Here is a 42766-nt window from a genome sequence, read left to right as displayed (position 1 = left end):
TCGCCCCCGGCCCACCTCGACCACATGACCGGGCGCCCCCGGAAGCGGTGGAGGAAACCATCCACCGGACGGCAACCGACAACGCCCCCGGCCCACGTCCACCACATGACCGGGCACCCCCCGAACCGGTGACAGTGCAGGTGAGTTCCCCCACAACAGCCCGCCACCGAGGAGCGACCGGCCCTTTTGCGCCTTACGCTCAACAAACCGCACGACCTTCCCCCAGCCCTCCCCGTCAACGGAGGTTCAAGCTCCATGAAGCTCACCGTCGTCGGCTGCTCGGGGTCGTTTCCGTCCGTGGATTCGGCCTGCTCCAGCTACCTCGTAGAGGCCGACGGCTTCCGGCTGCTCCTCGACATGGGCAATGGCGCCCTGGGCGAGCTGCAGCGCCATGTCGGTCTCTATGACCTCGATGCCATCTTCCTCAGCCATCTCCACGCTGACCACTGCATCGACATGTGCGGGTACTTCGTCGCTCGCTACTACCGCCACGACGGCGGCCGCTGCGACGCCCTCCCGGTCTACGGCCCGGAAGGTACCGAGCAGCGTCTGACCACCGCGTACGCGGACACCCCCTCCCCCTCCGCCATGGGTGAGGTCTTCGACTTCCGCACGCTCAAGTCCGGCAGCTTCCACATAGGCCCGTTCGCCGTTCGTACGGAGAAGGTGCGCCACCCGGTCGAGGCGTACGCCATCCGCCTGGAGCAGGCCGGCAAGACGCTCACGTACTCCGGCGACACCGGTGTCAGCGACGCCCTGCACGAACTCGCCGACGGCGCGGATCTGTTCCTGTGCGAGGCGTCCTTCACGCACGGCAAGGAGGACGTCCCGGACCTCCACCTCAACGGCCGCGAGGCCGGCGCGCACGCGCAGCGCGCGAACGTCGGCCGGCTCGTGCTGACCCACATCCCGCCGTGGACGGACCCCCGGCAGAACCTGGCCGACGCCCGCGGGGTGTACGACGGTCCGACCGAGGTCGCCGTGCCGGGCGCGGTCTATGTGATCTAGGGTCCAGGCACGCCGAAGCCCCTGCCTTTCGTACGGAAAGGCAGGGGCTTCGGTCTTGAGTACGTGAGGCTTACTTCGCCTCGGCCTTCTGCAGCTCGGCGAGCTCCTCGTCGGACTCACGGCCCGGTGTCGGAAGGTTGAACTTGGTGATCGCGAAGCGGAAGACCACGTAGTAGAGCGCCGCGAAACAGAGCCCGACCAGCGCCAGGCCCCACGGGTTGGACGCGATCCCCAGGTTGAGGAAGTAGTCCACCGCACCGGCCGAGAAGCCGAAGCCGTCCTTCATGCCCAGCGACCAGGTCAGGGCCATCGAGACACCGGTGAGCACCGCGTGGACCGCGTACAGCACCGGGGCGATGAACATGAACGTGAACTCGATCGGCTCGGTCACACCGGTGACGAAGGACGTGAGCGCGAGGGAGAACATCATGCCGCCGATGACCTTGCGGCGCTCGGGACGGGCGCAGTGCACGATCGCGAGGCAGGCCGCCGGGAGGGCGAACATCATGATGGGGAAGAAGCCGGTCATGAACTGTCCGGCGCTCGGGTCGCCCTGGAGGAAGCGGGCGATGTCGCCGCTCTTGCCCTCGTAGGAACCGGCCTGGAACCACGGGAAGGAGTTCAGCAGGTGGTGCATGCCGATCGGGATCAGCGCACGGTTGGCGATACCGAAGATTCCCGCGCCGACTGCGCCGGAGCCGACCAGCCACTCACCGAAGCTGTGCAGACCCGTGCCGAGGACCGGCCAGATCAGGCCGAAGACGATGCCGGCGATCAGACCCGCGAAGGCGGAGAGGATCGGGACGAGACGGCGGCCGCCGAAGAAGCCGGCCCAGTCGGGCAGCTTGGTCCGGTAGAACTTCTGGTAGAGCAGGGCGACGATGATGCCCATCACCACGCCGCCGAGGACCTTGGCGTCCACCGGGGCGTCCACCAGCGCGACCTTGTGGTCCTTGACGACCTCGACCTGCGGCAGGTTCGGGTCGGTGAACGTGGCCAGCACGTTCTTGAAGACCAGGTATCCGGCGACGGCCGCGAGCGCGGTCGAGCCGTCCGACTTCTTGGCGAAGCCGATTGCGATGCCGACGGCGAACAGCAGCGCCATGTTGGCGAGGATCGCGTCGCCACCGGCTGCCATATAGCCGGCGACCTTGGTGACGAAGGTCGGGAACGACTCCCTGCCGAGCATGTCGGGCTGGCCGAAACGGACCAGCAGCGCGGCCGCGGGCAGCACCGCGACCGGCAGCATGAGGCTGCGGCCGATGCGCTGCATAACAGCCATCGCGCCTGCGCCCTTCGTCTTCTTCTCCGCCGCGGGGGCGGCGCTAGCCGTGGACATCAACTTCCTCCAGTGGGCAAGGCGCCGCCATGGGGACAGAACACGGGGGAGGGCGGCGTCTCAAGGGGAACGCGGCGACGGCCGCGTGGTCTACACCACTGAGTGGTGTAGACCTGTTTTAGCACGGTGAGGGTGAGATAAGGAACCTTCGATTTTTGCGACCTGAACCATGGTGGGAAATGACCGACATAAAGCCCCCGGGTCATGAGGTCCGGGGGTCTTATGGGTGGATACGGGAGCGGACCGCAGGACCCGTCGGTCCAGTGACTACTTGGTGCTCTCCTGCTCCAGCTCCTGCTCGATCTCTTCGGGGTCGCGGCCGGGGGTGCGGATGTTGAACGCAGTGATCGCGAAGCGGAAGACCAGGTAGTACACGACCGCGAAGCACAGGCCGATCGGAATGATCAGCCATGGCTTGGTGTCGAGGTGCCAGTTGACGACGTAGTCGATCAGTCCGGCCGAGAAACTGAAGCCCGCGTGCACACCCAGCGCCCAGGTGATCGCCATCGACGCACCCGTCAGCAACGCGTGCACGCCGTACAGCAGCGGAGCCGCGAACATGAAGGAGAACTCCAGCGGCTCGGTCACGCCCGTGACGAACGACGTGAGGCCGACGGAAATCATGAGACCCATGACCCTCTTGCGGTGCTCGGGGCGGGCGCAGTGCGCGATGGCGAGGGCTGCGGCCGGGAGACCGAACATCATGATCGGGAAGAAGCCCGACATGAACTGGCCCGCCGAAGGGTCCTCGGCGAAGAAGCGCGTCAGGTCGCCCTGGACGACCTTGCCGTCCGGCGTCGTGAACTCGCCCGCCTGGAACCAGAAGAACGTATTCAGGAACTGGTGCATGCCGATCGGGATCAGCAGCCGGTTGGCGACACCGAAGATGCCCGCGCCCCACGCGCCCAGATCGATCAGCTGCTTGGAGAACGCGGTCAGCGCATCGCCCACCGGCTCCCACAGCAGCCCGAAGAGCACACCGAGGATCGTGCAGAGGAACGCCATGATGATCGGCACCAGTCGCCGGCCGTTGAAGAAGCCGAGCCAGTCGACCAGTTTCGTTCGGTGGTAACGCTGCCAGATCATCGCGGTCAGCAGGCCGATCACGATGCCGCCGAGAACGCCGGGATTCTGCGGCTTCCCGTCCGGGAGCAGCTCGGTGACCGTGCCGCCGACGGGGAACGCCTTCAGTACGTTGCTGTAGACCAGGAAGCCGGCGACCGCCGCGAGGGCGGTCGAACCGTCGGCCTTCTTCGCGAAGCCGATCGCGACACCGATGCAGAACAGCAGAGGCAGACCGAACGCGCCGTCCAGGATCGCTGTGCCGCCCAGCGTGAGGACCTTGGCCGTCTTGTCCCAGAAGGGGCCGCTCAGATACGCCGAGAACAGGGTGCCGAGGCTGACGAGCAGACCGGCCGCCGGCAGCACCGCGACCGGGAGCTGGAGGCTGCGCCCGACCTTCTGCAGCCCCTGGAACAGCCCGTTCCACCACTTCCGCTGCGGCGCGGCAGCGCTCTCGGAGCTCATGGGCGTCCTCCCGGAAGCGGGCCTGGTTTGGCAGCCGTTGCAGACTGGTGTAGACCAGTTGCGATACGGCCCCGACGCCCGGTCGCGAGACAGGGCACTGGTGATCGTCATCATTCGGTACGAGGCGGTTACTCGCCCGCGAAGATGGGCCAACCGTGAGTTACCGTGACAAAGCGGACCGACGGTGGGTCGAGGCAGCGCTCAGCGCTCTTGAGACGCAGGGAGAAAGACATGGCCAGCAAGGCTGAGAAGATCGTCGCCGGGCTCGGCGGAATCGACAACATCGAAGAGATCGAGGGCTGTATCACCCGCCTCCGTACCGAAGTTGTGGACCCGAGCAAGGTCGACGAGGTTGCTCTCAAGGCCGCCGGCGCCCACGGCGTCGTGAAGATGGGCACTGCGATTCAGGTCGTCATCGGCACGGACGCCGACCCGATCGCCGCCGACATCGAAGACATGATGTGAGCCAGTGAGCCAGTGAGCCAGTGAGTCGGTGACTCAGTGAGTCGGTGAGTCGGTGAGCCCTCGGCCCAGTGCGTCGCCGAGCCGCTGAACTCGGCTGTGAGGGGCCCGTTCCACACCGGAACGGGCCCCTCACGCATCTGCCGATAGGCTCCACACCATGTCTCGAATCGACGGCCGCACCCCCGAACAGCTCCGCCCGGTCACCATCGAACGCGGATGGAGCAAGCATGCCGAGGGCTCCGTCCTCATCTCCTTCGGCGACACCAAGGTCTTCTGCACCGCCTCCGTCACCGAAGGCGTCCCGCGCTGGCGCAAGGGCAGCGGCGAAGGCTGGGTCACCGCCGAGTACTCGATGCTGCCGCGCTCCACCAACACCCGCGGCGACCGCGAATCCGTACGCGGCAAGATCGGCGGCCGCACCCACGAGATCAGCCGGCTCATCGGCCGCTCGCTGCGCGCCGTCATCGACTACAAGGCCCTCGGCGAGAACACCATCGTCCTCGACTGCGACGTACTGCAGGCCGACGGCGGCACCCGCACCGCCGCGATCACCGGTGCATACGTCGCACTCGCCGACGCCGTCGCCTGGGCCCAGGGCAAGAAGCTCGTCAAGGCCGGCCGCAAGCCGCTCACCGGCACCGTCGCCGCCGTCAGCGTCGGCATCGTCGACGGCATCCCGCTCCTCGACCTCTGTTACGAGGAGGACGTGCGCGCCGAGACCGACATGAACGTCGTCTGCACCGGCGACGGCCGCTTCGTCGAGGTCCAGGGCACCGCCGAGGCCGAGCCCTTCGACCGCAAGGAGCTCAACGCCCTCCTCGACCTGGCCACCGGCGGCTGCGCCGACCTCGTCGCGCTCCAGACCCTCGCCCTTGAGAACACACTCGAAAAGTAAAGAGGCAACCAAGAACGCCCCACGGGGCGTCGTTACACTCACGGGCGCACGGGCCGAACCGTGCGTCCGTCCGTATCCGGGGAGGACCGTTCCATGCCTGCGCGTCGCCGCCTAGCAGCACTCACGCTCGCCACCGCCGCACTGGTCGTACCGATCACCGTCGGCTGCGGCGCCATCGACAAGGCCCTCGACTGCGTCGAGACCGCCGACGCGATCGCCACCAGCGTCGACAAGCTCCAGCAGGCGGTCTCCAGCGCCGCCGACGACCCGACAAAGGCCCGGCAAGCTCTCGACGACATCGACAAGGAACTGAAGAGCCTCGGCGACAAGACCGACAACGCCGACCTCAGCAAGGCCGTCGACGATCTCAACGCCGGCGTCGCCAACGTCCGCAAGTCGATCGAGGGTGGCGACAACACCCCGGACATCACGCCGGTCACCAAGGCGGCGGGCGAAGTCGGCAAGGTCTGCACGCCCGGATAATCGGGGGCATGACCCGACTGATCCTCGCCACCCGCAACGCCGGGAAAATCACCGAACTCAGGGCCATCCTCGCCGACGCGGGCCTCACCCACGACCTCGTCGGCGCGGATGCCTATCCCGACATTCCCGACGTCAAGGAAACCGGCGTCACCTTCGCCGAGAACGCACTCCTCAAGGCCCACGCCCTGGCCCGGGCCACCGGCCTGCCGGCGGTCGCCGACGACTCCGGCCTCTGCGTCGACGTCCTCGGCGGCGCGCCCGGCATCTTCTCCGCGAGGTGGGCAGGCACCCACGGCGACGACACCGCGAACCTCAACCTGCTCCTGGCCCAGCTCTCCGACATCGACGAGGCCCACCGCGGCGCGCACTTCGCCTGCGCGGCGGCCCTGGCACTCCCGGACGGTACGGAGCGTGTCGTCGAGGGCCGCCTGCTCGGCACACTGCGCCACACCCCCACGGGCACCGGCGGCTTCGGCTACGACCCGATCCTCCAGCCGGAGGGCGAGAGGCGTACCTGCGCGGAGATGACACCCGCGGAGAAGAACGCGATCAGCCACCGGGGCAAGGCGTTCCGGGCGCTGGTCCCGGTGGTGCGGGAGCTCTTGGGCTGACACCCCGCAACGGGGTACGCCGAAGGCCCGGACGCTGAGTCCGGGCCTTCGGTTCAAAGGTGTGCGGCCGGTGGGACTCGAACCCACACGGGTATAAACCCACTGGGACCTAAACCCAGCTCGTCTCGCCAGTTCCGACACGGCCGCCAGCCGAGAGTCATCGTACCGGGCTGCCGGATGTGGCGGAGGGTGCCCTGCTTCCATGGGGCAGGTCGTTCCCTCGTACGGTTCCGACACCATGTGTCGGTCAAGGCGTGGCAGTTGGGGCAGAGGTGGTGCGCCCGGTGGAGACGGAGCGATTTGTGCGAGGCGAACCCTCGTGCAGAACGACGGGGGTGTCCGTCGCGACCGGCTTCGGTTCGCGGAAGGGCCCGTACCGGCAGGCGGTGCGGGCCCTTCCGCGAACACGGGACCTCAGACGCCCAGGTCCTTGATGATCTTGGCTACATGGCCCGTCGCCTTCACGTTGTACAGCGCGCGCTCGACCTTGCCCTCCTCGTCGACCACGATCGTCGAGCGGATCACACCGGTCACGGTCTTGCCGTACAGCTTCTTCTCGCCGAAGGCGCCGTACGCCTCCAACGTCTCCTTGGACGGGTCGCCGACCAGCGTGACCTTCAAGCTCTCCTTCTCGCGGAACTTCGCCAGCTTCTCCGGCTTGTCCGGGGACACACCGATCACGTCGTAGCCGGCGCCCGTCAGCAGCTCCAGATTGTCCGTGAAGTCGCAGGCCTGCTTGGTGCAGCCGGGGGTCAGAGCCGCCGGGTAGAAGTAGACGATCACCTTCCGGCCCTTGTGCTCCGCGAGCGAGACCTCGTTGCCGTCCGCGTCGGGCAGGGTGAAGTCGGGGGCGATGTCGCCGGGCTGGAGTCGCTCGCTCATGGTTCTCCTTGAGGGGACGTGAAGGTGTACGCCGTCGAGCGTAATAGGGGTGCCGTTGGGTGCGGTGGCAGCCGAGCTGACAGACTGTCGAGGAAGGACTACCGGAAACGACCACGGAGGCAGCGCGGTGTCGGATGCCAGGACCCCTGCGCAGATCGAGGCGGATATCGTCCGCAGGCGCGACCGGCTTGCCGAGACGCTCGACGAGATCGGGGTGCGCGTTCACCCGAAGACGGTCATCGGCGACGCGAAGGCGAGGCTCGCCTCGACCGTGGATCACACCGCAGGGCGCGCGGTCGTCGTCGTGAACCGCACCGTGTCCGACGTCAAGGCGCAGTTCGTCTCGGAGGACGGCGGGCCTCGGCTGGAGCGGCTGGTGCCGGTGGCCCTGGTGACCGTGGCGGTTGTGGGGCTGCTCGCCTTCTCGGTGAGAAGGCGCCGGGCGTGACTCAGCGGCGTACGGAACGGTCCCGGGCAGGTAGGTTCGACGCGTGAGCGACAACACCACCCATGACAAGCTGCCCATCCGCATGCTGCACGACCGCGTGCTGGTGAGGACCGACATCCCGGAAGGTGAGCGGCGTTCCAGCGGTGGCATCGTCATTCCGGCGACCGCCGCGGTCGGCCGGCGCCTCGCCTGGGCCGGGGTGGTCGCGGTGGGGCAGAACGTACGGACCGTGGAGCCGGGCGACCGGGTGCTGTACGACCCCGAGGACCGCGCCGAGGTCGAGGTGCGCGGTGTGGCGTACGTACTGATGCGGGAGCGCGATCTGCACGCGGTCGCCGCGGACCGTTTCCAGGGGTCCGAGGATTCCACCGGGCTGTACTTGTAGGGCGCGCGAAAGGCCGGGCAGCAGGCAGAAGGAGGGCGGAAAGAGGGCTGGTGGCAGACGTCGCCGGCCCTTTCTGATGGGCCCTTTACGCCGCCTTTGCTATGTTTGGCCGATCCCGACGAGACGCGCCGTACCGGGTTACGCAAAGACGACGCTCCCCGCTGAAAGTCCGCGTCTCGGAGGTGCCGTCGTGGCCTGGGTTCTGCTTGTTGTCGCCGGTCTGCTCGAGGTCGGCTGGTCGATCGGAATGAAGTTCACCGACGGGTTCACCCGGCTGTGGCCGAGTCTGTTCACCGGGCTCGGGATCGTCGCGAGCATGCTGCTGCTGTCGCACGCCGCCAGGACCCTGCCGATCGGTACCGCCTACGGCGTCTGGGTCGGTATCGGTGCGGCCGGTGCGGCGGTGGTCGGCATGCTGGTGCTGAACGAGCCGCTGACCGCCGCCCGGATCTTTTTCGTCTGTCTGCTGCTGGTCGCTGTGGTGGGGTTGAAGGCGACCTCGGGTCACTGACGACGGGCCGCGCGGGTGGGCTTGCTGCCCGCCCTGCCATCGGCCGTACCGCCGGTGTCCGTGCCGCCGTCGTCCCTACCGCCGTCGCTCATCCTTCTACGGGTCGTGGTGCCGCCGCCGTCCGTGCCGCCGCCGTCCGTGCCGCCGTCCGTGCCGCCGTCGGTCTCGCCACCGGCGTCCGTGCCGCCGTCGGTCTCGTCGCCGGTCTCCGTGCTGCCCTCGGTCGGTTCCTGCGTGTCCGGGGTCTCCGGTGTCTCGGACGGTTCCTCCGAAGACTCGGTCGGCTCCGGGGATTCCTCGGGCTCCTCCGATTCCACCGGGGGCTGCACCTCTTCCGCGCCCTCCTGCAGCTCCAGGTCGAACTCCTTGACCTCGGAGCCCTCGAGCGCAGCACCCGTGAACTGGCCCCAGATCTTCGCCGGCGCGCCGCCGCCGTTGATCCGCGGTAGCCCCAGCGCCCCGTACAGCGGCTTGTGCACGCCCGTGACCGGGTCCTGGCCCATCACCGCGACCACCGTCGCCAGATCCGGGGTGTAGCCGGCGAACCAGGCGGCCTGGTCCTCTTCCGCCGTGCCGGTCTTGCCTGCCGCGGGGCGTCCCGCGGACTGTGCCGCGGTACCGGTGCCGCCGTCGACCACGCTCTGCAGCATCGAGGTTGTCGTGTCGGCGGCCTCCCGGCTGACGGCATGCTCCTCGGCCGCCTTGGGGACCGGTACGTTCTCGCCGCCCTTGGTCACCTTCTCGACCAGCGTGTACGTGCCGTGCCTGCCGTGGTTGGCGAGGGTCGCGTACGCCTCTGTCATATCGAGGACGCTGGCGGTGGCCGGGCCCAGCGCGATGGAGGGGGAGGCGGTCAGGTCCGGGGTTTTCTCGGGGATTCCGAGGTTGATCGCGGTCTGTTTGACCTTGCCGGGGCCGACGTCCATGGCCATCTGCGCGTAGACCGCGTTGACGGACTTGTCGGTGGCGGTGCGCACGGTGATGGGGCCGTACGAGAACTCGTCCTCGTTGGCGGGGTTGTACGGCTTGCCGCTCCAGCCCCGCACGTAACGCCTGTTGGTGCCGTCGTAGACGGTGTTGGGGGTGATGGTTTCGTCGTCCCGGGTGGTGGAATCGTTCTGGACGGCGGCGGTGAAGACGAACGGCTTGAAGGTGGAGCCGACTTGGTAGTCGCGGCGGGTGGCGTTGTTGACGTACTGCTTGGTGTAGTCGACGCCGCCGTACATGGCGACGACCTTGCCGGTGGCCGGGTCGATGGATGCGCCGCCGACGCGGACGTTGCGGTCGGCCTCGCGGTCCTTGTCCAGCTTGGACATCACCTGGTCGTCGACGGCTTCGGCGAAGGCTTTCTGCTTCTTGCGCTCGAGCGTGGTGGTGATCCGGTAGCCCCCGGCGGCCAGGGTGTTCTCGTCGATGATCTTGTTGTTGGTGAGGTAGTCCTCGACGGCCTGAACGAGGTAGCCGCGCTGGCCGGAGAGGTTCGTCGCGGGCTTCGCCCTCTGCGGCACGGGGAACTTCATGGCCGCGCGGTCGGCGGGGCTGAGCCACTTCTCCTTGACCATGCCGTCGAGCACATAGTGCCAGCGGCTCAGCGCCGCGGCCCTGTTCTCGGGGTGGGTGGCGACGTCGTACGCGCTCGGGGCGTTGAGGAGCGAGGCGAGATAGGCGCCCTTCGCGGTGTCGATGTCCTTGATGTCCTGGCCGTAGTACGCCTGGGCCGCGGCCTGGATGCCGTACGCGTTGCGTCCGAAGTAGCTGGTGTTGAGATACCCCTCGAGGATGTCGCTCTTGCTCGCCTCACGGCCCAGCTTGATCGAGATGAAGAACTCCTTGACCTTCCGGGAGACGGTCTGCTCCTGACCCAGGTAGTAGTTCTTGACGTACTGCTGGGTGATGGTGGAGCCGGACTGCTTGCCCTTGCCGGTCAGCGTGTTCCAGCCGGCGCGGACCATCGCCTGGGGGTCGACGGCGCGTTCGGAGTAGAACTCCCGGTCCTCGGCGGCGAGTACGGTCCGCTGCACCGTCAGCGGAATCTGCGCGAGCTTGACGTTCTCGCGGTTGATCTCGCCGTCGCGGGCGATCTGCGTGCCGTCCTTGAAGAAGTAGACATTGGACTGGCCGGTGGCCGCGGCGTTGGCGGGTGGGATGTCGACGAGCATGTAGCCGGCCAGGAAGCCGCCGATCAGCAGCAGTGCGACGATCAGGAACGTGCCGAGCACCATCCGCCAGGTCGGGATGACACGGCGCCAGCCGGTGCGCCCGGTGCGGCCCTTGCCGGCGTTCTTGTCCTTCTTCTCCCTCTTCCCGGGGGCGGACGCGGGCCCCAGTCCGACGACGGTCGCGTCCTTGGGTGTCCAGCCCTGTTGCTGTGGCTCGTCGCTCATGTCACTCATATTGCCCGTTTCCCCGGCGCAACCCCTGGACCTTGGCGGCCGTAAAGCGCTCGCGGCGGCCGCCTGCCGTGGGCTAGGGTCGTGCGCTTCGGTGCCCGGCGGCGGAGGGGGTCGACATGCGGCTTTACGCGGTCGTCGCGGCGGGTGCGTTCCGGCGCTATGCGACGTACCGGGTGGCCACGGCGGCAGGCGTGTTCACCAACACCGTCTTCGGCTTCATCATGGCGTACACCTATATCGCCCTGTGGGACGAGCGTCCGCACCTGGGCGGGTACGACCTCTCCCAGGCCCTCACCTATGTGTGGCTGGGACAGGCACTGCTGATGACCTGCGCCATGATGGGCGGCGGTTTCGAGGACGAGTTGGTCGAGCGGATCCGTACCGGCGATGTCGCGATCGACCTGTACCGGCCCGCCGACCTTCAACTGTGGTGGCTGTCTGGCGACTTGGGGCGGGCGGCCTTCCACCTCATGGGTCGCGGGATCGTGCCGATGGTGCTCGGTGCGCTCGCCTTCGATCTGGCGTTGCCGCTCTCGCCGTTGACGTGGCTCGCCTTCCTGGTGTCGGTGACCCTGGGCGTGGTGGTGAGTTTCGCGGTCAGGTTCCTGGTGGCGCTCTCCGCGTTCTGGCTGATGGACGGGGTCGGGGTGATGCAGATCTGCGGGCTGGCGGGGATGTTCTTCTCCGGGATGCTGCTGCCGCTGAACCTGTTTCCGGGCACGCTGGGTGAGGTGGCGCGGGCGCTGCCCTGGTCGTCGCTGCTGCAGGTCCCGGCGGATGTCTTCCTCGGCAGGTGCACCGGGTGGGGGTTGGTCGAGGCGTACGCCTTCCAGGGCGGCTGGGCGCTGGCGCTGCTGGCCGCGGGGCGGGCGCTGCAGACGGTCGCGACACGCAGGGTGGTGGTCCAGGGTGGCTGAGGCGCCGTCGGTGCTGGCGAACGGGCTGCGGGCGTACGGCCTGATCGCGGCGATGTGGATCCGCTCCACGATGACGTACCGCGCGTCGTTCGTGATGACGGCGTTCGGGAACTTCGCGGCGACCGCCTTCGACTTCGTCGCGATCCTGCTGATGTTCTCGCACGTCGATGCGCTGGGCGGCTACTCGCTGCCCGAGATCGCCTTTCTGTACGGGGCGGCGGGCACCTCCTTCGGCCTCGCCGATCTGGTGATGGGGTCGATGGACCGGCTGGGGCGGCGGGTGCGCGACGGGACGCTGGACACGCTGCTGGTGCGGCCCGTTCCGGTGCTCGCGCAGGTGGCCGCGGACCGGTTCGCGCTGCGCCGGCTGGGACGGATCACTCAGGGGCTGCTGGTGCTGGGGTACGGCCTGCTCGTCCTGGACATCGACTGGACGCCGCTGCGGGTGCTGATGCTGCCGCTGATGGTGCTCAGCGGCGGGGCGATCTTCTCGGCGGTGTTCGTGAGCGGGGCGGCGTTCCAGTTCATCGCGCAGGACGCCTCGGAGGTGCAGAACTCCTTCACGTACGGCGGGAACACGCTGCTCCAGTACCCGCCGACGATCTTCGCGAAGGACCTGGTGCGTGGCGTGACGTACGTGGTGCCGCTGGCCTTCGTCAACTGGCTGCCCGCCCTGTATGTGCTGGGCCGGCCCTATCCGCTGGATCTGCCGCAGTGGCTGGCCTTCCTGCCGCCGGTGGTCGCGGCGGTGTGCTGCCGGCTGGCCGGGCTCGCGTGGCGGGCGGGCCTTCGTTCGTACCGGAGCACGGGGAGCTGAGGGGGGACTTCATGGACTTCATCGAGCTCGAGGGCGTCGAGAAGGTCTTCGACGTACGGCGCAGGACGGGCAGGCTGCGCCGCGAGAAGCATCAGGTACGGGCGGTCGACGGGATCAGCTTCCGTGTGCCGCGCGGTGAGATGGTCGGCTACATCGGTCCGAACGGGGCCGGGAAGTCCACCACCATCAAGATGCTGACGGGGATTCTGACCCCGAGCGGCGGGCGGCTGCGGGTCGCGGGCATCGATCCGTCCCGGGAGCGTACGAGGCTGGCGCAGCGGATCGGCGTGGTGTTCGGGCAGCGCACGACGCTGTGGTGGGACCTGCCGCTGAAGGACTCGTACCGGCTGGTGCACCGGATGTACCGGATCCCCGACAAGCGGTTCCGGGAGAACCTGGACCGCTGTGTCGAACTCCTCGATCTGGCCGAGCTGTTGGATGTGCCGGTGCGGCAGCTCTCGCTGGGGCAGCGGATGCGCGGGGACATCGCGGCGGCGCTGCTGCACGATCCCGAGGTGCTGTATCTCGACGAGCCGACGATCGGGCTCGATGTGATCTCCAAGGCGAAGGTGCGGGAATTCCTGCGGGACCTGAATGCCGAGCGGTCGACGACGGTGCTGCTGACCACGCACGATCTGACCGATATCGAGCAGCTGTGCAAGCGCGTGATGGTGATCGACCACGGACGGCTGATGTACGACGGGGCCCTCGCCGGACTGCACGAGGTGGGCGAGAGCGAGCGGACCCTGGTGGTGGACTTCGAGCGCGAACTGCCGCCGGTGGCACTGGACTCCGCCCGCGCGGTGAAGGTGGAGGGACCTCGGCAGTGGCTGGCCTTCCCCGCCTCACAGTCGGCGGCGCCACTGGTGGCGGCGCTGGCGGCGGAGTACCCGCTGGTGGATCTGTCGGTGCGGGAGCCGGACATCGAGGCCGTGATCGCGAAAATGTACGCGGAGAGATCAGGTCTGTGACTGCGTGGCGCCGTGACTGCGTGGCTCCCTGACTTCGTGACTTCGTGACTCTTTGACCGTGTGACTCTGTGACCGGCACTGGGAGGGCGGATCGGCCTTGACTAGGCTGCCGGTATGACGAGCGAACTCCCTGAGATGCGTGCCTCCGACTCCGAGCGCGAACGGGTGGCCGAGCGGCTGCGTGAGGCGGTGGCGGAGGGGCGGATCGACATGGAGGAGTTCGAGCAGCGCCTGGACGCGGCCTACAGGGCGCGAACGCACGGCGAGTTGGAGCCGCTGGTCAGCGACCTTCCGGTGGGCGGCCTTCCGGCGGTGGGCACGGCGCCGTCGCCGGTGGCCACCGGGTCCGGCGGCTGGGCGCAGCGTGTCGGTGGACCGGCGACGTCGAACGGGGCGTTCGCGTTCTGGGGCGGGTTCGGGCGGAAGGGCACCTGGACGGTGGGCCGGAAGTTCACCACCTTCACTTTGATGGGCGGCGGCGAACTCGACCTGCGCGAGGCCCGTTTCGAGGACCGCGAGACCGTGATCCGCTGCTTCGCGATCATGGGCGGTGTCCACATCGTCGTACCGCCGGACCTGAACGTCGAGGTCGGCGGTTTCGGCCTGATGGGCGGCTTCGGCGAGCAGGGCCAGAGCGAGGGCCTGCCGGACCCGGCGGCGCCGCGGGTGAGGATCACGGGCTTCGCGATCATGGGCGGCGTGGGCGTGGAGCGCAAGCGCACCCGGGCGGAGAAGCAGCGGCTGAAGGCGGAACGGGCGGAGCGGGAAAAACAGCCGAGGCTGAAGAAGGGTCTGGAGAAGGACGAGCGCGACGAGCGTAAGGAGCTCGGCTGAGGCCGATCCGGCGGGTGTTACAGCCGCGCCGGGTCCACGGCCCTGCCCATCCGCGCGTAGCCGGCGTCGCTGGGGTGGAGATGGTCGCCCGAGTCGTACGCCGGGCGCAGCCGGTCGGGTGCGTACGGATCGCGCAGCGCCCGGTCGAAGTCGACGACCGAGTCGAAGATCCGGCCGGTGCGGATGGCCGCGTTGACCTTGTCGCGTACGGCTTCGAGGGCCCGGGTGCAGTGGCGGTGCCCGGCGCAGGGCATCAGGGTCGCGCCGACGACGCGGAGGCCGCGCGCGTGGGCCTGCCGGGTGAGCTCGGCGTAGCCGGCCGTGAGCCGGTCGGCGCTTGTGTCCGGCCCCCGCAGCAGGTCGTTGATGCCGATCGCGACGATCACCGTCCTGACGCCGGCCCGCGCGAGCACATCGCGGTCGAAGCGGGCCAGCGTGCTGGGGCCGCGACCGTCGGTCAGCAGACGGTTCCCGCTGATGCCCTGGTTGAGTACGCCGTAGTGGAGCCTGCCGTGGCGGTTGAGCCGGTCGGCGAGTACGTCCGGCCAGCGGCGGTTGGCGTCGGAGGTGGAGGTGACCCCGTCGGTGATCGAGTCGCCGATGGCGACGACCGCGCCGTGTGTGTCCCGGGTCAGCACGTCGACGCCGCTGAGGTGCTGCCAGGCGCCGGTCCGCCGGGTGTACGCGTCTCCGCCGGCGTCCTGCGTACGGTCGCCGTCCGCGATGTACGAGGTCTGGCGCGCCTGCGGGTGGACGGTGACCGGCCCGCCGGGGGAAGTGGTGGCGACGGTGACGAGGAGATCGCCGTCGTACGGGATCCCGAGCGTGACGGGGTCGCTGACGCGCTGCCCGCCGACCGCGAGGGTGACGGCACCCGCGCCCTGGAACGTCACCCGTCGCAGAGTCCCGGCCACGGCCGCGGGACCGTGGCCCGCGCGCACGGCCAGCGAGACCTGGGCGATCTTCAGCGGCTGCTCGCCGAGGAGGTTGGAGAGGGTGATCCGGGCGGCGGTCCCGCCGATACTGGTGTGCACCACATTGCGTACGGACCGGCCGGCGCGGCCTCCGACGGCGGGGGCGGCCTTGGCGGGTGCGGCGGCCCAGGTCCCGACCCAGACCGTGGGCGCGGCGACGGGCGTACGGGCGGCGGTCCGGCCCTGGGCTGCCCCGACGCCGAGGTATATCGCGCCGCAGACGAGGGCGACCACGGTGGTGAGGGCGGCGAGGGTCGCGTACCCACGGCGTTTGTTCATGAGCACATCATCCGGCATGGCGCGGGAACTCGATGTGCGCCCCAGGAGTACCTGAGGTAGGGACAATGCGTACGAGGCGCGCGGACGGGAGGACCGGATGGAACGTACAGAACCGGATCAGCCGGACCAGCCGAGCGGGTCGGCCGAGCCGGGCCCGGCAGCGGGGCCGGGTCCCCGCCCCCGTACTCCCCTGCCCTCCTTCGCGTACACCGAGGCCGACGCCGAAAAGCAGCGCGGCGTACGACGCATGAAGCTGACCGCGACCGGCCTGCTCCTCCTCGTCGCGGTGATCTTCGCGCTCGCCACCTGGGCGAAGAACTCCGGCGCCGGCCCCTGGGCCGGCTATATCGCCGCCGCCGCCGAAGCCGGCATGGTCGGCGCCCTGGCCGACTGGTTCGCCGTCACCGCGCTCTTCCGGCACCCCCTGGGCCTGCCCATCCCGCACACCGCGATCATCCCGAACAAGAAGGACCAGCTCGGCGCCTCGCTCGGCTCCTTCGTCGGTGAGAACTTCCTCTCCGGCGACGTCGTACGGACCCGGCTGCACACCCTCGGCATCGGCGGCCGCCTCGGCGCCTGGCTCGCCGAGCCCGCCCACGCCGACCGGGTCACCGCCGAGCTGTCCACCGCGCTGCGCGGCGCGCTCACCGTGCTGCGCGACTCCGACGTCCAGGCGGTCGTCGGCGAGGCGATCACCCGCCGCGCCGACAGTGCCGAGATCGCCCCCGGCGTCGGCAAGACCCTGGAGAAGGTCGTCGCCGACGGCGCGCACCACCGCGCCGTCGACCTGATCTGCGGCCGTGCCCACGACTGGCTGGTCCTGCACTCGGACTCGGTGATGGACGCGGTCGAGGGCGGGGCGCCGGGCTGGACCCCGCGCTTCGTGGACAAGAAGGTCGGCGAACGCGTCTACAAGGAGCTGCTGCGCTTCGTCACCGAGATGCGTGACATGCCGGGCCACCCGGCGCGCGGCGCGATCGACCGCTTCCTGACCGACTTCGCGGCCGACCTCCAGTCGGACACGGACACCCGCGCCCGGGTGGAGCGCATGAAGTCGGAGCTGCTGTCCCGTTCCGAGGTGCAGGACGTGATCGCCTCGGCCTGGTCCTCCATACGGGGCATGATCATCTCGGCGGCGGAGGACGACCACAGCGAGCTGCGGCTGCGCGCCCGCGCCTCGCTGCTGACGCTGGGCGCGCGGCTGGCGACGGACGGCCGGCTGCAGTCGAAGCTGGAGGGCTGGCTGGAGGACGCGGCGGTGTACGTGGTGACCACGTACCGCGCCGAGATCACCTCGTTGATCTCGGACACGGTCGCGAGCTGGGACGCGGAGCACACCTCGCGCAAGATCGAGGCGCACATCGGCCGCGACCTGCAGTTCATCCGGATCAACGGCACGGTGGTCGGCGCACTGGCCGGCCTGGTCATCTACACGGTGGCACACGCGCTGGGCGCGTGACCGGTTCCCTGCCGTACCCGTACGGTCACGCGCCCAGCCACCTGGGGAGGTGCTGTTGAGTACGTACCGCGGGACGGAAGTGTTCAGTACGGCTGCGGGCCGACGGGCCGACCGGCCGGGCTGCGGGCCGGGCCGGGTGACCGCCCAGGAATCGGCGGCCACCCCTTCCGCGGGGACCGACCGGGCTCAGTGGAAGAGCTGCCCGCGCACCGCACCGTCCGGGAACTCGGCGGTGTGGATGTTGGCGTAGTAGTTGCGCGGGTTGGCGCGGACACGCTTCACCACGTCGGCGTTCTGCCCCTCCAGTTTCCCGGAGACCGCGAAGATCCCGTCCGGCACGGGCCGGTTGAAGAAGTTGAAGACGACGTCGCCGTTCTTCCCGAACGCGCCCTTGTGGATATGGCCGTTGGTGGGGCTCTTGATGTTCACCCAGGCGAGCGAGTAGTCGACGTTCGTCCCCTTCGGCTGCAGGAACGTCACCGCGTGCCCGTCCGGGTCGCCGACCTTGGACGCGTCGTTCTTCGGGACTTCCTGGTCGCCGTCGGACAGTGCCCGCAGCTTGCCGCCCTTGATGATGTCGAGCGGGTTGACGTTCTTGTGCAGCGGCTTCAACTGGCCCCGCACCGCGCCGCCCGGGAACTCCGCGCTGTGCAGGTTCACATAGAAGCCGGAAGGGTTGCTCCGGATGCTGTCGGCCAGTTTGGCGTCGGTGATGGCCACCTGCCCGGCCGCCGAGTGGACGGAGTCCGGCATCGCGGTGCCGAAGAGCGGGACCTTCACATCGCCGTTCTTCCCGGCGGCACCCTGGTGAATGTGCCCGAGGCTCGGCACGAACCCCTTCCACTGCAGCGCGAAGGTCACCCGGTCGCCCTTGACCTTGACGAGGGCAACGGCCTTGCCGTCGGGGTCGTTCACGGCGGGCCCGCCCTTGACCGGCACCTCGTTGGCGCCGGAGAGGTGGGCGGCGAAGGCGAGCGCGTGCCCGCTGGAGGGCTTGGTGAAGGCACTGGCGTTGCCGGCCGAAGCCTGGCCGCCGGCTGATGCGTGCTCCCCGTGGCCGTCATGACCGCTGTGTGCGAGCGCCGGAGTAACACCTGCAACACCAAGCACAATTGCGGCGGCGGTAACAGCCGCATAACGCTTCTGCATTGTTTTGATCCTCCCGTTGGGACCGACTCCGTCTTGGGTCGGTCGCGATGGAGTACGCGGCCCGCAGTCGGCTGGTTCAAAAGAAGATTTCTTGAATTCGATTGAACCGCGGGTCAGTTGCCGTCGTACAACCCTGCGTAACCATCACTCTCGCACCCACTCACCAAACCGGGGGAACCACCATGCGCAGCACCCGTAAAACTTCTCTGCTCGCGGCACCGCTCGTAACGGCCGCGCTGCTGACGCTGTCGGCCTGCGGCGGCTCCGCGGACGGCTCCGGGGACGACGCGGCCAAGCCCGCGCGGAAGCCCGCGGCCGCCGCCTCCGTGAAGACCGCGGACTCGGCGCTCGGCAAGATCCTCGTCGACGATTCGGGCCGTACGCTGTACGGATTCACCAAGGACAAGCCCGGCGCGGGCAATTGTGATGCCGACTGCATCGCCGTCTGGCCGGCCCTCACCTCCGCGAAGGACGTGAAGGCGGGCGCCGGCACCGACGCCGCCCTGCTGAAGGAGACGAAGCTCGGCGAGGGCGCGGAACAGGCGACGTACGGAGACTGGCCGCTGTACTACTACGTGGGCGACGCGACGCCCGGGGACGTGAACGGCCAGGGCCTGGACGGGGAGTGGTTCGTGATCGCGGCGGACGGAAAGCTCATCAAGAAGGCGGTCTGACGTCGGCCTGAAGGACTGCGGAAATTAATCTTCCCTTCATAAACCGTGAGCCTATTGCTCATCGGTTTCGCATTCTCCTTATCTCTCCCATGAACCTGCGACGGCCGTGGCCCATCCCCGGCCGTCGCGGCGATGCCCATTCCCGGTAGTCGCGCGTCCAATCCCCTCGGCGGGTGACTACCGGGAATGCGGTACGGGGATCACTCGCAGCCGACGCCGTCTCCGTCGCGGTCGAGGTGCCGCCCGTAGCCGGGATCCCCCGCATGAACGGGAGCGGCACCGGCGGCCCGTGCGGCGGCGCAGTTGGCGTAGTACGTGCCCCCGGACCCGCCTCCGCTGCCGCCCCCACTGCCTCCGGTCGTGCCGCCGCTTCCTCCGCCGGACGACTCGCAGCCGACGCCGTCGCCGTCCCGGTCGAGGTGTGGCGCGTAGCCGGGCTCCCCTTCGCGGACGGGATCGGCGCCGGCCGCGCGTACGGCGTCGCAGTTCGCGTAATAGACCTTGGGCGGCTCGGGCTTCTTCGCCTTCGCGGGTGTGGGTGTCGGCGTGGGCGCCGGCGTGGCCACGGTGATCCGTACGACGGCGGTCCCGGTCAGCGCCGGCGAGCCCTTCACATTCACCTGGTACGTGAACTCGTCCGAGCCGCCGTATCCCTTGGCGGACGTATAGACGATGGTCGACCCGTCGACCATCGCGGTGCCGTGCCCCGGCAGGGTGGCCAAGTCGATCGTGAACTCGTCGGCATTCAGGGCGACTTCCAAGGTGCTCGGCGTACCGCCCTTGCGTGTGAGCGTGTCGTTGTCCAGCACCTTCACCAGGACCGGCTTCGCGGGGTCGGCGCTCTCCTCGTCATCGACGAGTGCGAGAGCCGACGCGGGCGAAGGCGTCGCGGCCGTGGGCTTCTTGGGCGCCGCGCTCGTCGTGGCCGCCTCGGACTTCGCGTCGTCGGTGGTGCCCCCACACCCCACGAGCCCGGCCGCCATCACCACGGCGCAGGCCGCGATCGCGCTGTTCGCGCGGGTACTTCCTCTCCCTGACATGTGCCCCCCAAGGCAGTTGGTTCCGAACTGAGGGGCCCGAGCTTGGCACTCCGACGAAGGCCAGGAAGGGGAAATGTGATGGAACGTCGTCCAATTGTGATGAAAGTGTGTGCACAACGGATGATCCGCTCCGGACTCGGGTACGGGAGTCCCCAGGCGCTCGGCGCACTGCATTTGGGCCGCCCGGCCTACCGGTTCAGGTCCGCCCGCCCGCGCCCGCCTGGGAACTCACCCGCTTTCTCCCTCAACTGCCACCTTGACGCGACCGGGCAGCTTGACGGCCAGCAACGCACCGAACGCGGCGACGGCCGCGAGGACTGTCAGCGTGGAGCCCATCGCGGAGATGAAGGCTCCACCGGTCCAGCGTGGTCCGTCGCCGTACGGCTGATCGGCGGCGGAGCCGGGTGCGGTGAGGGCCATCAACATGGTCGCTGTGGCGACACCCAGCGTCGGGCCGACGTTCATGGCGGTCTGATGGAGTCCGCCGGCCACCCCGGCGTCGTCCACGGACGCATGGCGCACGACGACAGCCGTCGCGGTGACCATCACCGTACCGAAACCGGCGCCCATCGCGGCAAAGCAGCCGCCGATCGCCACGGCCGTCGATACCCGGTCGAGAAGGGAGAAGAGAAAGACACCGAGGGCGACCAGACCCATCCCCGCCACGACCGTCCGGCGGGGTCCGTGCCGACGCAGCAGCAGAGCGGAGACCGGCGCGCAGCGTCCGCATGGTGGCGGTGACGCTCGTCCCGTCCGGCTTCCTCGGGTCGGCCGCACCGGGGTCTTCCCGGGCGGCCGACCGGCCACCTTATCCGCCCGGCTACGGCCTCACGGTCGCCGTGGCGGTGAAGCCGCAGCACTGGAAGGTCTGCACGGGCGCGCCCGACGTCCGCTTGATCCGTACACCGTCGAGCACCGCGTTCGTGTCGACCGACGACGCGACGACCGCGACCCCGTGGACGCCGCCCTCGATCCGGTCCTTGCGGACCGTGAACCGGCCGTCCTGAAGTGCCATGCCGACGAACGAGCTCCGCACGATGTCGTTGCGGCCGATGTCGATCGACCCGCCGACAGCGTAAATGCCGACCTGGTTGCCGACGAGGCTGTTGTGCTGCACGACGGTGCCCGGCGTGTCGGCGACGATGCCCGCGTGCTGGAACTCGTTGAAGAAGTCGGGGCCGCAGTCCGGATCGGGCTCCCGGCACTCATTGCCCCTGACGATGTTCCGGGTGATGCGTCCGACCGCCCCGGCCACGAACTCGATACCGTCGGTCGACAGCCGCCGGTGTCCGGTGACGGTGCTGTGGTCAACGGTGGCCCTCGACCCCGAGTTGAGGACGACCACGCCCGCGCCCTGGTAGCCCGAGATCTCGGTGTCGTGGATGGTCGCCGAGCCCGTACCGGTCGGCAGGTCCCCGATGAGGACGGCGTTCGCGCTGCGGAAGCAGGGCGCGGCGGGGGTGTCGGTGATATGGGTGACGGCGGCGTGGCCGAGGTCGAGACGGGCGCCCCCGAGCACCCGAATGCCGGAGCCGAGCGCACCGGCAGTGCATGTGCCGGAGCCCGGTCCGCTGACGGCGAGTCGGGACAGCTTGACGGAGGCGCCGTTGTGGATCTCGACGATCGATGTGCCGCCGTCGTCACCGGGGGCCAGCGTCTGCGGAGCCAGAATCGTCGTCCTCCGGGCGCCCGAGCCGGTGATCGTCAGGTCCTTGCCGATGACCACCTGCTCACGGAAGACGCCCGGCGGGACAGTGATCCGGTCACCGGGCCGGGCGGCGTCGACCGCCGCCTGGATCGACGGAAAGCCCTTGGCCTTGGAGACCACCAGGTCGCGTGACGGGCCGGCCGACGCCGACGCCGACGCCGACGCCGACGCCGACGTCTGCACCAGCTGGCAGGCGATTGCGGTGACGACGCAGAGGCCCAGGCGGGCGGCCGTCCTGATGTGGGGGATTGCCATTCCGAATCCGTTCCCGTGCGGTACTCACACCGTGGGTCCGGGGCAGCCCCGGACCCGCCTGCCGGACGACCCGGCCGCGCGGTCAACGTATCCACGGCCGTGAGGGCGGGCACTCCGGGACGTCCGACAGGGTTTCCGGCTCCCTCTGACGGCCGATCGACGGGCCCGTGGCGGGACGAGCACGCGCGCGTCGGGCCGTGGGTGCGGTCACCGGACGGCCGTGCAACGGGGGGCAGGCGCACGGCGGGAAGGCGAGAGTCCGGGAGCCGCTCGGGGTCGCGGTCGGCTGTTGAAGGTCGAGGGTCAGGGCCAGGGCCATGTGGCTGAGGCCCCGAGATGCTGACCGGGGACGGTGGTTCGGCCGCTGGTGAACGCCGGTCCTCCAGCAGGGCCCTTCCGAATATCCTCCGCACATGGTTGATCAACGCTCGGTCGACGTGGGAGGGATCCGGCTGGCCTATCAGGTGTCGGGTCCGCCGGATGCTCCGCCGCTCGTCCTGTTGCACGCGCTGGGCGAGAATGCCACCGACTGGGAGACGGTGGCGCCGGTCCTCGCCCGTAGCCGACGGGTGTATGCCCTCGATCTTCGCGGTCACGGCCGAAGCGATTGGCCGGGGGACTATTCGCTCGAACTCATGCAGGCCGATGTGCTCCGGTTCCTGGACGCGCTGGGACTTGGCCAAGTGGACCTGATCGGGCACTCCATGGGTGGGATCGTGGCCTACCTGCTCGCGGAGGACCATCCGCAGCGGGTGAGCCGGCTCGTCTTGGAGGACGTTCCGCTTCCGCGTCCCCGGGAGCAGACCACCCCGACCAGGCCGGACGGCGACCTGGCCTTCGACTGGGAGATGGTGCCGGCCGTCAGGAGCCAGATCGACGTGCCTGACCCCAGGTGGCTGGAGCGACTCAGCGGGATCACCGCCGAGACCCTCGTGGTGGCCGGCGGCCCACGCAGCCATGTGCCCCAGGACGGCATCGTCGAGCTGGCCCGCCGCGTCCCCGGCGGACGGGTGGTCACCATCCCGGTTGGACACCTGATCCACCATGCAGCGCCCGAGGCGTTCACGGAGGCGGTCTCGGCGTTCCTGCTGATGGAGGAGGACTTCCGTCCTGCCCGCCGGCCACGACGAGGCTGAAGCCGCCGTCGCCGTCCCCACCTTCGCCTGCGACCAGCGGGCGAAGTCCTCGTCACTCCACGGCCGGTCCAGCCGGTCCCGTACCCATGTCGCCGTCGTGCCACCGGGGTTGCTCGCCCGCGCCACCCGCGCGGTCCGGGGCGGAATCCGCGCACCGGAGTGGGGATGGAGGGGCACCGGCTCACCTCAGGGCCGACGGTCGTCCCTCGAAACCGGCATGAGCTTGCCCAGCGATCACGTAGTTCCGTCCGGGAATCTCAAGGTCCCCGACAGGATCCATTTCTGACGGCTCATCAGTTTCTTCTGTTGCTTGCAACCCTCTTTCACTGCCATGTGAACTGTGAAATTGTACGGTCACACTTTCCGCGGGCATGACAGCTCCGGAAGGGCTCAACTTCCGTTGCCATCACGGTCCGCACCCCCCACCGCCGTGCCCCACGCACGGCTGCCGACCGGCCTGGAGGCCATCGCCATGCGCAGACCCCCCACCCTCAGGAAACTCGCCCAACTGCTGATACCTACCGTGGCCGCCGCCGGCCTGGGGCTCACCATGCTCGCCCCCAATGGCGCGGCGGCTCCGGCCGGCGCCGGGGCACCCAAGCCCGCGCCGAGGTCGGCCCCCGCCCCACAGCCCGCCTCCGCCACCGTGCTTGCCACCGATCTCGCACCCGGACACGCCGTCGACCCCGCGCGATCGGCCACGAAGACCTCGAACCCCGCGCAGCGCCCTCCGCTCCCCGCGGCCCAGAACGCCGCAGAGCGCAAGCAGGCCCGCTCTGCGGCGAAGGCCGCGGCGGACTGCAACGTCAGCGACTTCACCTCGAAGACCGGCGCTGCCCTGGTCGAGCAGATCAAGCAGTCGGAAACCACCTGCATCAACACGCTGTTCAGCGTGACCGGTGAGGACTCCAAGGCTCTCTTCCGCGAGGAACAGATGGTCGCGGTGGCGAGCGCGCTCAAGGATGTCGCGACCAACTACCCGGGGGACAACAGCACTTTCGCAACCCAGGTGGTGCTGTACCTGCGCGCCGGCTACTACATCCAGTACAACCAGCCGGAGAACGTCGGCGAATACGGCCCGCCGCTGAAGAGCGCCATTCAGGGCGCCCTGGATGCCTTCTTCGGCTCGTCCCACGCCTTCGACGTCACCGAGGCCAACGGAGAAACCCTGGCCGAGACGGTCACCCTGATCGACAGCTCCGGAGAGAACGCCCGCTACCTCGACGTGGTCAAGCGTCTGCAGAAGGACTACAACTCGTCGTACGACGAGTTCTACGGGATGCTCGCGGCGGTCAACAACACCTACACCGTGCTCTTCCGCGGCCACCAGCTGCCGGAGTTCGTGGAAGCCGTGAAGGCGGACCCGAGTGTCCTCACCGGACTGCGTGATTTCGCCGTCGCCCACGACGATGTGCTCGGCACCGACAAGTCCTACCTGGCCAGCAACGCCGGACGCGAACTCGGCCGCTTCCTGCAGCACGCCGGCCTCAAGGACACCGTCAAGCCGTTGGTCAAGGAGTTGCTCGGCCGCAGCGAGATCACTGGGCGCACCGCCCCGCTCTGGGTCGGCCTCGCCGAGATGACGGATGAGTTCGACAAGGAGAACTGCGCCGAGTACGACACCTGTGACCTGCAGAACCGCGTGCGCGACGCCGTGCTGACGATCAAGCACGAATGCGGTCCGAGCGCGAAGATCCTCGCGCAGGAGCTGACCGCGTCCGAACTCTCGGCCACATGCGACAGCATCCTCAAGCAGGACCCGGTCTTCCACGACATTGTCAAGGACAACGGACCGGTCAAGGACGACAACAACACCAACATCGAGATCGTCGCCTTCAACTCCAGCACCGACTACAAGACCTACGCCGGTGTCGTCTTCGGCATCGACACCAACAACGGCGGCATGTACCAGGAGGGCGACCCGGCCGCCGAGGGCAACCAGCCGCGCTTCATCGCCTACGAGCAGCCGACCCAGGACGGCGCCTTCCAGATCTGGAACCTCAACCACGAGTACACCCACTACCTCGACGGCCGCTACGACATGTACGGCGACTTCGCAGCCGGGCAGACCACCCCGACCGTGATGTGGATCGAGGGTTTCGCCGAGTACGTCTCCTACTCGTACCGCGGCATCACCTACGACAGGGCGATCGAGGAGGCGGGCAAGAACACCTACAAGCTCAGCCAGCTCTTCGGGACCACCTACGACAACGCCGACACCACCCGTGTCTACCAGTGGGGCTACCTGGGCGTCCGATACATGCTCCAGTCACACCCCGAGGATGTGGCCACCCTGCTCGGCCACTACCGCGCAGGCGAGTACGACGCGGCCCACAGCCTGCTCCGCGACACCATCGGCACCAAGTACGACGCCGACTTCGCCGACTGGCTGAGCAAGTGCGCCGGCGGCGACTGCGGCCAACTTCCGGCCCGTAGCGGCCGGTGACCGGGGCCTCGGTCACTGGCAGGAACTGAGCCAGGGAGCCTGGTGTCCCGCGCATCGTTCGTGCGCGGGACACCAGGCATCTCAACTGTCCCGGTTCATCTGTCAATCCCCTGAAAACGTCCGATAGTTCGCAGACACATGACCGAGTCCGTGTCGTCCAGCGTGCAATCCGCAGGCGCCGCGCTTGCCGAGCGGCTGTGGAAGGTACGGCTGGACGCGGGCATCACCAAGCGGGAGCTGGCGGCTCGCTGCGGATGGCACGAGTCGAAGTCGTCGCGGCTTGACCTTGACGCCAGGGTCAAGGCTTAGCGTCCCGACCATGGAAGAGACGAACACCCTTCACGGCCGGGCAGTGCTCATCACCGGGGGAGGCACCGGGATCGGCCGTGCGACGGCCCAGCAGTTCGCTGTTGCGGGCGCCGAGGTTCTTGTCATCGGCCGGACTGCCGAACGCTTGGCGGAGACCGCCAAAGAACACCCGCGCATCCGCACGTTCGTGGCCGACATCGCCGCGCCGGACGCCCCGCTCGACATCGTCGCCGCCGCGGTCGACGCGTTCGGCCGCATCGATGTCCTGGTCAACAACGCCGCGATCACTCGTCCGGCTCCGCTGGAGGCGATCGACCGGAAGGCCGCCGAGGAACAGCTCGCCACCAACCTTCTCGCCCCGGTGTCTCTCACTCAACATGCTCTGCCACACCTGGGGGCCGGCGGCACCATCGTCAACGTCACATCCAATCCGCCGCACTATGGCTGGCCGAACAACTCGGTCTACGGTTCCACGAAGGTGGCTCTCGACTTCCTGACCCACACGTGGGCTGTCGAGCTTGCACCGCGCGGCATTCGCGTTGTGTCAGTGGCCCCCGGGGTGACGGCGACAGCAGTGCTCAGCCACGCAGGTTTCTCGGACGAGCAGATGGCCGCAGCGGGAAAGGAGCTTCGGGCCCGGATCCCGCTTGGGCGTATCGCCCGACCGGAGGAAATCGCCTGGTGGATCGTCAATGCGTCGCGCCCCGAAGCCAGTTATCTCACCGGTGCGGTCATTCGTGTCGACGGCGGGCTGAGCACGGGTGGATGAAGATAGGGCGATGCTCATCGGAGAACTTGCGAACGAGGTCGGCGCTACCACCCGGGCACTGCGGTACTACGAGCAGCAGGGCCTACTCCACCCCCGGCGAGCGCCGAACGGATACCGGGAGTATGACGAGTCGAAGGTCGCCCAGGTGGGCAACATCAGGCTGCTGCTCTCGCTCGGCCTCACCGCCAATGACGTCCGCGCCTTCCTGCCCTGTCTCGATCAAGACATCGTCGACGGTCCCATCTGTCCCGCGAGCGCGCAGGTCATCGCTCGGAGGCTCACCGACGTGGAGGAGAGGATCGCCGCATTGGACATCCTCCGCCAACGCCTCATCGAAGCACTGGCCCAGGCCGGCGGCTAGACGTCCCAGGTGATCAGTCCCTCGGCGTCGGCCTGGGCCTGCAGTTGCTCCAAGATGCGGTGCCAGGTGCCGTCCCGCTGCCAACGCCGGAACAGGCCGTAGACCGTCTCCCACGGGCCTTACCGCCCGGGCACATCCCGCCCGGTCACGGGTCGGCCATGCCGGGCAGCGAGAACGGCCAGCGTTGCGCGCATGTCCTCGGCGGTCGGCGGGGTAATCAGGGCGTCCGCCTCGCTGTCCGGCGCGCTGTCCTCGAAGTCCTGCCAAAGGTCGGCGTCCGGCCAACGGCTCTCAGCGGACGCAGGACGGGCTACCAGGGCGCAGGGTCCACGGCCATCGACCCAACGACAGGTAGAGCCCCTCCCAACGACAGGTAGAGCCCCCTCCGGCAGCTGAACCTGCCGGAGGCGCTCTCGCGCTGTGGGCTCGAGGTGCCTGTCAGCAGATAGGCCGCTACCGTCGAAAGAGGTGAGGTCGCGATTCAGGACACGTCCCGCGACGCGCTCCCGCAACGGTGGGCCTGCAGCCGGGAGACGTGCGTCCCTCGCTTTCACGCGGCGACCTCGACGACAGCGCCGCATCGGTCTTCGAGCGGCACCATCCAGCCATCGCGGACCCCACGCTTCGGCGTGAGGCCGCGGCCATCCCTTTCGTGCTGGGACAGCGCGAGAACGTGGAAGAAGGAGCAGAGCCATGCGAGCACATCGCGCCAAGCGCGCCTTCGCCTGCGTCGCGGCCGGCTTCCTGCTGGCCGGCGGCACCGCAATCGGAGTGGCGGGCACGGCCGCAGCAGCCGCCCCCGCCACGACGACCGTCTCGGTTCCCACGGGCTGCTCGTGGCACAGCGGCTGGTACGACAGTCACCACCACTGGCACAAGGGCTATTGGGACTGCAACTCGAACAGGAACAACCGCTGACCTGCCCGCCGTCCGGGCGAGTGGCCGCTGGTACGACTCACCCCTCAGGCTCTGTCCGGGCGTTCAGCGGTCACCAGGGCGTGCGCTGGCCTGTGCATCCAATACAGGGTCAGCGGAACACAGCGTGCAGACCTGCAGACACCCACGTATCGACGCTGGCCGCGACTCAGCGGTGAGGACATCCGGATGCCCGGCATGGACGGCATCGGGGCCACCAGACTGATCACCGCCGCCTCCGGCAACCACCCGCGCCTTCCCGGCCATCCCCGGATTACCGTCCCGATGGTGGAGGTCTCAGTGCGTGCCGAGGTCGCGAGGTCTGCCACCAGCAATGACCCGGAGTTTGTCGGGGTTGGCGACGTTGTGGATCGTGGTGATGCGCCCATCGGCGTCGAAATCGAAAGTGACAGTGGCGATCACGCGGCCCGAACCGCTGAACACCATGCCTGGCCCGCCATTGATTTCGACCAGATCGGCCTTCATGTCGGCGGGGTCGACACCCTGGTAGGTGACGGTGCCGATGGCTGCGAACCAGGCAGCCACCGTCTGTGCGCCCACAACCGGGCGCAGGGCCTGCCGGACCTTGCCGCCGCCGTCGGTCCACAAGGTGACGTCCGGGGACAGCAGCTCCATGAGGGTGTTGATGTCACCACCGGTTGCGGCGTCGAGGAACCGCTCGGTGACCTCGCTCTGCCGCGGCCGGTCCACGGTGAAGCGTGGCCGCCGGGCCTGCACGTGCTCGCGAGCACGGTGCACGGCCTGCCGCACCGCGGGCTCGGAACGCTCCACCGCCTCTGCGATCTCGGCGTGGTTGAAGCCGAAGACCTCCTTCAGCACGAACACCGCGCGCTCGAGCGGGCTCAGCGATTCCAGCACCACCAGCATCGCCATCGACACCGACTCGGCGTTCGTGACGGCGTCGGCGGTGTCGGCGATGGTGAGAATCGGCTCCGGAAGCCACGGCCCGACGTAGGTCTCACGCTTGTGCCGGGTGGAGCGCAGCCGTTCCATCGCCAGATTCGACACGATCCGCGTCAGATACGCCTTGGGTTCGGCCACCTGCGAGCGGTCGGCGGCCGACCATTTGATCCAGGCGTCCTGTACTGCATCCTCGGCATCGACTGCGGTGCCGAGGATGCGGTACGCCACCGAGAACAGCAGATTGCGATGGTCGTTGAACACCTGCTGGCCGGGGTCCGGGTACGGGTGGGTCATCGCGCGTCCCGGACCCGGGTGAAGCGGCCGCCGCGGGGCCAGAACGCTCCCGAGGAGGGCATCTTCTTCATACGGCCGAATGTCGGCCAGGGTGAGGCAGTCACCGTCTCCTTGTACCAGGCCGCCTTGCGGCCGGTCAGGTGCACCCGCCTGGGGGTGTCGTCGGGGTGGGTGAACTGAACGACCGCGTCATGCCGCCCCAGGCTCACCGGCGTGTGGTAGTAGCCGAAGCGGAACGGCTTGGGCTGCTTGCCCTTCAGCGTGCGGGCGATCGACACAGCGGCGTGTACACCGGTCGGCATGCCGCCCTGGCAGGTGCCGTGCATGATGCCGTAGCCCTGGCGGACCGCGGCCGCATCGCCCACGGCGTACACGTCGGGGTGGGACACCGACCGAAGTGAATCGTCGGTAACGATGCGACCGCGACCGTCGACGCTCAGCCCGGCGGCGGCCGCCAGTGGCGACACCCGCGTACCACTTGTCCACAAGACGGCATCGGCGGCGATGTTCTCCCCGCCTGCCAGCTCGACCGAAGCGGGCAGCACCTTCACCACCTCGCTCCCGCTGCGCACCTGGACACCCAGGCGCCGGAGCGCGGATTGCAGATACGCCTTGGCCTTCGGGTTCATGGTCGCACCGGGTTCCTGCCGGCCCACCAGGACGACGTCGAGCTCCGGGTGCCGCTCGGCGATCTCCGCGGCCGCCTCGATGCCGGTCAACCCGCTGCCACCGACCACCACCGTGCCACTGCCCAACCGCGCCAACCGGTCGGCCAGCAACTCGGCGTCCTGGGCGCTGTTCAGGGTGTAGGCATGATCCTCGACACCCGGCACGGACACCGTGTCGGCCACGCTGCCCAACCCGTACACCAGCGTGTCGTAGCGCAGTATCCGGTCGTCGTCGATCCGCACGGTCCGCACGTTCGCATCCACCGCCGTGACCCAGCCGCGCACGAACTGCGCACCCGTACCCTCCAGCAGCTCCGGGATGCTCATCTCGGCGAGCTGCTGCCTGGTCGCCGTCATATGCAGCCGCAGGCGTTCGGTGAACCGCTCCTGCGGATTCACCAAGGTCACCTGCACATCCTGATGCCGCCCGACCCGAGCCGCGAGCTGGATCGCTGCGGACATACCCGCGTACCCCGCCCCCAGGACCAGAATGCGGTGGGTCGTCACCGGGCCGGTTCCGTTCTGTGCGCTCATCGTTCCGCCTCTCTCCTCTTGCTGACGACCACCAGATGCAAGCTGACCTCCCGTTCGTGACATGGATTCGATGTGACAGGCGACACAGTCGACTTGACGGCGGCCCCCGATCCGCATCGCCAACGAGGAACCGGCGATACGCGGCTCGTGAGGTGCGGGGTGATCGCTGTGCAACCAAGGGGGCCGGACCGATCCGTCTCATCCGGCAGCGCCGGATGGTGGAGCTCCTGTCGGCGCAGGTGAACATCACACAGCCGAGGAGATCGCCCTGTACTTGAAGGCCTTCGAAGAGCTCCGGACTATGGCCGTTTACGGGCAGGAGGCACGGGCGCTGATCGTGAAGGCCATCGACGCCCTGAATTGCCCCGGACGCACGAGTGCGCCCCCTTCCGACCCCGAGGCGAGAGGCGACGCAGCGTCAGCCACCCGGCGCGGTGGTCCTTCTCCCCGGAGCTGCCTTCGGCGAATCGGGTACCCGGAGTACCGCGCCCTCGGAATCCCGGTACACGAAGTCGCTTCGGGAGCCCCGTGCGTGATGATCAGACAGCATGTGCGCGTGCTGCCTCCCCGACTGCAATGGCAAGACCCGCGTCCCATCCCGCGCCTCGACCCTCAAGACCCGGTCACGGTCACGGTGTGCGACCCCTCGTTCTACGCCCCAGACCCCGCTGACGACTGCTCGGCGTTCTGGTACACATGCATGTCCCACGGGCGGCACTACCTGCGCGGCGCATGCGGCGACGGCCCGCATCTCATCGCGTTGGAGTGCACCATCCACGGGCTGGAGAACATGTGGCCTCAGCCGAAGATGCTGCTGTTCCCGGGTGGCTTCACGCCGCAGCTGGGAGCCGGACAACTTGCGGAGATCCAGGCTGCGTCGGACGAGGACGAGAGCCTGCCCGACGATTCACGCGGGCGCGCTTAGCCGAGCCGGCCCGCCCGCAGGGCATCGACGAAATCCCCCCAGGCGAACGGCCCCAGGGCGAGCCGAGGCCCTGACGGCACTTTGGAGTCCCGCACCGCCAGGTCGCCGACGACGACGGCGACCTCGACACACTCGCTGGTGTTCGCCCCACTGTACGAAGACTTGAACCAGGCCCCGGCTGGTATCTCAGGGGTGCTGCTCTGCATCACATCTCCTCACGGACACGCTCGATCATGGCTGATGAGGCAGCCATGTCCAACGCTTGTGCGCGGAGGTAGTCGAATGCAAGCCGGTATCGGTCCAGTTCCTTCTCCTTCTCCATGAAGAGCGAGCCCAGGTGAATGTCGACGTAGACGACATCCAGGCTTGGCTCCGCACCTCCGAGGATTACGAAGCTGCCCATGGCTGCCGAATGGGCGCCCTTGGAGAAGGGCAGCACCTGAAGCGTGATCTCCGGAGACTCGTTGGCCTGGAGCAGGTGGCTGAGCTGCTCCCTCATGACGTCGCGCGAACCGACAACGCGCCGAATCACCGACTCGTCGAGGATCGCCCAGAGGTGCAGTGGCTTGGCCCGGGTGAGGATCTCCTGGCGCTTCATCCGGATGTCAACGAGGCGTTCAATCTCCTCTGGAGGCAGCCGCATCTCTGATGCGTGTTGCACGGCCTCCGTGTAGCTCCGAGTCTGCAAGAGACCAGGTACGTAGAGGCAGTTGAAGTGATCTTCGCGAACAGCTTCGTCCTCAAGAGTGAGCAGGAGGTTCATGGTTTCCGGAATGGAGTCGGCGAACGAGCTCCACCAACCCTGCTGCTTCGCGTCCTTGGCGAGCGCGACGACGGCCTTCCGCTCGGCCTCGCTCGAGTCGTACTCACGACAGAGCGCGTCCACGATGGGCCACTTCACGGGCCCTTCCTGTGTCTCGTATCGGCTGACGGTGGCCTTCGAGACCCCAACGAGCCGGCCGGCTTCCTCCAGAGTCATGCCCTTCCGGGCGCGCAGCTTGCGCATCGTCACGCCGAGCTGACGGCGTCGGGTTGTGGCCCTCGGGGACATGGCAGCGACCTTCCCTCATGTGTGGGGCCAGCCCTCTGGCCACCAATAAGGCTATGCAGACGCCAAGTCGGGCTCCACGCCTTCACCCGATAGATATTCGTGAGAAGTTACATGAAGAGATTTCTCACTGCCATACTCGCAGAACCGGGCTACACAGCGTCGCCGCACGGAGCGGTGGGCGCAGCGCTGTCGTGGCTAAGGAGGAGTCTCACTATGACCTTCTGTGAAGACGGCGGAACAAGGCTTCGCTGCGTCCTGCCGTTCAGGGCCGTGCCGACGGAACTCCGGCAGCTACGGAAATCCGTCCGTTCCACGCTGGGACAGTGGGGCGTGCTGACAGCGGCCGATGAGACCGAGCTGATCGTGACCGAGCTCGCGACCAACGTCATCAAACACGTGGGAGAAGGAGCGCCGGCAACCCTGGTTCTGGAACCGAGTGACGACCGCATCCGCGTGGAACTGCACGACAAGGGTCACACTGCGCCGGCTTTGGGGTCTGGGAGCTGCGATGAGGAGTGTGGCCGAGGGCTGCACCTGCTCTCGGCCATGAGCCTGGGATGGGGCACGCTGCTCACGGCGACGGGCAAGGTGGTGTGGTGCGAGATCTCGTTGGAGGATGTGCGCCATTGCGTGAAGGTCCAGCGAGCCGCGGCGCTGCTGAACGAGTACCGACGAGTGGTCGGCGTCAGCTCGGTGGTCGTGCCGACCTACGCCGTACTGGAGGAGTCGGCCACCGACATCATTGCGGACCTGCTCCATTGGCTGGCGGCGCAGGGCGGCGACCCGGACGACATCCTCGACCGAGCGCAGATGCACTTCGAGGCCGAGCAGTCAGCGGCCTAGCTGGAGCCTAGCTGGAACCGCGACGTGCCAGATACGGGTCTGGGCCTCGGCGACGGCTAATCGATGCTGCTCGCAGAAGAGCGCTGGCGTCTTCAGGCAGGCCGTACTCGTGTAGTTCGAGCGCAATGCGTATGACGTCTGTCTCAGTTCGGCTGCGTCCGTGGATGCTGATGACCGTGTCCGCTAGCTGAGTCTGCTCCTGGCGCAGAAGCGCGATGGATGCCGCGCTTTCCAAGGGAGTTAAGGCCGTCGAGGCGTCTTGGAGCCAGGAGATCGCGTGACTGGTCTGGCCGCTCCCGTGGAAACCGACGGCTGTGGCGGCAAGCTGCCGGGCGGCGGCCACGTCGCGTGCGCTCCGTTGCCGGTCCCCTGCTCTAAAGGGGACCGGCAGCAGAGGTGTGCTCGCCCCCATGTCGCCGTCGGCCGGAAACGGGTGGTTGGTCTGGCTGGCGACGAGCCGGCTGCGTTCGCTCCGAAGCCGTTCGTTTTCCTGCCTTATGGGAGTGCAGGTCCGGCAGATCGTTGGTTCGGCGGCTGTATGGATCTCCAGCAGCTCGTCCACGGTGAGCTCGACCGCTTCGCGTCCGGCCCTCTCAACGGCAAGGCAGTGAAGCAACCTGACGAAGCCAACGGGCGGCTTCCGCCTGCCCCTGCGGTAGCGGGATATCTCGCTCGGGTCCTTCCGCCACCCCCTGGAAGCCAGGAGCTCTGCGGCGTCTTCCAGTGTTGCTACTGCCAAGTGCCGGTAGAGCTCCATGATTACGGCGGCCAGGGCCTGTCGTCCTGGTGGAAGGTCCGCGCCCATCTGGCCGTCCATGCGTCCTGACGCCATCGCCGCTCCCCTGTGAGGCCTAGTCAATCCATTGTGCAGTAAGGGGTTTTGACTTCTTAGCGCGCAAGGTGAGATCTGGGTAGACGCCAGATCCATCGCCCCTGCTAAATGGGTGCTCAGCCGGAAGGCAATTCCGGGTGACGCCGTGCAGCACGGGGCCTTGCGGGCCCCGGCATGGCTCCACAGGGTGTGCGTTGAGCGGAGGTCTCAGGGTGGCAGAGAAGCCGGGAAGCATGATCCGCGCGGGGTTGTGGCTGCGTGATGAGGTAGGCCTGGACGGGAAGTTCACGAAGGCGGAACTGCGCGCGGCTTTCCCGGATGTGGCGCAGATTGACCGACGCGTGCGGGATTTGCGCGACCGTGGCTGGCAAATCGACACCAACCGTCAGGACCCGTCGCTGAACGCGGATGAGCAGCGCCTTGTGAAGATCGGCGCGCCGGTGTGGCTCCCTGGGCAGTCTAAGGCGCCGAAGGAAAAGGCCAGCCTCACTGATACGCAGCGGAACAAGGTGATGCTGGATGACGGTTTCCTCTGTCGCTCATGTGGCATCGGCGCCGGTGAGCCCTACGCTGACGGCGGTCAGGACGCCCAGCTCGACGTGGCGCGACGCAAGGTACTGATGCCGGACGGGACGACGCAGATGCAGTTGGTGACCGAGTGCAACAGGTGCCGGGTCGGCAGCGGAGGCCGCACTGCGGATCTGGCCGGAGTCATCGGAACTCTGGAGAAGCTCTCGGCGCTGGAGCTCGAGGTGTTCGCCGGCTGGCTGGAGGCCGACCGCCGGGAGCCGAGCCCGATGGAGAGGCTCTGGGGTGAGTACCGCACACTGCCTGGCGATGCCCGCAGTGCCGTCCAGGATGCCATCGACGGTATGAGTAAGTAGCTGACGAGGAGATGCAGAAGCAGATGATGCAGGAGTTCCCGCCGCCACCGCGCGCTGATGAGTTCAGCGAGCTGGTGAAGAGGCGCCTGGAGGACGTGAGGACCTCCGGCGGTACCCGGGAGACCGTGACTGTGGACTGGAATGGCCAGCCCCTCCACTGCGAAGTAATCGACTGCCCCGTCGGAGCCGTCTACTACAACCCGGGAACGCATCGCATCAGGGCGCAGCGTAGCCACAACCCGGCCAAGGATGAGGTTCTCAGCAAGGACCCCTGGGGCGTCGAGAGCCAGGAGGACTATCTCCCGTTCCTGCTCCAGGCCGACCCGGCGAATCCGAGTCGGCGCGACCCGGACTTCGACAAACTCAAGGAGGATCTGCAGAAGTTCGGGCAGAACGATCCTGGGCTGATTACCCATCACGGGATCCTGGTGAACGGCAACACGCGCGCAGCTGCGCTCCGCGAACTGGGTCAGCAGACGATGCGGGTCGGTGTCCTGCCGGAGTCGTTCATCTGGGCGGATATCAATGCGGTGGAGCTGTCTCTCCAGCTTCGTCGCGATCACCGGCGCGATTACTCGTATATCAACCGTCTGCTCGCGATGGAGGAGCAAGCCGCGCTGGGGCGGTCGCCCGAGGCGATCGCTAAAGACTTCCGTATCCGGGCCTCCACGTACCAGCAGGAGCGCTGGATTCTCAGCACCATCCGGGAGCAGATCGACCGCAGCAAGAGCGGCGGAGGCATCGGGCTGCGGCTGGTGGATTTTGAGGATCACCAGGAGAAGCTCAAGGAGTTGCACCGCGCGCACGAGAAGCTCGCGGCTGTCGAACCTGACGGGGCGGACGTGCTCAAGGAGCTCCGGATGGCCGCGATCGTCCTTGGCTTCGCGAAGACGGATGTCCGTCATATCGATGAGAGTTTCCGGGAGCGCTATCTGTCACGAACGATCCCAGCGAGCCTGAGCGCGCCGACGGAGGAGCAGTCGGCTGTGGCTGTGCCCGGCCTCGGCGGAGTGACGGTTCCCGGAGCCACTTCTGCGGTTTCCGCCGCTCGTGCGCTCAATGACCAGGTGCTGCGTGCCAAGGCCACGGCAGTCACGACTGCTCCCACGGTTCCGGAGCAGGAGAAGCGCGAGGCCCAAGGAGTGTTCGAGGGGGTCAAGGACGCGTTTGACAAGGCGATTGACGCCGCCGGTCGTGATGCCCGTCTGAAGAAGCGCAAGCAGATGGCGCCAGCCCGGCTCGCAGACGCCTGTGCCGACATCGACCAGTGTGTCGTGGAGCTCGTGCAGGCCCGCGCGTCGCGCAGCCTCGATGAGGAGGCGTTCGACGAGGCGGTCCTGAACCTGCGGGAGAGCCTGCGCCGGCTTGCGCAGCAGGCCGGCCGCGGGTCTGCGCACCATGGCGACGGCGTTGCTTGGCTGCTTGAAGCTGCCGCTCTTGAGGCGTCCTGATGACGGAGGCCGCCGCTGAGACCTCGCTCCGCCTTGGTTTCGATGAGACACGTACCAAAGTCGTCCTGAGGACAACTGACCGGTACCGCGACGACCTTGTCCAGTTGACCGCCCGTTTTCGTTCGGGCGGCCAACTTGGCCCGCTTGCCGCCGTTGTTGAGCTGAATGACTGGCTGGGGGGGCTGAACGCCCTCTCGTCTTGGCCACACCCGGCGGGTGTGTACTGGGCACCGGAATTGCAAGAGCTGGTCGTCGGCGTCCTTCAGGACGCCGAGGTGGTCAAGCAGCGCCTTGACAAGCCGGAACACCACGGAGAGATCACTCCGGATGATGTTCCCTTCCTCCTTGGGGACGAGTGGAAGGGTGATCTCAGTGACTTTCAGCGGCGGGATGTCGCCAAGCTGCTCTCGCTTCAGCACGGGGCCAACTTCAGTGTTCCCGGCGCCGGCAAGACGCGCGTAGGACTCGCGCTGTATGCCACGCAGAAGACACAAGGAAAGGCCCGTCGGCTGCTCATCGTGTGCCCGAAGTCCGCGTATGAGTCGTGGCAGTACGAGAGCGCCGTCTGTTTCAGGCACCCCCTGCGTACGGACATCCTGGATAGAGCGTATGACCAGTGGGCGGAGGTGCTGATCGTCAACTACGAGCGACTGGACCGCTCGCTCACTACTTTGGCGACGTGGCTCCAGGCCGGACCAGCGATGATCATCCTCGATGAGGCGCACCGCATGAAGCTCGGTGCCCGCGGGACCTACGGCGCCGCCTGTATGGCTCTCGGTCCCCTGGCGCGGCGTCGACTGATTCTGACTGGTACGCCGGCCCCGAACGGTGCCAAGGATCTGGAGAATCTCCTTGGCTTTGTCTGGCCTGGGCATGGCCAGACGACCGTCTCGCGTGCCGTCGCTGGTGGCGACCTCGCCTACGCGAGCTCGGTGCTGCGGCCCCTCTTCACTCGTACGACCAAGCAGGAACTTGGGCTGCCGCCGATGTCGCTCCAGATGCGGTACGTCGACATGCCGCCCCTGCACGAAGAGATCTATACCTCGCTGGTCGGCGGTGAAGGGAGTTGTGCGGCCCGGGACGACCTCAGCTCCCTCGGCAAGACTGCTCTTCGCCTGCTGATGGCTGCTGTATGTCCGGCGCTCCTGGCAGAAGGAGCGAATCGTCATGACCCGCTGGCCTATCAGCTGCCGCCGCTGGAGGTACCGCAGGGAAGCTCGCTGTACACACTGATGCAGAACCTCCCTGACCATGAGATGTCCCCCAAGTACCAGGAGGCGGCGCTCATAGTCGCGGAGAATGCGGAGCGGGGCCGTAAGACGCTCGTCTGGACGACTTTCGTTAGGAGCCTCACTACGTTGGAGAAGCTGCTGGGCAAGTTCGGGCCCGCGGTGGTGTATGGCGGAACCGCCGATCGCGAGGAGCAACTGCGGCGCTTCCGGGAAGATCCCGACTGCATGGTGCTGATCTCCAACCCAGCGACGCTGGGCGAGGGCATCAGCCTGCATCAGGTGTGCCACGACGCAGTTTATGTGGACCGTGACTTCATGGCTGGGCGATTTCTTCAGAGCATGGACCGGATTCACCGCTTGGGGCTTGCCCCCGATACAGATACGAACGCCACGGTGCTGGTCGCCAGGAACACCATCGACGAAGTCGTCATGACCCGGCTGGAACGGAAGCTCGACTTCATGGGCAAGATCCTCGACGATCCGTCAGTGCAGCAGCTCGCGGACCTTGAGGAAGAGCCGTCTGTGGCCGCAGGACTGGCGCCGAGCGATATGGCGGCCCTGCTGAGTCACATGGGGGTGCCGGCGCGGTTGCGCTGAGCGCTCGCTGGTGGTCGGGCGAGGCGAGTGCTGTCCGCCCGTACCAACGCCTTGGCGATGCTTCTGCCCACCGCTTCTGCGACAGGTGGGGGGAATGCGTTCCCTACCTGCCGGTATGCGGAGGTCTTACGGCCCTCGAATATCCAGTCTGGCGGGAAGCCCTGAAGCAGAGCCATCTGAGCGATCGTAAGTTTGACCGGCAGGGGATCGCCGGGAGAAGGAGGGAGATCGGCAACGCCGGCGCCGTTCACTCCAATCTCCGCCCACGCTTGCCTGGCGCGCGATGGTCCGAGATCGGGACCGCCGTGCTTCTTCGAACCGCCGCAGAGCGTCGGAGCGATGCGCTGAGCTTGCATTGCCCAGAACTCCGCGAGTTCCCAGCCTCTGGAAGCCATCGACGCTCGGAGGACGTCACCGACGAGCGGGGACGCGCCCGTTGGCGTGCTGGGTTCGGGCCAGCGGAAATAGCCGGAGACGTCTGGCCTCAATGCGACAAGAACGGCACGAGGGCGAAGCTGGGCGACACCGAAATCGCAGGAGTTCAACAGCCGCCACTCGGCTCTGTATCCCGAATCTGCCAGGCGCTGGAGAATGCTCGCTCGGTAGTCCCTGAACTTCTCCTGGAGTAACCCTTTTACGTTCTCGATGATCACGGCCCTGGGCTTAAGCGCCTGGATGAGCGTGAGCGCGGCAGGGAATAGGTCGCGCTCATCACCGCAACCTAGTTGGTTTCCGGCAAGGGAGAACGGAGGGCAGGGGACTCCGGCGGCAAGGAGGTCCGGGCGCCCTCGTCCGTTGAGCAGTGCTGCGGGGGTTACCCCGCGGACATCTGCCTGGAGGACGTTCCATTGAGGCCGGTTCGCCCTCAGAGTCTGGCACGCGTCTGGGTCGATTTCGACGAGTGCTTGGTGGCTGAGACCTGCCTCCTCGAGACCGAGAGCCTGGCCACCCGCGCCCGCGCAGATCTCCACGCAGGACAGGGGGGTGGTGTTCTCGTGAGCGGGGAGTGTCATGTGTGCCTCGCAGGTGGTCCGTCTGATTCCAGTGAGGCCAGCTTGCCGCCACTTGCCGCGGCAAGTGGCGGCAAGATACTCTCTTCACTCGAAGGGGCTAGCTTTCGGATTTTTGAGCGATTGGTGAAACTGTGGTCGACATGGGGCTGAGCTGGGAGAACGAATCACTCGGAGCCCGCGTCCGCGTCGCGCTGTGGTTGCGTGACGAGGTCGGCGAGGGCGGAAAGTTCTCTAAGGCCCGGATCCGGAAGGCGGTCAGGGGGACCGAGCAGGTTGACCGTCGCATGCGCGACCTGCGCCCCGCGGGGTGGGTGATTCTGACGTATCGCGACAAGCCCAGCCTTCAGCCTGACCAGCTGTACCTGGAGAAGGTCGGGCTGCCGATCTGGGAGCCGGAGCACCGCGCGGCCGGTCTGCGCCAGATCAGCGCGAAGACGAGGCGCTACGTGTACGAACGGGACGGCCACATGTGCCGTCGCTGCGGAGTCGCTGCGGGTGAGGCATACGCCGACGATCCGCGTGCCCATGCGCGTCTCACCCTTGGCCATGTCAATCCGCACAAGTCTGGTAGTGGGGCGAATGCCGAGGATCTGATCACGGAGTGCGCCCGCTGCAACGAATCAGTGAAACACCTCACTGGTGTGCAGATGACCAAGGAGCAGGTCTGGGACCGGATGAAGGAGCTCCCGGCACGTGGTAAGCGCGACCTGCTGGCATGGATGAAGGTCGACCACCGTCCGCTGAGCGCAGCGGAGAAGGCGTGGGGCATGTACCGGCAGCTCCCGGCCGCTGTGCGTGAACAGCTGGAGAGTGACCTGGAAGCACTCATGAGGGGCTGACCGCCGGAAGTGGCGTGCGGCCGATCTCGTGATTCCTGACAGTGCGGGATGCGACACTTGCGTGTCTGTTAACACCGCACCTGGAGGGGCCAATGGGTACCACCGACCGCAAGCTGACCTCGATTGAGATCTGCGCGGGAGCCGGTGGCCAAGCTGTAGGTCTCCACCAGGCTGGCTTCCGGCATCTGGCACTGGTCGAGATCGACAAGCACGCTGCGGCAACGCTCAGGAACAACATCAAGGACCGGCCGGCGTGGAGCTGGGAGCAGGAGCACTGCCTCGTCCGCGAAGCGGACGTGAAGGATTTCCACCCGCTCGAAGAGGTGCCCGCTCCTGACGCGCACGAGAAGAGCAAGCGTGGCCCGTCTGATGAAGCGGAGCTGATCAAGCCGAGACAGCTTGATCTCCTCGCTGGTGGCGTGCCGTGCCCGCCGTTCTCGGCGGCAGGGAAGCAGCTCGGCCGTGAAGATGATCGTGATTTGTTTCCCAGGATGCTTGACCTCGTGGAGCAGCTGCAGCCGCGTGCGGTCATGATCGAGAACGTGCGAGGGTTGGTCGAGCCCGAGCGTAAGTTCCGTTACTACCGCAACCACATCAAGAACCGGTTGCGCAAGGCTGGCTACGTGATCTGTGGTTGGCGGGTCTTGGAAGCTCGGGACTACGGCGTGCCTCAGCTCAGGCCGCGGGCCATCCTGGTCGCAATCCATGAGGACGACTACCGGGGATTCGAGTGGCCGGAGCCGGAGGGGGAGATCGTCACGGTCGCGGAGAAGTTGACACCATCCATGAAGAGGAGGCTTGGTGGCGAAGACTCTCCCCGATTCAAGGAGTGGCTGCGCCAGGCGGAACTCGGGACAGTCGCTCCCACGCTCGTCGGTGGATCCAAGAAACACGGTGGAGCGGATCTTGGCCCCACGAGGGCGAAGAAGGCATGGGCAGCGCTTGGCGTTGATGGTATGGGCGTGGCCAACGACGAGGACAAGATGACCGACCCTGATCGCGACCTCGGCAATCTGGAGAAAAAGAGAGGGCCTAAGCTCACGGTTGAGCAGGCGGCACTCATTCAGGGCTTTCCTGAGGAGTGGAAGTTCACTGGCGGCGGTAAGACCGCTCGCTATAGGCAGGTGGGTAACGCCTTCCCGCCGCCCGTTGCTGCGGCGGTGGGTGAGCGCATCAAGGAGGCTCTGCTGCGCACTGGGCCGCTGCTCGAAGACCCCAACCCTGGCTTTGAGCCGGAGGACGACCCGTCACTCGTCGCTGCTGAGCTTCCGCTCCAGCAGGCGCTTCCGACGATCGAAGACGACGCGGAGGACAGTGCTCGCGCACTCCTCGGGTGACTCGTGTTCCCAGAAGCGCAGAACCGTCCAGCCAGCTTCGGTGAGACGGCGGTCAGTGTCACGGTCGCGGGCCATGTTGCCCGCGACCTTGTCTGACCAGTAGCCCGGATTGGTTCTCGGCGGAACGTAGTGTTCGGGGCAGCCGTGCCAGTAGCAGCCGTCGATGAATACGGCCACCTTCGTGGGGCGGAAGACGATATCTGCCGTCCGTCGCAGATCGGGAAGAGGCTTGGCCGCCACCCGGTACCGCAGCCCCTGGGCGTGCAGCAGCCGGCGAAGCAGCCGTTCCGGCTGGGTGTCCCGGCTGCGGATCGCTTGCATGTTCCGGCGTCTCCCCGCAGATGACGCCCAGGAGCCTTCTGGCGGGGTCCAGGGCTGGGGATCGTTCAACTGCTTGCTCCTGCGGTCTGTCGTCTAGGGGTGGTCTCAGTCGTCCTGCACACGCTTGGAGCCTTTGCGCTCTCGTTCCAGTCTGACTACTGCCGCCTGTGGCCCGCCGCGGGGCCAGGGCTCCCAGTGTTCAAGGCGATAGAAGGACCGGACCTTGCGGCCCTCCCGCCGCTTGAGGTTCTTGATACTCCAGCCCAGCGCCCGCAATTCACGCATCCGTTTGGTCGGGTCGCCATGATTCTCTTCTCGCGCAACAAGCATGATGAGTTCTTTTGGGACGTTTTGCCCCTCCATGGACTTCAGTAGCTCGCCGATGCGCATATGGACTTCAGGCAGGCTCAGTGATGTGCGCAGGGCTGCGGCATTCTCTTCATGATCTGCGAAAAGAGCCTGCTTGGCGTGGTTGTCTTCCTCGCAGAGGGGCTGAAGATTGTCCGGGTCGTTGGTGCCCCCGAGGTCCAGTGGGACCTTGTGATCGATGACGAGCTTGACCTGGTCATCCTTCGGCGTGCGGCCACACGCCGCGCAACGGTTGCCGTAGGTGTGGAAGGTGAGAGCGCGGTCCGACGCGCGGATGGCTTTACGACCGCTCCGCTGACCGGGCATCAGGCTTCCAGCTGAGGAGGGGATAAGCGAACCGGTTCCTTTGGCCGGGCACCCGGGTCGCAGGTACGTCGAAGTGAGTGCGTAGCGAGCGAAGCCGCCGATCCATCTGGAGGTTGGCTTTACCAGTGAGAGCTGTTACACGCTCCCTGATAGCACCCATCTCCAGAGGGGCGTCGCGCGACTCATAGAGCACTTTGTACACGGCGCGCGTTTCGGCCTCTGGGACCAGGTCTTGCAGCTCCTGGCTGTCCGGAGCTGGCAGGGTGCGGGGCTCATTCTCCTGTGGCATGTCGTCCTGCGAATTCGGTTGCTCGTTGGGAAGGTTCACTGCTCACCGCGCATCGATGACAGCCTCGCCCTCACGGGATGAGTCGATGGTACGGAAG

At 67.5% G+C, this 42766-nt stretch carries 45 protein-coding genes, 1 tRNA gene, 1 pseudogene and 1 riboswitch (1 of these 48 only partly in view); of the genes and pseudogenes, 28 read left to right on the top strand and 19 right to left on the bottom strand.

Going from position 1 to position 42766, the window contains the following annotated elements; genetic code table 11:
• The first annotated feature begins 255 nt into the window (after positions 1-255).
• Positions 256-1008, top strand: a complete 753-nt coding sequence (locus tag AB0D12_RS25615) for an MBL fold metallo-hydrolase (protein ID WP_362687215.1) — start codon at positions 256-258, stop codon at positions 1006-1008.
• Positions 1009-1078: 70 nt separating this feature from the next.
• On the opposite strand, the gene AB0D12_RS25610 is transcribed toward AB0D12_RS25615, so the two are convergent.
• Together AB0D12_RS25610 and AB0D12_RS25605 are read right to left on the bottom strand one after the other, a co-directional pair.
• A complete protein-coding gene (locus AB0D12_RS25610; protein WP_362687212.1) occupies positions 1079-2347 on the bottom strand; it encodes a PTS transporter subunit EIIC in 1269 nt (422 codons plus the stop codon).
• Positions 2348-2614: 267 nt separating this feature from the next.
• The gene (locus tag AB0D12_RS25605; protein WP_362687209.1) at positions 2615-3874 is read right to left on the bottom strand and encodes a PTS transporter subunit EIIC; all 1260 of its coding nucleotides are present in this window, start codon (positions 3872-3874) and stop codon (positions 2615-2617) included.
• 231 nt (positions 3875-4105) lie between these two features.
• Between AB0D12_RS25605 and AB0D12_RS25600 the strand changes: the two genes are divergently transcribed.
• From AB0D12_RS25600 to rdgB, 4 genes are all read left to right on the top strand, one after another.
• Entirely contained in the window at positions 4106-4339 is a 234-nt protein-coding gene (locus AB0D12_RS25600; RefSeq protein WP_362687206.1) for a PTS glucose/sucrose transporter subunit IIB, read from the top strand.
• A gap of 157 nt (positions 4340-4496) precedes the next feature.
• The gene (gene rph, locus AB0D12_RS25595) at positions 4497-5234 is read left to right on the top strand and encodes a ribonuclease PH (protein ID WP_362687204.1); all 738 of its coding nucleotides are present in this window, start codon (positions 4497-4499) and stop codon (positions 5232-5234) included.
• Between the two features lie 93 nt (positions 5235-5327).
• Positions 5328-5717 (top strand): hypothetical protein, encoded by a 390-nt coding sequence (locus AB0D12_RS25590; RefSeq protein ID WP_362687201.1) that lies wholly within the window; start codon positions 5328-5330, stop codon positions 5715-5717.
• A gap of 8 nt (positions 5718-5725) precedes the next feature.
• Positions 5726-6328: an RdgB/HAM1 family non-canonical purine NTP pyrophosphatase gene (gene rdgB / locus AB0D12_RS25585; RefSeq protein WP_362687198.1), complete on the top strand. Its 603-nt coding sequence runs from the start codon at positions 5726-5728 to the stop codon at positions 6326-6328.
• A gap of 62 nt (positions 6329-6390) precedes the next feature.
• Here the strand turns inward: rdgB and AB0D12_RS25580 are convergent.
• Both AB0D12_RS25580 and bcp read right to left on the bottom strand, forming a co-directional pair.
• A tRNA-Leu gene (locus tag AB0D12_RS25580) sits at positions 6391-6475 on the bottom strand.
• 267 nt (positions 6476-6742) lie between these two features.
• Complete coding sequence (gene bcp / locus AB0D12_RS25575; protein WP_327323842.1) at positions 6743-7210, bottom strand: thioredoxin-dependent thiol peroxidase; 468 nt, start codon at positions 7208-7210, stop codon at positions 6743-6745.
• A gap of 127 nt (positions 7211-7337) precedes the next feature.
• Between bcp and AB0D12_RS25570 the strand changes: the two genes are divergently transcribed.
• The 3 genes from AB0D12_RS25570 (at position 7338) to AB0D12_RS25560 (ending at position 8554) form a co-directional block, all read left to right on the top strand.
• Complete coding sequence (locus AB0D12_RS25570; protein ID WP_362687195.1) at positions 7338-7658, top strand: DUF3618 domain-containing protein; 321 nt, start codon at positions 7338-7340, stop codon at positions 7656-7658.
• 82 nt (positions 7659-7740) lie between these two features.
• Positions 7741-8043, top strand: coding sequence for a co-chaperone GroES (locus tag AB0D12_RS25565; RefSeq protein WP_153485104.1), 303 nt, complete (start codon positions 7741-7743; stop codon positions 8041-8043).
• A gap of 93 nt (positions 8044-8136) precedes the next feature.
• Positions 8137-8201, top strand: a riboswitch (guanidine-III (ykkC-III) riboswitch).
• Positions 8202-8233: 32 nt separating this feature from the next.
• Positions 8234-8554 carry a multidrug efflux SMR transporter gene (locus AB0D12_RS25560; RefSeq protein ID WP_327323840.1) on the top strand — a complete coding sequence of 107 codons (321 nt, stop codon included), beginning with the start codon at positions 8234-8236 and terminating at the stop codon, positions 8552-8554.
• Here AB0D12_RS25560 and AB0D12_RS25555 read toward each other — a convergent pair.
• Positions 8548-10938 (bottom strand): transglycosylase domain-containing protein, encoded by a 2391-nt coding sequence (locus AB0D12_RS25555; RefSeq protein WP_362687192.1) that lies wholly within the window; start codon positions 10936-10938, stop codon positions 8548-8550. The genes AB0D12_RS25560 and AB0D12_RS25555 overlap by 7 nt on opposite strands.
• 125 nt (positions 10939-11063) lie before the next feature.
• On the opposite strand from AB0D12_RS25555, the gene AB0D12_RS25550 reads away from it, so the two are divergent.
• From AB0D12_RS25550 to AB0D12_RS25535, 4 genes are all read left to right on the top strand, one after another.
• Positions 11064-11864 carry an ABC-2 family transporter protein gene (locus AB0D12_RS25550; protein WP_362687189.1) on the top strand — a complete coding sequence of 267 codons (801 nt, stop codon included), beginning with the start codon at positions 11064-11066 and terminating at the stop codon, positions 11862-11864.
• Entirely contained in the window at positions 11857-12681 is an 825-nt protein-coding gene (locus AB0D12_RS25545; RefSeq protein WP_362687186.1) for an ABC transporter permease, read from the top strand. The genes AB0D12_RS25550 and AB0D12_RS25545 overlap by 8 nt, the downstream gene beginning before the upstream one ends.
• Before the next feature lie 11 nt (positions 12682-12692).
• On the top strand, positions 12693-13652 hold the full coding sequence (locus AB0D12_RS25540) for an ATP-binding cassette domain-containing protein (protein WP_362687183.1): 960 nt from the start codon (positions 12693-12695) through the stop codon (positions 13650-13652).
• 114 nt (positions 13653-13766) lie between these two features.
• Positions 13767-14486 (top strand): DUF1707 domain-containing protein, encoded by a 720-nt coding sequence (locus AB0D12_RS25535; protein WP_362687180.1) that lies wholly within the window; start codon positions 13767-13769, stop codon positions 14484-14486.
• A 17-nt stretch (positions 14487-14503) separates the two neighbouring features.
• Here the strand turns inward: AB0D12_RS25535 and AB0D12_RS25530 are convergent, their stop codons facing one another.
• Positions 14504-15739, bottom strand: coding sequence for an SGNH/GDSL hydrolase family protein (locus tag AB0D12_RS25530; protein WP_362687177.1), 1236 nt, complete (start codon positions 15737-15739; stop codon positions 14504-14506).
• 97 nt (positions 15740-15836) lie between these two features.
• Between AB0D12_RS25530 and AB0D12_RS25525 the strand changes: the two genes are divergently transcribed.
• A complete protein-coding gene (locus AB0D12_RS25525; protein WP_362687174.1) occupies positions 15837-17198 on the top strand; it encodes a DUF445 domain-containing protein in 1362 nt (453 codons plus the stop codon).
• 186 nt (positions 17199-17384) lie between these two features.
• On the opposite strand, the gene AB0D12_RS25520 is transcribed toward AB0D12_RS25525, so the two are convergent.
• A complete protein-coding gene (locus tag AB0D12_RS25520; RefSeq protein ID WP_362687172.1) occupies positions 17385-18347 on the bottom strand; it encodes a CHRD domain-containing protein in 963 nt (320 codons plus the stop codon).
• 182 nt (positions 18348-18529) lie between these two features.
• On the opposite strand from AB0D12_RS25520, the gene AB0D12_RS25515 reads away from it, so the two are divergent.
• Entirely contained in the window at positions 18530-19021 is a 492-nt protein-coding gene (locus tag AB0D12_RS25515) for a hypothetical protein (protein ID WP_362687170.1), read from the top strand.
• 200 nt (positions 19022-19221) lie between these two features.
• On the opposite strand, the gene AB0D12_RS25510 is transcribed toward AB0D12_RS25515, so the two are convergent.
• The 3 genes from AB0D12_RS25510 to AB0D12_RS25500 form a co-directional block, all read right to left on the bottom strand.
• Positions 19222-20061, bottom strand: a complete 840-nt coding sequence (locus AB0D12_RS25510; protein ID WP_362687168.1) for an excalibur calcium-binding domain-containing protein — start codon at positions 20059-20061, stop codon at positions 19222-19224.
• A gap of 228 nt (positions 20062-20289) precedes the next feature.
• Entirely contained in the window at positions 20290-20718 is a 429-nt protein-coding gene (locus AB0D12_RS25505) for a hypothetical protein (RefSeq protein ID WP_362687166.1), read from the bottom strand.
• A 163-nt stretch (positions 20719-20881) separates the two neighbouring features.
• Positions 20882-22024: a right-handed parallel beta-helix repeat-containing protein gene (locus tag AB0D12_RS25500; protein ID WP_362687163.1), complete on the bottom strand. Its 1143-nt coding sequence runs from the start codon at positions 22022-22024 to the stop codon at positions 20882-20884.
• A gap of 413 nt (positions 22025-22437) precedes the next feature.
• On the opposite strand from AB0D12_RS25500, the gene AB0D12_RS25495 reads away from it, so the two are divergent.
• From AB0D12_RS25495 to AB0D12_RS25470, 6 genes are all read left to right on the top strand, one after another.
• The gene (locus tag AB0D12_RS25495; RefSeq protein WP_362687160.1) at positions 22438-23160 is read left to right on the top strand and encodes an alpha/beta hydrolase; all 723 of its coding nucleotides are present in this window, start codon (positions 22438-22440) and stop codon (positions 23158-23160) included.
• Between the two features lie 472 nt (positions 23161-23632).
• Entirely contained in the window at positions 23633-25606 is a 1974-nt protein-coding gene (locus AB0D12_RS25490; RefSeq protein WP_362687363.1) for a collagenase, read from the top strand.
• Positions 25607-25744: 138 nt separating this feature from the next.
• Positions 25745-25915, top strand: a complete 171-nt coding sequence (locus AB0D12_RS25485; RefSeq protein ID WP_362687157.1) for a hypothetical protein — start codon at positions 25745-25747, stop codon at positions 25913-25915.
• 43 nt (positions 25916-25958) lie between these two features.
• Positions 25959-26684, top strand: coding sequence for an SDR family oxidoreductase (locus AB0D12_RS25480; protein ID WP_362687361.1), 726 nt, complete (start codon positions 25959-25961; stop codon positions 26682-26684).
• A gap of 10 nt (positions 26685-26694) precedes the next feature.
• The gene (locus tag AB0D12_RS25475; protein ID WP_362687154.1) at positions 26695-27045 is read left to right on the top strand and encodes a MerR family transcriptional regulator; all 351 of its coding nucleotides are present in this window, start codon (positions 26695-26697) and stop codon (positions 27043-27045) included.
• 693 nt (positions 27046-27738) lie between these two features.
• On the top strand, positions 27739-27963 hold the full coding sequence (locus AB0D12_RS25470; RefSeq protein ID WP_362687151.1) for a hypothetical protein: 225 nt from the start codon (positions 27739-27741) through the stop codon (positions 27961-27963).
• A gap of 294 nt (positions 27964-28257) precedes the next feature.
• On the opposite strand, the gene AB0D12_RS25465 is transcribed toward AB0D12_RS25470, so the two are convergent.
• Both AB0D12_RS25465 and AB0D12_RS25460 read right to left on the bottom strand, forming a co-directional pair.
• Positions 28258-29178: an RNA polymerase sigma-70 factor gene (locus AB0D12_RS25465; protein ID WP_362687148.1), complete on the bottom strand. Its 921-nt coding sequence runs from the start codon at positions 29176-29178 to the stop codon at positions 28258-28260.
• Positions 29175-30380 (bottom strand): FAD-dependent oxidoreductase, encoded by a 1206-nt coding sequence (locus tag AB0D12_RS25460; RefSeq protein WP_362687145.1) that lies wholly within the window; start codon positions 30378-30380, stop codon positions 29175-29177. The genes AB0D12_RS25465 and AB0D12_RS25460 overlap by 4 nt, the downstream gene beginning before the upstream one ends.
• 218 nt (positions 30381-30598) lie before the next feature.
• On the opposite strand from AB0D12_RS25460, the pseudogene AB0D12_RS25455 reads away from it, so the two are divergent.
• Positions 30599-30738 (top strand): annotated as a pseudogene (locus tag AB0D12_RS25455) (transcriptional regulator); the annotation flags it as partial.
• Positions 30739-30936: 198 nt separating this feature from the next.
• Positions 30937-31305, top strand: coding sequence for a hypothetical protein (locus AB0D12_RS25450; protein ID WP_362687359.1), 369 nt, complete (start codon positions 30937-30939; stop codon positions 31303-31305).
• On the opposite strand, the gene AB0D12_RS25445 is transcribed toward AB0D12_RS25450, so the two are convergent.
• Together AB0D12_RS25445 and AB0D12_RS25440 are read right to left on the bottom strand one after the other, a co-directional pair.
• Positions 31302-31511, bottom strand: coding sequence for a DUF397 domain-containing protein (locus AB0D12_RS25445; protein ID WP_362687142.1), 210 nt, complete (start codon positions 31509-31511; stop codon positions 31302-31304). The two genes, AB0D12_RS25450 and AB0D12_RS25445, sit on opposite strands and share 4 nt — an antisense overlap.
• Positions 31511-32356, bottom strand: coding sequence for a helix-turn-helix transcriptional regulator (locus tag AB0D12_RS25440; RefSeq protein WP_362687139.1), 846 nt, complete (start codon positions 32354-32356; stop codon positions 31511-31513). The genes AB0D12_RS25445 and AB0D12_RS25440 overlap by 1 nt, the downstream gene beginning before the upstream one ends.
• Before the next feature lie 270 nt (positions 32357-32626).
• On the opposite strand from AB0D12_RS25440, the gene AB0D12_RS25435 reads away from it, so the two are divergent.
• Positions 32627-33199: an ATP-binding protein gene (locus tag AB0D12_RS25435; RefSeq protein WP_362687136.1), complete on the top strand. Its 573-nt coding sequence runs from the start codon at positions 32627-32629 to the stop codon at positions 33197-33199.
• 7 nt (positions 33200-33206) lie between these two features.
• Here the strand turns inward: AB0D12_RS25435 and AB0D12_RS25430 are convergent, their stop codons facing one another.
• On the bottom strand, positions 33207-34016 hold the full coding sequence (locus AB0D12_RS25430) for a hypothetical protein (protein WP_362687133.1): 810 nt from the start codon (positions 34014-34016) through the stop codon (positions 33207-33209).
• Positions 34017-34243: 227 nt separating this feature from the next.
• On the opposite strand from AB0D12_RS25430, the gene AB0D12_RS25425 reads away from it, so the two are divergent.
• Genes AB0D12_RS25425 through AB0D12_RS25415 form a run of 3 tightly spaced genes read left to right on the top strand, consistent with a single transcriptional unit; the run spans position 34244 to position 38195 of the window.
• Positions 34244-34915 carry a hypothetical protein gene (locus AB0D12_RS25425; protein ID WP_362687130.1) on the top strand — a complete coding sequence of 224 codons (672 nt, stop codon included), beginning with the start codon at positions 34244-34246 and terminating at the stop codon, positions 34913-34915.
• A gap of 11 nt (positions 34916-34926) precedes the next feature.
• On the top strand, positions 34927-36366 hold the full coding sequence (locus AB0D12_RS25420; RefSeq protein ID WP_362687127.1) for a hypothetical protein: 1440 nt from the start codon (positions 34927-34929) through the stop codon (positions 36364-36366).
• Positions 36366-38195, top strand: a complete 1830-nt coding sequence (locus AB0D12_RS25415) for a DEAD/DEAH box helicase (protein ID WP_362687124.1) — start codon at positions 36366-36368, stop codon at positions 38193-38195. The genes AB0D12_RS25420 and AB0D12_RS25415 overlap by 1 nt, the downstream gene beginning before the upstream one ends.
• Here the strand turns inward: AB0D12_RS25415 and dcm (AB0D12_RS25410) are convergent.
• Positions 38165-39208, bottom strand: a complete 1044-nt coding sequence (gene dcm, locus AB0D12_RS25410) for a DNA (cytosine-5-)-methyltransferase (protein WP_362687121.1) — start codon at positions 39206-39208, stop codon at positions 38165-38167. The genes AB0D12_RS25415 and dcm (AB0D12_RS25410) overlap by 31 nt on opposite strands.
• A gap of 140 nt (positions 39209-39348) precedes the next feature.
• On the opposite strand from dcm (AB0D12_RS25410), the gene AB0D12_RS25405 reads away from it, so the two are divergent.
• Together AB0D12_RS25405 and dcm (AB0D12_RS25400) are read left to right on the top strand one after the other, a co-directional pair.
• Entirely contained in the window at positions 39349-40047 is a 699-nt protein-coding gene (locus AB0D12_RS25405) for an HNH endonuclease (RefSeq protein ID WP_362687118.1), read from the top strand.
• A 92-nt stretch (positions 40048-40139) separates the two neighbouring features.
• The gene (dcm, locus tag AB0D12_RS25400) at positions 40140-41384 is read left to right on the top strand and encodes a DNA (cytosine-5-)-methyltransferase (protein ID WP_362687115.1); all 1245 of its coding nucleotides are present in this window, start codon (positions 40140-40142) and stop codon (positions 41382-41384) included.
• Here dcm (AB0D12_RS25400) and AB0D12_RS25395 read toward each other — a convergent pair.
• The 3 genes from AB0D12_RS25395 to AB0D12_RS25385 form a co-directional block, all read right to left on the bottom strand.
• Positions 41295-41774: a very short patch repair endonuclease gene (locus tag AB0D12_RS25395; RefSeq protein WP_362687112.1), complete on the bottom strand. Its 480-nt coding sequence runs from the start codon at positions 41772-41774 to the stop codon at positions 41295-41297. The genes dcm (AB0D12_RS25400) and AB0D12_RS25395 overlap by 90 nt on opposite strands.
• A 36-nt stretch (positions 41775-41810) precedes the next feature.
• Entirely contained in the window at positions 41811-42380 is a 570-nt protein-coding gene (locus AB0D12_RS25390) for an HNH endonuclease signature motif containing protein (protein ID WP_362687109.1), read from the bottom strand.
• 331 nt (positions 42381-42711) lie between these two features.
• Positions 42712-42766: the final stretch of a Z1 domain-containing protein gene (locus tag AB0D12_RS25385; RefSeq protein WP_362687106.1), read on the bottom strand. It continues 2876 nt past the right edge of the window; the window shows 55 of its 2931 coding nt (coding positions 2877-2931); the start codon falls outside the window, past its right edge; the stop codon is at positions 42712-42714.

The sequence above is a fragment of the Streptomyces sp. NPDC048479 genome (genome assembly GCF_040651435.1).
In the GTDB taxonomy this organism is placed as follows: Bacteria; Actinomycetota; Actinomycetes; order Streptomycetales; family Streptomycetaceae; genus Streptomyces.
This window is presented reverse-complemented; position numbering and strand designations above follow the sequence as displayed.

What these genes read in the sequence shown, in the direction of transcription:
- AB0D12_RS25615 (WP_362687215.1), top strand. Translation starts at nt 256, where the DNA reads ATGAAGCTCACCGTCGTCGGCTGCTCGGGGTCGTTTCCGTCCGTGGAT.
- AB0D12_RS25610 (WP_362687212.1), bottom strand. Translation starts at nt 2,347, where the DNA reads ATGTCCACGGCTAGCGCCGCCCCCGCGGCGGAGAAGAAGACGAAGGGC.
- AB0D12_RS25605 (WP_362687209.1), bottom strand. Translation starts at nt 3,874, where the DNA reads ATGAGCTCCGAGAGCGCTGCCGCGCCGCAGCGGAAGTGGTGGAACGGG.
- AB0D12_RS25600 (WP_362687206.1), top strand. Translation starts at nt 4,106, where the DNA reads ATGGCCAGCAAGGCTGAGAAGATCGTCGCCGGGCTCGGCGGAATCGAC.
- rph (WP_362687204.1), top strand. Translation starts at nt 4,497, where the DNA reads ATGTCTCGAATCGACGGCCGCACCCCCGAACAGCTCCGCCCGGTCACC.
- AB0D12_RS25590 (WP_362687201.1), top strand. Translation starts at nt 5,328, where the DNA reads ATGCCTGCGCGTCGCCGCCTAGCAGCACTCACGCTCGCCACCGCCGCA.
- rdgB (WP_362687198.1), top strand. Translation starts at nt 5,726, where the DNA reads ATGACCCGACTGATCCTCGCCACCCGCAACGCCGGGAAAATCACCGAA.
- bcp (WP_327323842.1), bottom strand. Translation starts at nt 7,210, where the DNA reads ATGAGCGAGCGACTCCAGCCCGGCGACATCGCCCCCGACTTCACCCTG.
- AB0D12_RS25565 (WP_153485104.1), top strand. Translation starts at nt 7,741, where the DNA reads ATGCTGCACGACCGCGTGCTGGTGAGGACCGACATCCCGGAAGGTGAG.
- AB0D12_RS25555 (WP_362687192.1), bottom strand. Translation starts at nt 10,938, where the DNA reads ATGAGCGACGAGCCACAGCAACAGGGCTGGACACCCAAGGACGCGACC.
- AB0D12_RS25550 (WP_362687189.1), top strand. Translation starts at nt 11,064, where the DNA reads ATGCGGCTTTACGCGGTCGTCGCGGCGGGTGCGTTCCGGCGCTATGCG.
- AB0D12_RS25540 (WP_362687183.1), top strand. Translation starts at nt 12,693, where the DNA reads ATGGACTTCATCGAGCTCGAGGGCGTCGAGAAGGTCTTCGACGTACGG.
- AB0D12_RS25535 (WP_362687180.1), top strand. Translation starts at nt 13,767, where the DNA reads ATGACGAGCGAACTCCCTGAGATGCGTGCCTCCGACTCCGAGCGCGAA.
- AB0D12_RS25530 (WP_362687177.1), bottom strand. Translation starts at nt 15,739, where the DNA reads ATGAACAAACGCCGTGGGTACGCGACCCTCGCCGCCCTCACCACCGTG.
- AB0D12_RS25525 (WP_362687174.1), top strand. Translation starts at nt 15,837, where the DNA reads ATGGAACGTACAGAACCGGATCAGCCGGACCAGCCGAGCGGGTCGGCC.
- AB0D12_RS25520 (WP_362687172.1), bottom strand. Translation starts at nt 18,347, where the DNA reads ATGCAGAAGCGTTATGCGGCTGTTACCGCCGCCGCAATTGTGCTTGGT.
- AB0D12_RS25515 (WP_362687170.1), top strand. Translation starts at nt 18,530, where the DNA reads ATGCGCAGCACCCGTAAAACTTCTCTGCTCGCGGCACCGCTCGTAACG.
- AB0D12_RS25510 (WP_362687168.1), bottom strand. Translation starts at nt 20,061, where the DNA reads ATGTCAGGGAGAGGAAGTACCCGCGCGAACAGCGCGATCGCGGCCTGC.
- AB0D12_RS25505 (WP_362687166.1), bottom strand. Translation starts at nt 20,718, where the DNA reads ATGGGTCTGGTCGCCCTCGGTGTCTTTCTCTTCTCCCTTCTCGACCGG.
- AB0D12_RS25500 (WP_362687163.1), bottom strand. Translation starts at nt 22,024, where the DNA reads ATGGCAATCCCCCACATCAGGACGGCCGCCCGCCTGGGCCTCTGCGTC.
- AB0D12_RS25495 (WP_362687160.1), top strand. Translation starts at nt 22,438, where the DNA reads ATGGTTGATCAACGCTCGGTCGACGTGGGAGGGATCCGGCTGGCCTAT.
- AB0D12_RS25490 (WP_362687363.1), top strand. Translation starts at nt 23,633, where the DNA reads ATGCGCAGACCCCCCACCCTCAGGAAACTCGCCCAACTGCTGATACCT.
- AB0D12_RS25485 (WP_362687157.1), top strand. Translation starts at nt 25,745, where the DNA reads ATGACCGAGTCCGTGTCGTCCAGCGTGCAATCCGCAGGCGCCGCGCTT.
- AB0D12_RS25475 (WP_362687154.1), top strand. Translation starts at nt 26,695, where the DNA reads ATGCTCATCGGAGAACTTGCGAACGAGGTCGGCGCTACCACCCGGGCA.
- AB0D12_RS25470 (WP_362687151.1), top strand. Translation starts at nt 27,739, where the DNA reads ATGCGAGCACATCGCGCCAAGCGCGCCTTCGCCTGCGTCGCGGCCGGC.
- AB0D12_RS25465 (WP_362687148.1), bottom strand. Translation starts at nt 29,178, where the DNA reads ATGACCCACCCGTACCCGGACCCCGGCCAGCAGGTGTTCAACGACCAT.
- AB0D12_RS25460 (WP_362687145.1), bottom strand. Translation starts at nt 30,380, where the DNA reads ATGAGCGCACAGAACGGAACCGGCCCGGTGACGACCCACCGCATTCTG.
- AB0D12_RS25445 (WP_362687142.1), bottom strand. Translation starts at nt 31,511, where the DNA reads ATGCAGAGCAGCACCCCTGAGATACCAGCCGGGGCCTGGTTCAAGTCT.
- AB0D12_RS25440 (WP_362687139.1), bottom strand. Translation starts at nt 32,356, where the DNA reads ATGTCCCCGAGGGCCACAACCCGACGCCGTCAGCTCGGCGTGACGATG.
- AB0D12_RS25430 (WP_362687133.1), bottom strand. Translation starts at nt 34,016, where the DNA reads ATGGACGGCCAGATGGGCGCGGACCTTCCACCAGGACGACAGGCCCTG.
- AB0D12_RS25420 (WP_362687127.1), top strand. Translation starts at nt 34,927, where the DNA reads ATGCAGAAGCAGATGATGCAGGAGTTCCCGCCGCCACCGCGCGCTGAT.
- AB0D12_RS25415 (WP_362687124.1), top strand. Translation starts at nt 36,366, where the DNA reads ATGACGGAGGCCGCCGCTGAGACCTCGCTCCGCCTTGGTTTCGATGAG.
- dcm (WP_362687121.1), bottom strand. Translation starts at nt 39,208, where the DNA reads ATGACACTCCCCGCTCACGAGAACACCACCCCCCTGTCCTGCGTGGAG.
- AB0D12_RS25405 (WP_362687118.1), top strand. Translation starts at nt 39,349, where the DNA reads ATGGGGCTGAGCTGGGAGAACGAATCACTCGGAGCCCGCGTCCGCGTC.
- dcm (WP_362687115.1), top strand. Translation starts at nt 40,140, where the DNA reads ATGGGTACCACCGACCGCAAGCTGACCTCGATTGAGATCTGCGCGGGA.
- AB0D12_RS25390 (WP_362687109.1), bottom strand. Translation starts at nt 42,380, where the DNA reads ATGCCCGGTCAGCGGAGCGGTCGTAAAGCCATCCGCGCGTCGGACCGC.